At 29.1% G+C, this 57,671-nt stretch carries 55 protein-coding genes (2 of these 55 cut by a window edge); 34 read left to right on the top strand and 21 right to left on the bottom strand.

Features of this window, described 5'->3' with window-relative positions; all coding sequences use genetic code 11:
• Positions 1–272: the 5' end (the start) of a PAQR family membrane homeostasis protein TrhA gene (gene trhA, locus bhYOR_RS00575; RefSeq protein WP_025399470.1), read on the bottom strand. Its footprint begins 418 nt before the window's first position; 272 of the gene's 690 nt are visible here — the first part of the coding sequence; it begins with the start codon at positions 270–272; its stop codon lies off the left edge, out of view.
• Positions 273–512: 240 nt separating this feature from the next.
• Here trhA and bhYOR_RS00570 point away from each other — a divergent pair, with 240 nt between their 5' ends.
• From bhYOR_RS00570 to dnaB, 6 genes are all read left to right on the top strand, one after another.
• Positions 513–2,207, top strand: a complete 1,695-nt coding sequence (locus bhYOR_RS00570) for a PTS transporter subunit EIIC (protein ID WP_025433963.1) — start codon at positions 513–515, stop codon at positions 2,205–2,207.
• 499 nt (positions 2,208–2,706) lie between these two features.
• On the top strand, positions 2,707–3,102 hold the full coding sequence (rpsF, locus tag bhYOR_RS00565) for a 30S ribosomal protein S6 (protein WP_025399468.1): 396 nt from the start codon (positions 2,707–2,709) through the stop codon (positions 3,100–3,102).
• Between the two features lie 11 nt (positions 3,103–3,113).
• Complete coding sequence (locus tag bhYOR_RS00560) at positions 3,114–3,551, top strand: single-stranded DNA-binding protein (RefSeq protein ID WP_025399467.1); 438 nt, start codon at positions 3,114–3,116, stop codon at positions 3,549–3,551.
• Between the two features lie 12 nt (positions 3,552–3,563).
• Positions 3,564–3,854 carry a 30S ribosomal protein S18 gene (gene rpsR, locus bhYOR_RS00555; RefSeq protein ID WP_025399466.1) on the top strand — a complete coding sequence of 97 codons (291 nt, stop codon included), beginning with the start codon at positions 3,564–3,566 and terminating at the stop codon, positions 3,852–3,854.
• Positions 3,855–3,867: 13 nt separating this feature from the next.
• On the top strand, positions 3,868–4,362 hold the full coding sequence (gene rplI, locus bhYOR_RS00550) for a 50S ribosomal protein L9 (protein WP_025399465.1): 495 nt from the start codon (positions 3,868–3,870) through the stop codon (positions 4,360–4,362).
• Positions 4,363–4,378: 16 nt separating this feature from the next.
• The gene (gene dnaB / locus bhYOR_RS00545; RefSeq protein ID WP_025399464.1) at positions 4,379–5,764 is read left to right on the top strand and encodes a replicative DNA helicase; all 1,386 of its coding nucleotides are present in this window, start codon (positions 4,379–4,381) and stop codon (positions 5,762–5,764) included.
• A 159-nt stretch (positions 5,765–5,923) separates the two neighbouring features.
• On the opposite strand, the gene bhYOR_RS00540 is transcribed toward dnaB, so the two are convergent.
• Positions 5,924–7,279, bottom strand: coding sequence for a hypothetical protein (locus tag bhYOR_RS00540; RefSeq protein ID WP_025399463.1), 1,356 nt, complete (start codon positions 7,277–7,279; stop codon positions 5,924–5,926).
• An 89-nt stretch (positions 7,280–7,368) separates the two neighbouring features.
• On the opposite strand from bhYOR_RS00540, the gene bhYOR_RS00535 reads away from it, so the two are divergent.
• The 7 genes from bhYOR_RS00535 (at position 7,369) to bhYOR_RS00505 (ending at position 14,975) form a co-directional block, all read left to right on the top strand.
• The gene (locus bhYOR_RS00535; RefSeq protein ID WP_025399462.1) at positions 7,369–8,562 is read left to right on the top strand and encodes a thiolase family protein; all 1,194 of its coding nucleotides are present in this window, start codon (positions 7,369–7,371) and stop codon (positions 8,560–8,562) included.
• Positions 8,563–8,656: 94 nt separating this feature from the next.
• On the top strand, positions 8,657–9,667 hold the full coding sequence (locus tag bhYOR_RS00530) for a peptidylprolyl isomerase (protein WP_025399461.1): 1,011 nt from the start codon (positions 8,657–8,659) through the stop codon (positions 9,665–9,667).
• Between the two features lie 25 nt (positions 9,668–9,692).
• Complete coding sequence (gene nusB, locus bhYOR_RS00525; RefSeq protein ID WP_025399460.1) at positions 9,693–10,127, top strand: transcription antitermination factor NusB; 435 nt, start codon at positions 9,693–9,695, stop codon at positions 10,125–10,127.
• Positions 10,114–11,769 carry a tetratricopeptide repeat protein gene (locus bhYOR_RS00520; protein WP_247088156.1) on the top strand — a complete coding sequence of 552 codons (1,656 nt, stop codon included), beginning with the start codon at positions 10,114–10,116 and terminating at the stop codon, positions 11,767–11,769. Before nusB ends, bhYOR_RS00520 begins: the two co-directional genes overlap by 14 nt.
• Before the next feature lie 4 nt (positions 11,770–11,773).
• On the top strand, positions 11,774–12,526 hold the full coding sequence (gene map / locus bhYOR_RS00515) for a type I methionyl aminopeptidase (protein WP_025399458.1): 753 nt from the start codon (positions 11,774–11,776) through the stop codon (positions 12,524–12,526).
• A 58-nt stretch (positions 12,527–12,584) separates the two neighbouring features.
• On the top strand, positions 12,585–14,024 hold the full coding sequence (locus bhYOR_RS00510) for a trypsin-like peptidase domain-containing protein (RefSeq protein WP_025399457.1): 1,440 nt from the start codon (positions 12,585–12,587) through the stop codon (positions 14,022–14,024).
• A gap of 360 nt (positions 14,025–14,384) precedes the next feature.
• Positions 14,385–14,975 (top strand): phosphoribosyltransferase, encoded by a 591-nt coding sequence (locus tag bhYOR_RS00505; RefSeq protein WP_025433961.1) that lies wholly within the window; start codon positions 14,385–14,387, stop codon positions 14,973–14,975.
• Positions 14,976–14,977: 2 nt separating this feature from the next.
• Here bhYOR_RS00505 and bhYOR_RS00500 read toward each other — a convergent pair whose 3' ends face one another.
• Together bhYOR_RS00500 and asnS are read right to left on the bottom strand one after the other, a co-directional pair.
• Positions 14,978–15,550, bottom strand: coding sequence for a hypothetical protein (locus bhYOR_RS00500; protein ID WP_025399455.1), 573 nt, complete (start codon positions 15,548–15,550; stop codon positions 14,978–14,980).
• Positions 15,551–15,572: 22 nt separating this feature from the next.
• The gene (asnS, locus tag bhYOR_RS00495; protein ID WP_025399454.1) at positions 15,573–16,958 is read right to left on the bottom strand and encodes an asparagine--tRNA ligase; all 1,386 of its coding nucleotides are present in this window, start codon (positions 16,956–16,958) and stop codon (positions 15,573–15,575) included.
• 141 nt (positions 16,959–17,099) lie between these two features.
• Here asnS and murI point away from each other — a divergent pair, with 141 nt between their 5' ends.
• The 14 genes from murI (at position 17,100) to bhYOR_RS00425 (ending at position 32,645) form a co-directional block, all read left to right on the top strand.
• Entirely contained in the window at positions 17,100–17,864 is a 765-nt protein-coding gene (gene murI, locus bhYOR_RS00490; protein WP_025399453.1) for a glutamate racemase, read from the top strand.
• Positions 17,861–18,802 (top strand): ribosome small subunit-dependent GTPase A, encoded by a 942-nt coding sequence (gene rsgA, locus bhYOR_RS00485; RefSeq protein WP_025399452.1) that lies wholly within the window; start codon positions 17,861–17,863, stop codon positions 18,800–18,802. The genes murI and rsgA overlap by 4 nt, the downstream gene beginning before the upstream one ends.
• Entirely contained in the window at positions 18,774–21,110 is a 2,337-nt protein-coding gene (locus bhYOR_RS00480; protein ID WP_038446130.1) for an endonuclease MutS2, read from the top strand. The genes rsgA and bhYOR_RS00480 overlap by 29 nt, the downstream gene beginning before the upstream one ends.
• Positions 21,111–21,506 (top strand): hypothetical protein, encoded by a 396-nt coding sequence (locus tag bhYOR_RS00475; protein ID WP_025399450.1) that lies wholly within the window; start codon positions 21,111–21,113, stop codon positions 21,504–21,506.
• Positions 21,507–21,617: 111 nt separating this feature from the next.
• Positions 21,618–22,214, top strand: coding sequence for a V-type ATP synthase subunit E (locus bhYOR_RS00470; RefSeq protein ID WP_025399449.1), 597 nt, complete (start codon positions 21,618–21,620; stop codon positions 22,212–22,214).
• Positions 22,215–22,224: 10 nt separating this feature from the next.
• Positions 22,225–22,770: a DUF2764 family protein gene (locus bhYOR_RS00465; RefSeq protein ID WP_025399448.1), complete on the top strand. Its 546-nt coding sequence runs from the start codon at positions 22,225–22,227 to the stop codon at positions 22,768–22,770.
• 11 nt (positions 22,771–22,781) lie between these two features.
• The gene (locus tag bhYOR_RS00460) at positions 22,782–24,521 is read left to right on the top strand and encodes a V-type ATP synthase subunit A (protein WP_025399447.1); all 1,740 of its coding nucleotides are present in this window, start codon (positions 22,782–22,784) and stop codon (positions 24,519–24,521) included.
• On the top strand, positions 24,522–25,823 hold the full coding sequence (locus tag bhYOR_RS00455; RefSeq protein ID WP_012421871.1) for a V-type ATP synthase subunit B: 1,302 nt from the start codon (positions 24,522–24,524) through the stop codon (positions 25,821–25,823).
• 2 nt (positions 25,824–25,825) lie between these two features.
• On the top strand, positions 25,826–26,422 hold the full coding sequence (locus bhYOR_RS00450; protein WP_025399446.1) for a V-type ATP synthase subunit D: 597 nt from the start codon (positions 25,826–25,828) through the stop codon (positions 26,420–26,422).
• 11 nt (positions 26,423–26,433) lie between these two features.
• Entirely contained in the window at positions 26,434–28,263 is a 1,830-nt protein-coding gene (locus bhYOR_RS00445; RefSeq protein WP_025433960.1) for a V-type ATP synthase subunit I, read from the top strand.
• 14 nt (positions 28,264–28,277) lie between these two features.
• On the top strand, positions 28,278–28,712 hold the full coding sequence (locus bhYOR_RS00440) for an ATP synthase subunit K (protein ID WP_025399444.1): 435 nt from the start codon (positions 28,278–28,280) through the stop codon (positions 28,710–28,712).
• Between the two features lie 64 nt (positions 28,713–28,776).
• Positions 28,777–29,754, top strand: coding sequence for a hypothetical protein (locus tag bhYOR_RS00435; RefSeq protein ID WP_025399443.1), 978 nt, complete (start codon positions 28,777–28,779; stop codon positions 29,752–29,754).
• Positions 29,755–29,790: 36 nt separating this feature from the next.
• Complete coding sequence (lepA, locus tag bhYOR_RS00430) at positions 29,791–31,590, top strand: translation elongation factor 4 (RefSeq protein ID WP_080684257.1); 1,800 nt, start codon at positions 29,791–29,793, stop codon at positions 31,588–31,590.
• Between the two features lie 104 nt (positions 31,591–31,694).
• On the top strand, positions 31,695–32,645 hold the full coding sequence (locus tag bhYOR_RS00425) for an L-lactate dehydrogenase (protein ID WP_025399441.1): 951 nt from the start codon (positions 31,695–31,697) through the stop codon (positions 32,643–32,645).
• A gap of 24 nt (positions 32,646–32,669) precedes the next feature.
• Here the strand turns inward: bhYOR_RS00425 and bhYOR_RS00420 are convergent, their stop codons facing one another.
• The 3 genes from bhYOR_RS00420 to bhYOR_RS00410 form a co-directional block, all read right to left on the bottom strand.
• Positions 32,670–34,199: a YifB family Mg chelatase-like AAA ATPase gene (locus tag bhYOR_RS00420; protein WP_025399440.1), complete on the bottom strand. Its 1,530-nt coding sequence runs from the start codon at positions 34,197–34,199 to the stop codon at positions 32,670–32,672.
• Between the two features lie 21 nt (positions 34,200–34,220).
• Positions 34,221–34,625: an iron-sulfur cluster assembly scaffold protein gene (locus bhYOR_RS00415; protein ID WP_025399439.1), complete on the bottom strand. Its 405-nt coding sequence runs from the start codon at positions 34,623–34,625 to the stop codon at positions 34,221–34,223.
• A 169-nt stretch (positions 34,626–34,794) separates the two neighbouring features.
• On the bottom strand, positions 34,795–36,063 hold the full coding sequence (locus bhYOR_RS00410) for a cysteine desulfurase (RefSeq protein ID WP_025433959.1): 1,269 nt from the start codon (positions 36,061–36,063) through the stop codon (positions 34,795–34,797).
• Positions 36,064–36,266: 203 nt separating this feature from the next.
• On the opposite strand from bhYOR_RS00410, the gene bhYOR_RS00405 reads away from it, so the two are divergent.
• Positions 36,267–36,584, top strand: coding sequence for a hypothetical protein (locus tag bhYOR_RS00405; RefSeq protein WP_012421861.1), 318 nt, complete (start codon positions 36,267–36,269; stop codon positions 36,582–36,584).
• Positions 36,577–37,860, top strand: a complete 1,284-nt coding sequence (locus bhYOR_RS00400; RefSeq protein ID WP_025433958.1) for a hypothetical protein — start codon at positions 36,577–36,579, stop codon at positions 37,858–37,860. The genes bhYOR_RS00405 and bhYOR_RS00400 overlap by 8 nt, the downstream gene beginning before the upstream one ends.
• Before the next feature lie 29 nt (positions 37,861–37,889).
• On the opposite strand, the gene bhYOR_RS00395 is transcribed toward bhYOR_RS00400, so the two are convergent.
• The 13 genes from bhYOR_RS00395 to bhYOR_RS00335 form a co-directional block, all read right to left on the bottom strand.
• Positions 37,890–39,140 (bottom strand): ABC transporter permease, encoded by a 1,251-nt coding sequence (locus bhYOR_RS00395; protein WP_247088154.1) that lies wholly within the window; start codon positions 39,138–39,140, stop codon positions 37,890–37,892.
• The gene (locus tag bhYOR_RS00390; protein ID WP_025399435.1) at positions 39,137–39,817 is read right to left on the bottom strand and encodes an ABC transporter ATP-binding protein; all 681 of its coding nucleotides are present in this window, start codon (positions 39,815–39,817) and stop codon (positions 39,137–39,139) included. Before bhYOR_RS00390 ends, bhYOR_RS00395 begins: the two co-directional genes overlap by 4 nt.
• A gap of 14 nt (positions 39,818–39,831) precedes the next feature.
• Positions 39,832–41,064, bottom strand: coding sequence for an ABC transporter permease (locus tag bhYOR_RS00385; RefSeq protein WP_025399434.1), 1,233 nt, complete (start codon positions 41,062–41,064; stop codon positions 39,832–39,834).
• Entirely contained in the window at positions 41,051–42,100 is a 1,050-nt protein-coding gene (locus bhYOR_RS00380) for a hypothetical protein (protein WP_025399433.1), read from the bottom strand. Before bhYOR_RS00380 ends, bhYOR_RS00385 begins: the two co-directional genes overlap by 14 nt.
• Positions 42,100–42,945, bottom strand: coding sequence for a signal recognition particle-docking protein FtsY (gene ftsY, locus bhYOR_RS00375; protein ID WP_025399432.1), 846 nt, complete (start codon positions 42,943–42,945; stop codon positions 42,100–42,102). The genes bhYOR_RS00380 and ftsY overlap by 1 nt, the downstream gene beginning before the upstream one ends.
• A gap of 54 nt (positions 42,946–42,999) precedes the next feature.
• Positions 43,000–44,409: a PEGA domain-containing protein gene (locus tag bhYOR_RS00370; protein WP_025433957.1), complete on the bottom strand. Its 1,410-nt coding sequence runs from the start codon at positions 44,407–44,409 to the stop codon at positions 43,000–43,002.
• Positions 44,391–45,468 (bottom strand): peptide chain release factor 2 gene (gene prfB, locus bhYOR_RS00365; protein ID WP_241763721.1). Its coding sequence is split into 2 segments (ribosomal slippage): positions 44,391–45,414 and positions 45,413–45,468, totalling 1,080 coding nucleotides; the frame shifts between segments, so codons are not numbered across the junction. Before prfB ends, bhYOR_RS00370 begins: the two co-directional genes overlap by 19 nt.
• Positions 45,468–46,037 carry a hypothetical protein gene (locus bhYOR_RS00360; protein WP_025399429.1) on the bottom strand — a complete coding sequence of 190 codons (570 nt, stop codon included), beginning with the start codon at positions 46,035–46,037 and terminating at the stop codon, positions 45,468–45,470. The genes prfB and bhYOR_RS00360 overlap by 1 nt, the downstream gene beginning before the upstream one ends.
• Positions 46,034–48,346, bottom strand: a complete 2,313-nt coding sequence (locus tag bhYOR_RS00355; protein WP_025399428.1) for an RnfABCDGE type electron transport complex subunit D — start codon at positions 48,344–48,346, stop codon at positions 46,034–46,036. Before bhYOR_RS00355 ends, bhYOR_RS00360 begins: the two co-directional genes overlap by 4 nt.
• Positions 48,346–49,815 (bottom strand): hypothetical protein, encoded by a 1,470-nt coding sequence (locus tag bhYOR_RS00350; RefSeq protein WP_025433956.1) that lies wholly within the window; start codon positions 49,813–49,815, stop codon positions 48,346–48,348. The genes bhYOR_RS00355 and bhYOR_RS00350 overlap by 1 nt, the downstream gene beginning before the upstream one ends.
• Before the next feature lie 21 nt (positions 49,816–49,836).
• Positions 49,837–50,304, bottom strand: a complete 468-nt coding sequence (locus bhYOR_RS00345) for a divergent PAP2 family protein (protein WP_025399426.1) — start codon at positions 50,302–50,304, stop codon at positions 49,837–49,839.
• A gap of 17 nt (positions 50,305–50,321) precedes the next feature.
• Positions 50,322–51,560, bottom strand: a complete 1,239-nt coding sequence (locus bhYOR_RS00340) for an aminopeptidase (RefSeq protein WP_025433955.1) — start codon at positions 51,558–51,560, stop codon at positions 50,322–50,324.
• An 8-nt stretch (positions 51,561–51,568) separates the two neighbouring features.
• Positions 51,569–52,465, bottom strand: a complete 897-nt coding sequence (locus bhYOR_RS00335) for an HAD family hydrolase (protein WP_025399424.1) — start codon at positions 52,463–52,465, stop codon at positions 51,569–51,571.
• Between the two features lie 120 nt (positions 52,466–52,585).
• Here bhYOR_RS00335 and bhYOR_RS00330 point away from each other — a divergent pair, with 120 nt between their 5' ends.
• From bhYOR_RS00330 to bhYOR_RS00310, 5 genes are read left to right on the top strand one after another with little or no spacing between them, the layout of a single operon-like run.
• On the top strand, positions 52,586–54,364 hold the full coding sequence (locus bhYOR_RS00330) for an aminopeptidase P family protein (protein WP_025399423.1): 1,779 nt from the start codon (positions 52,586–52,588) through the stop codon (positions 54,362–54,364).
• Entirely contained in the window at positions 54,361–55,050 is a 690-nt protein-coding gene (locus bhYOR_RS00325) for a hypothetical protein (RefSeq protein ID WP_025399422.1), read from the top strand. The genes bhYOR_RS00330 and bhYOR_RS00325 overlap by 4 nt, the downstream gene beginning before the upstream one ends.
• Before the next feature lie 28 nt (positions 55,051–55,078).
• On the top strand, positions 55,079–55,576 hold the full coding sequence (def, locus tag bhYOR_RS00320; RefSeq protein ID WP_025399421.1) for a peptide deformylase: 498 nt from the start codon (positions 55,079–55,081) through the stop codon (positions 55,574–55,576).
• On the top strand, positions 55,573–56,502 hold the full coding sequence (gene fmt, locus bhYOR_RS00315) for a methionyl-tRNA formyltransferase (RefSeq protein WP_025399420.1): 930 nt from the start codon (positions 55,573–55,575) through the stop codon (positions 56,500–56,502). Before def ends, fmt begins: the two co-directional genes overlap by 4 nt.
• A gap of 28 nt (positions 56,503–56,530) precedes the next feature.
• On the top strand, positions 56,531–57,589 hold the full coding sequence (locus bhYOR_RS00310; RefSeq protein WP_025399419.1) for a PASTA domain-containing protein: 1,059 nt from the start codon (positions 56,531–56,533) through the stop codon (positions 57,587–57,589).
• A gap of 35 nt (positions 57,590–57,624) precedes the next feature.
• On the opposite strand, the gene bhYOR_RS00305 is transcribed toward bhYOR_RS00310, so the two are convergent.
• Positions 57,625–57,671: the 3' end of a 16S rRNA (uracil(1498)-N(3))-methyltransferase gene (locus bhYOR_RS00305; RefSeq protein ID WP_247088152.1), read on the bottom strand. It continues 676 nt past the right edge of the window; 47 of the gene's 723 nt are visible here — the last part of the coding sequence; the start codon falls outside the window, past its right edge; the stop codon is at positions 57,625–57,627.

Here is a 57,671-nt window from a genome sequence, read left to right as displayed (position 1 = left end):
TGATCAAATTTTCTAAAAAGTTGTTTTATTTTACTTCCCCTTGTAAACATATGATAAAGAGTACTCATTGTATATAGTAATGTCATTGATGAGCCATAAATAAGAAATAATACTGCATGGAGATACTTTGCTGAATTAATTGATAGAGTAATAAGTATTGTTGTTCCTATTATTGATAAAATAATGCCAATTAGGTGAGATATTGAGCTAAATAATTCATTTTTAGGTATTGAGGCATGATATGATTTATATTTTTTGTTTTTTTTGAACATAAGCTTACTCTTTTCTAATGATTTTTATTTTAGAACATACATTTGTTCTTATTTATTTTAGGTATATTAATGCAAAAAAAGACATAAATCAAGTGAGCAAGAATAGTTTAATATGAAACTAAAAGTTAAATTGACGTTATTGCATAATTTTCTGCTTAAATTTTTTTATGGAAATCTAACTTTTTGTAAAAAAAGCTATATAATAATATTGTCTTAAATTTTTGAATGGAGAGGCCTATAGTGATAAATTTTTTCAAGGTTCTTAGATTTGCAAATTTGCAAAAGTTTTCTAATGCAGTAAGATTGCCAATTTCTGTTTTGACAATTTTTTGTTTAATGCTTGGAATTGGATCTGCACTCTCAAGTCCTTCTAATTTGTTTTACGTTGACAATATTGTTTTTAAGGTTGTTTTAGGACTTATTAAGAATACAAGTAATATTATTATTTTAAATATTCCATTGCTTTTTGTTATAGGGATTACTATTGGAGTTGCTAGAGCTCAAAAGGGACCTGCTGCACTCTCAGGTCTTATTGGATATTTGATTTTTAATATTACTGAAAATTATTTTCTTGATTTGTTTTCAGAACTTGTTGAGCCTGACCTAATGTCTTCAGTTGGTCAAGTAAATATTTTAGGGATTCAAACTTTAAATACAGGTATTGTAGGTGCTTTATCAGTTGGGCTTTTAGTTGGGTATTTGCACAATAAATTTTATTATATTGAATTGCCTGGGCCTTTTAACTTTTTTGCTGGTTTTCGGTTTGTTCCCATAATAGTTTTTCCTTTTTGTATTTTATTGGGGGTAATATTTGTTTTCGTTTGGCCATATTTTAATGAATTAATTGTTTCTTTTGGATTTTTTATTGCTAAATTTAACTATTTTGATAGTTTTCTTTATGGGGTTTTAAATAGAATGCTCATTCCTTTGGGGCTTCATTCCATTCTTACATTTCCTTTTAACTTTACTTCGTTGGGAGGAACTGAGGTTATTAATGGTCAGGTTGTTGGTGGTATTCAAAATATATTTTATGCTCAATTATCAGATCCATATCTTACTAGGTTTTCTTCAAACATTTCCAGATTCAATAGTGGATTTTATCTCTCTATTATGTTTGGGCTTCCTGGGGCGGCATTCGGGGTTTATAGAGGAATCATTCATGATGATAAGCGTAAGGTTTTGTCTTTGCTATTTTCTGGGGCTTTTGCAGCTTTTTTGACAGGAATTACAGAGCCTTTAGAATTTTTGTTTGTTTTTACAGCACCTTTGCTTTATTTTGTACATGCTATTTATACCGGATTTGCATTGTTGATTGCTAATGTATTTGATATTGTAGTTGGGTCTACTTTTTCTGCTGGATTTTTTGATTTCTTTATGTTTGGAATATTACAAGGTCATGACAAGACAAATTGGCTTTATTTATTACCATTAGGATTTGCATTTTTTGCTTTGTATTATTTTACTTTTAAATGGGTTTATAATTATTTTGATTTTCAGATTTTTGGTGTTGGTGAACCATTTTTTGCTGGTAGTGAAGGGGAAGTTGAAGGAATGGGGATTGCACATTTAATAGCTCAAGGTCTTGGAAGTCTTGATAATATTCAGGGGTTTGATGTTGTCTCAACAGACTTAAGATTTGTAGTTTTCAGTCCTGAGCTTATATCGGAGGATATTCTTAAAAAAACAGGTGCTTTAAATATTGTTACAATTGATAATACCATTAAAATTGATTATGGAACAAATGTTTATTATATTAAAAAAGCTATTGAAAATTATTCCCCTGAAAGGCTTTTTAAGGCCAGTGTTGTTGTTGCATCTGATAATGTAAAACAAGGAATTAAAGCATATATTGAAATGAAAGAAGATGATAAACTTGAAAAGCAAGGTTCAACAGGGAAGCTTTACAAACTTAATAATAATGATGATGATAATTAGAATTTATTTGGATAGGATGTATTTCGAAGTTATAAATTTGTGTTAGAAAAATTGTTTTTTGTTCTTTATTATAAAGAAATTTTTGCGAGAGTTAAGTTTTTAGTGGGGGTATAGTTCTTGAAGAGAAATATTTAAATTTCGAAATAAAGATATATTTGATTTTAATTTGATAAAGATTTAAAATTTTAAGATAGTTTATTCTAATTGTGTTAATGGAGCATAAATCTTATTTCTAAAGATATTGAGCAGTTGTTAGTTAAATTTACTGATAATGAGTAAAGGTTTATTAATGTTTATTTAAGATTAATTTTAGGGGAAAGGATAGTAAGATACAATTTTTAATTGTTCTGGGGGTGAGTGATTTTGAAAAGATTTTACTCAATATTGAAAAAAAATAAGTATTTTTATATACTATTTAAATAATCTGTTATAGTATTAAGATGACCTTTGCCATAACTTTGGAAAGTTTATGGTGCGATTAAGACCATAAGGAGTTAAAATGATAAAAAAGTATGAGGCTTGTTTTTTATTTAAGAGCGAAGAACTTGAATATAAGGGTGCTTTAGAAGAGGTAAAGAAACAGTTAACAGCTTTTAATGCTAGTGATTTTGTTGAAAATTCTCTTGGAGAGAGGGCATTGGAATATTCTATTAGGAAGCAGTCGCGTGGTAGATATGAGATAATAGAATTTAAGATGGAGAGTAGTAATTTAAAAGAGCTTGAAGTGCAATTAAAACTTATTAAAAATTTGTTAAGATATATGATCTTAGTTAAGATTAATAAAAAGGTTAATGTTAAAAAAGTTAAGAGAAGAAATTTTAGAGAGTTCAAGGATAATAGAGATACTAGAGAAAAGGAATCATCAGAAGCTACTGCTGATGTAAAAGTAGATTGAGGAGGTTGTAGATGGCCGATATTAATTCCTTAGTATTATCTGGTAGGCTTACGAGGGATTCTGAGCTTACTTATACTGAGGCAGGTATGGCTATTCTTAAATTCGGTTTAGCTAATAACAGACGGGTGAAAAAAAGTGATGGATGGGTGGATTATGCTCAATTTTTTGATTGTGTTATTTTTGCTAAGAGAGCTGAGAGTCTTAGTGTTTTTCTTAAGAAGGGAAAACAAGTTGTAGTTAGTGGTTCTTTAAGATATGAGAGTTGGCAAGATAAAAACACTGGTGATAAGAGAAGCAAGTGCAGCATTTTAGTAGATGAGATTCAGATGTTTGGGACGCCTCTTGCTGCTCAAGGTGTTAATAATGTTGGTTTTGAAAGTTATAAGAAGCCAGATTCGTTTACGGATATTGGTTTTGGTGACAGTTTTAATGAAGATATACCTTTTTAGGAGTTTGAATTTATGTATAAAGATGTAGATTCCCATCAGAGAGATTCAAGAACTGATGGACATCAAGATGGTTTTAAGAAAAATCCTAATTTTAGATTTTTTAAGAAAAAAACATGCAAATTTTGCGATATGGACAGAGTTCCTGATTATAAAGAGTTTGATTTCCTTAAAAAGTTTATTACAGAACAAGGGAAGATATTGCCTAGGAGAATTACCGGCACTTCTGCTAAGCATCAGAGGCGTCTTGCACTAGAGATTAAGAAAGCTAGATATATGGCTTTACTTCCCTTTGTGAAGCAATAATTAAGGAGAGATTATGAGAGTGATTTTAAAGGAAGATTTTATTAATCTTGGCAAAGAAGGTGATACTGTTGAGGTAAAGGATGGTTTTGCAAGAAATTATTTATTGCCAAAAGGTTTTGCTGTTTTTTCAAATAAACATAATATTGATATTTTTAATCAGAAGAGGAGAGCAATACTTAAGAGACAAGAAACAAGAAAAAAGATAGCTCTTGAACTTAAAGCTAAACTTGATAAGGTTAATTTAGAGTTCGTAATGCAGTCTAATGATGGTGGAAAATTGTTTCATAGTATTAATAGCTTGAATATTTCCGATGAGCTTTTAAAGCTTGGGTTTGAAATTGAGAGAAGAAAAATAGATATACATTATGGTACATTAAAAACTTTTGGAATTTATGATGTTACCATTAAGCTTTATGAGGGGATTAATGCTGTCATTAAAGTTGAGATAAAAAGGGAAGAGAAAAAAAAATCTCTAAAAAAGTCTAAGAGTGTTGCAAAGGAAGTTTAAGGAAGAGGTATAGTTTGTGGCCTTTACTTCAGTAAGCACAGCTTCTACACTTCTTTTTAACGAAGGTGCGGAAAAGGCAGTTATTTCGAGTATATTCTATAATCCAGGGAAGGTGGAAGAGGCATTACTATATCTAAAGCCAGATGATTTTTATAATCAGAATCATGAGATGATTTTTAAAGCTATGATTTCTCTTTATGAAAAAAGAGAAAATATTGATCCAATAACCGTATTTGAGGAAGTATCTTCCTTAACACCTAAATCACAGCTTTTAAGTAATTTTAAAGCTTTAACAGGATTGCAGGATTATTTGAGTTTTCTCTCAGGATATCTTCCCACTGATAAGACTATAAATGTTTATGTAAAAATTGTTAAAGAACATCGCATTAGAAGAGATATTTCCAAAATTTCTAGAGAACTCAATGATTTGGCTAATGATTCTACAAAAAAAGTTGAGCAATTTGTGGAAGAAGCACAAAGACAAATTCTTTCAATTGAATTAGATTGTTCTAATAAAAATTTTAATCATGCAAAAGTTGTTGCGGAGAGAGTTCATGCTGAGATATATGAAAGAAGCGTGAAAAAACGAGAAGTTAATTTTGGTATTCCAACTGGTTTTAAAAAAGTTGATAGTCTTATTGGGGGTTTTAGAGAGAGTGATTTTATTATTATTGGTGCTCGTCCTAGTGTTGGTAAGACCGCATTTGCACTTAATATCGCATCAAGTATCGCATTGAGGAATGATAAAAAACGGAAAGTGGGGTTTTTTTCTCTTGAAATGACTTCTGATGCTTTAATTAAAAGAATAATAGCAGCTCAAGCTAATATTGATAGTTTTAAGATTCAAAATAGTATTTTGTCAAGTCATGAGATTAAGGCTATCAATGATGTTGTAAATGATATTAGTAATTCTGAATTTTATATTGAAGATACTGCTAATATTAGTTTATTAACGCTTGCAACTCAGGCTAGGAAGCTTAAGAGGTTTTCGGGTGTAGACATACTATTTGTTGATTATATTAGCCTTATTTCTCTTGAAGCTAAGAATATTCCCAGGCATGAACAGGTAGCCTCAATTAGTAAAGCGCTTAAAGAGCTTGCAAGAGAGCTTAAGATTCCAATTATTGCCCTTTCACAACTTACAAGAGATACTGAGGGACGTGAGCCCAGTCTTGCTAGTTTAAGAGAATCAGGGGCATTAGAGCAGGATGCAGATATTGTTATTTTACTTCATAGAGATAAGGATTTAAGAGGCAGTTCTGATGATGAGAGAGTTGTAAGTGCTGTTGATACTAAGGTTATTGTTGCTAAACATAGAAATGGGCCTACAGGAAGAGCTGATGTATTATTTCTTCCACATGTTGTTAAATTTGTTAATAAAGAGCATGAAAGTGACTATTAGTATTATAGGTTGTTTTTTGGAATGGAATTTTTTACATTGATGATTTTGCGTTAAGTTTTATTAAAAATGTTTTTATCAAGTTATGTCATATTGAATATTATTTTTTATTGTCTTTGATCTTAGACAGGCTCTTATTTGTTGCATATGTACTTGTAGTATTTAGATATTAATTTTCATACCGATTCCAATATAATTAAAAGTGAATTTATGTGTCTCTAAAGTATGATTGTTTGTGTTATAAATAATTGGAGAATAATTGATTTTCGTAAATATTTTTATATTATATGTTGTTTTATTGTATATAAATGTGTTTATGGATATTCCAGGTTCAATTTCAAATCCCGCTTGCAGTGTATCTTTTATTTTTAATGGTCTGTAAATGGATTTTACATCTTTATTGTCTTTGTTATAAGATAAGAATATTCCAGAACATATGTATAATGTAAATTGATTTTTTGTAAATAATTCGTACGTCAATCCAGATGAAAATCTATTTGTACGACTATTTAGTACAGATAAATTAATATCATAATTTGTTGCAATGGCAAAATAATAATTTAATTGGGGCATTATTCTGTAATATATTGAATTTCTAGTTTGGAATGGGATCATAATATCATATCCAAAAGAAAAATTTTGGTTTAGAATATACAAATTATCTTCAAAATTATTCTCATATTCTTCAGTGAAAACTATACCAAATCCCCCTACACTGAAAAATTTTTCCTTGTTTGAGAAATTGTTTAAATTAAGGTTATTTATTGTGAAAAAGTTTTTAGAATGAAGTCTGTATTGAATTCCAATTCCAGTTTCTGCTTTTTGTAGTTGCGAATATGTTTCTATATTATTTATTTCACTTTGGGTTTGATAGAAGAATTTAGTTTCAATTCCTATAGATTCATTTTTAAAGTCCATTGAAATACTTGTTTTGAAAAAATAGTCTGCAAAATAAGATAAATCTATGTAATTTTCAAGATTGAAAAATCTCATGTAAGAATAGTTAATAGCTGCACTTAAAAAACCTCTATAATTGTAATTTTCATAGTTTTTGGGAATTGGTCTCATTTGTCTTAAGGTAAAATGCACTGCTCTTTGTATTAGGGCCCCACCCCAGTTTCCATAGAGTAGGTTTTTAATACCAATACCAATATTAATGTTGCCAAAGTGTTGTGTTTTTGTTTTTATTGAGAATGGCAAATAATACATAAAGCCAATTTCTAAGAGATCAACTCTTTTTCTTGATTGCTCAGGAGAATCTTTGTTCCCTCTAAAAGTTAACATGTGTGCTTCTGCATTTATCATAAAATTATATTTTGATTCATGCATAAATATTAAAGAACCGCTTCTGAGATCATCAAAACAATCACTGAATGCAAATCCAAGAGCATCATTTAGATTGTTAAAATGATATTTGTTAACCCCGTCATTTTGATATCTGATTGAATAGTTATAAGCATAGGAATTGATAGCAAGCATTATAATTATTGTTTTGAGATTAAATTTTACTAAATACATTTATAATTAATATAGCATTTTTATGTGAACATATCATTGTATTTTGTTAATATATAATTAAGATTAGTTTTTTTTGTATGGGGTTTAATATGAGGAAAATAGCAATTATTGATGGACTTAGATTACCTATTACTAAATTTGGAGGAGCATTGAAGGGAATTAACATTGTTGATGTATCCTCAGATGTTGTTAAGGCTTTGCTTGGAAGAAATAATATTGATAGAGTGGATGAGGTTATTATTGGAAATGTAATCTCAGCAGGACTTGGTCAAAATATTGCCAGGCAGATTGTTTTGAAAGCCAGTTTGGGCGAAATTACACCTGCTTTTACTGTAAATAAAGTTTGTGGATCAGGACTTAAGTCTTTAGAGCTTGCGTTTAACTCTATAGCTCTTGGTAATAGTGAAATTGTTTTAGCTGGTGGTGTGGAAGATTTGAGTAATGCGCCTTATCTTTTACCAAGGAGCGTCAGATTTGATGGTTTAAAATTTGGTGACTTTAAAATAGAAGATTCAATATATAAGGATGCCTTAGTTGATACGCCAAGTAGTACTGTGATGGGACTTACAGCAGAAAATTTGGCAGAAATGTATGAAATTACAAGAGAGATGCAGGATCAGTTTGCATATAATTCTCATATGAAAGCAACAGCAGCAAGAGATAGTGGATATTTTAATGGTGAAATATATCCACTATCAGTTTTTGATAAAAAGACAAAACTTAAAAGGGTTATATGTAGTGATGAGGAGATACGTGATAGTTTAAGTTTGGAAAAACTTTCGTCTTTAAAACCTGTTTTTAAAGAAGGAGGGACTATTACTGCCGGCAATTCTTCTAGTTTAGATGATGGGGCTTGTTTCTTAATATTGGCAAGTGAGGATTTTGTTTGCAAGACAGGAGTACAACCTTTAGCTTATGTCGGCGGGTTTAAAAGTGTAGGCTTAAATCCTCTTCATATGGGATTTGGAGCTTTCCTTGCTATTGAGAAGATTATAGAAAAATTTAACTTGATTCCAAGTGAAATTGATTTTATTGAAACAAATGAAGCTTTTGCAGCACAATCTTTAAGTGTTTTGAAAGTTTTACGTCAAAAATATAATGTGCAAGATAGTATTATCAATGTTAATGGAGGAGCTATTGCCTTAGGGCATCCGTTTTCAGTTAGTGGTGCAAGGATTTTGTTAACTCTTGCACGTCTTATGAAAATAAATAATAAATCAAAAGGAATTGCCTCTCTTTGTATTGGAGGTGGTCAGGGAATAGCGGCTTTCTTATATAGATGAATGATATTCCTATTTTAAACTAGATTTAAATTTAATGTTTTGTTAAAATTTTATGCAGTGATTTAGTTCGATGATTGATATAAAGGTGATTTTTATGGGTAATTTTTTGTGTTTTCTGTTGTTTTTTGTTGTAGGAATAACATCTTTTGCTCAAAATACTCCTGTTGTAATTATTAATTTGCATAGTAACGAAATTATTACTAAAACAGAATTTGATTCTAAAGTAAATACATTGAAAAAGACGCAGGGGAGAGATTTAAGTAATGCTGAGAGAAAACAAATTTTACAAATTTTAATAGCTGATGTCCTATTTGGTCAAGAAGCTTTAAAGCAGGGGATTAAGGTTGGAGATGAGGAAGTTATGCAAACAATTAGAGCTCAGTTTGGACTTGCAAGTCTTACAGATGAGCAAATTAGACAAATGATAGAAAGTCAGGGGACAAATTGGAATGAGCTTTTATCTTCAATGAAGAGATCTCTTTCTGCGCAAAAATTGATTTTAAAGACGGCTCAGCCTAAATTTTCAGAAATAAAAACTCCAAGTGAAAAGGAAGTAATCGAATATTATGAAGCTAATAAAACTAAGTTTGTTAATCCTGATATAGCAAGAATTAGTCATGTTTTCTTTTCTTCAAAAGATAAAAAGCGATCAGAGATTCTTGCAAAGGCAAAGGATATTGCAAATCAGATAAAATCGAAAAAGATTACCTTTGAGGAAGCTGTGAGAAAATATTCAAATGATGAGGCTTCTAAGGCTAAAAATGGTGATCTTGGATTCTTGGCAAGAGGTGATCAGAATGCACAAAATGTTCTTGGATTAGATTTTATTAAAGAAGTTTTTATGCTTAATAAGGGAGACATTTCTCAACCAATATTATCAAAAGAAGGTTTTCATATAGTTAAAGTTACTGAAATGTATTCTCAGAGGTTTTTAGGGCTTCAAGACAAGATATCTCCTAATGTGAATATGACTGTAAAGGATGCCATCAAAAATAATATGGTTAATATTCATCAGCAGCAAATTGTTGCTAGAGTACAACAAGAGATTTATGATAAACTCAATAAGTCTGCTAGTATACAAATTTTGGATTCTAGTCTAAAATAAAGAGAAAATATTTATAATATTGGTTATGAACTTGAGACATAAGGCTAGAGTGTTAGCTTTTCAAAAAATTTATAGTATTGATGTTAATTGTAAGGCAAAAGATAATATTTATGATATTTTTGGTCTTGAAGATCATGGAGTAGATTTAGAAGAAGATTTAAGATTATTTTATTCTGTTCTGGTTAATGGTACTTGTGATAATTTAGAATCTATTGACAAATTAATTAGTGATATTTCTCTTAATTGGCGTTTAGACCGTATGGATAAGGTTGATCTTGCCATATTGAGGATGAGTGTATATTCACTTAAGTTTCAAAATTTAGATGTTCCCAAGAGAGTTATAATAGATGAGGCTATTTTAATTGCCAAGAAGTATGGTAGTAAAAATTCCTATAAATTTGTTAATGGGATACTTGATGCTTTGTTAAAAGATATGGAGAGTTCATTTGAAAGCAAATAAGATATTGTTATTTCTTATTTTATTTTTGGTCCTTTTTATATCAATTTTTGTTTATTTAAGCTTAAATCCATATGTTTTATATATGTTAAAGGGTGAGCGAGATTTTAATGATGTTATTATAGAAGTTGATGGTTATCTTTTAAATGGAAACTTAGAGGGCGCTGAGAAGATAATAAGATTTTATTCTTATTATGCTGATACTGAATACAAGTGGCTTTCTCTTATTAAAAGAGCAAAGCTTTATTCTGATAAAATTAAGCATTATTTATTGATGAGAGATATTTTAGAGCTTAGCGTTAAAAGTTTGCCTGGAAATTTAAAGCTTAGGGCACTTGAGGTATATTCAAAACTTAAGGTGGGTGCTGTTTTAGAGGCTTATGATATTGCAAAGCAATATCTTTTAGGATATAAGGAATATAAGCATTTATATGATGAGGCTTTTATGAAAAGTTTAATTTTAAGCTATGACATAAAAGATATTAAAAACTTTCTGATAAAAATGGAACAAGAGAGAGATGCTCTTGCTTTTGAGACTATAGGTTTAAATCTTCAGAATAATGCGTTTTTAATTAATGCAATGCTTTTATATATAGAGAAAAAGGATTTAGATTCTGCTAAAAGAATACTTTTGCAAATAAAGGAAGATAAGGATTTCGCTAAAGAGCTTGCCTATATTTCTTACGGTCTTGATAATTTGGATTTTGCTATTGCAAATCTTAAGCTTATTAATAATAACAATGAACCAAGTTTGATGTTTTTGCTAGCAGATGCCTATTTGAAAAAGGGCGATATTCACAATGCTAAGAATGAATATTTAAAGCTTTATACTGATTTTCCTGATTATAGTATGGTGATATATCTTGGTCTGGCATTTATTGCTAAGAAGGAAAATGATCTAAAGCGTGCTATTGCTTATTTAAATAAAGCTAATGAAAAGTTTAAAGAAAATGAAATGATGAGTTATTATTTGGCTAATATTTATTTTGAAGCTAATGATTATTTTAATGCAAATGAGATTGTAAAAAAGTATAAAGATAGTCCTTTATTTTTTAAACTTTATTTTGTGTTAAATTATTCAAATTTAAAATATGAGGCCAAAAAGTCTTTTTTATGGCGCTTATTTTATAGATCGAATTATAATACTGATATTGCTCAGCTTTTGGCTTGGAATTTGCTTCTTTATTCTGATCTAAGGGATTTAGATTTATTTTTTAAGATTTATAATTCCGTTGATGAAGTTCAAGATTGGTATTATTTTTATAAATTTTATTATTTGTTTTTGAAAAAAGACTTACGTGTTGCAGAAAAGGTGATTTTTGAGAATCAAATGGGTAAGTATTTATATGGTGTTTATTATAATCTTGGGGTTTTAAAATTTTATCAAAAAAATTATAGAGAATCTGAAGAATATTTTAGTAAGGCAGTTGCTCTTTTACCCTTCACTCTTGATGATAAGAGTAAAATTACTTCAAGAGAGCGTGAGGATGTGGCAAAAATGTATTTAAAGCGAGGAATTAATTATCTTTATTTAGGTGAATTTGAAAAGGGACGGGAAGCTATTTTAACTTCACATTCTTTTTATGAAACTAATAGGGGTAAGCTTTATATGAATATGATAGAGATACTTAAAGAGAGGGATTAAATATTTGAAATTAAGATTAAAATCTAGGGAAGAGATCAAGAAAATTAGGGGATCTGCAAGACTTTTGGCCCAGACTCTTTTAGAAATTGAAAAGAATATTGCCCCTGGAATTAACACTAAGACGCTTGATTTGATTGCTAGTGACTTTATTGCTAAGAATGGGGCAAAATCTGCTTTTAAGGGATATAATGGATTTAAGGGAACTATTTGTGCTTCTGTAAATGAGGAGGTTATTCATGGAATTCCTGGCTCAAGAGAACTTAAAGATGGCGATATTATTAGTGTTGATTGTGGGGTTATTTTAGATGGGTTTTATAGTGATATGGCTAAGACTTTTAAGGTGGGTAAGGTAAATCCTAAGATCAGTAAATTATTAGAAGTTACAGAGGCATCTCTTTATAGGGGAATTGCTGAGATGAAAGTTGGTAATCGGATTTTAGATATCTCAAAAGCTATAGAAAGTTATATTAAGCCATTTGGTTTTGGAATTGTGAGGGAGTATACAGGGCATGGTGTTGGTTTTGCTTTGCATGAGGAGCCAGGTGTTCCAAATTATTATGAGCCTTTTTTTAAAAATATTAGGATTCAGGAAGGTATGGTTTTAGCGATTGAGCCGATGGTAAATTTAGGGGGATATAAAGTTTCTGTTAAGAATGATGGTTGGACAGTCTTTACATCTGATTTGAGTTGTTCTGCTCATTTTGAGCATACTGTTGCTGTTGTTGACGGTTTGCCTTTGATTTTAAGTAAGATTTAATAGATTTTAAGTAAGTGTTATTTAAAAGATTTGGTTTTATATTATGGAGGTGTACAAAATGAAGAAAAATTTTATTTCCGTATTTTTGACAAGCTTTTTAGCTTTAGCTATTGGGTTTTTTGTTGGCATACATTATTTAGAATCTGATAAAAATGCCATTGTTTTTGCACAGGAGAAAGGTGATACTGGACAATCTCTTCAGGATTCTTTTAGAAAGGTATCTAAAAAGATTTTACCATCAACTGTGGAAATTTATGCGACTGGGGTAGTTAAAACACGTGATTTTTTGAATTTTTTTTTCTTTTTTGATGCTCCAGGGCTTAATCTTGAGAAAAAGGCACAATGGGGTGGTTCTGGAGTAATTATTGGAAGAGATTCTAAGAAGACAAATTTATTTTATGCTCTTACAAATAGTCATATTGTAGATAATGCTGTTGAATTTGAAATTGGAACTTATGATAATAAAATTTATAAAGCAAACCTAGTAGGTAAGGATGATAAGAAAGATATTGCATTAGTTAGTTTTGAGGCTAATGATGCAGATATTGAAGTAGCTGAACTTGGTGATAGTGACAAACTTGAGATAGGAGATTGGGTTATAGCTGTTGGGAGTCCCCATCACTTTAGTTTTTCAGTTACAGCAGGTATTATAAGCGGTCTTCATCGTTCGGTTAATCCTAATTTGAAAGCAAGAAATTCATTTATTCAAACAGATGCAGCTATCAATCGTGGTAATTCTGGAGGACCTCTTGTAAATATTAAGGGAGAAGTTATTGGAATAAATACTTGGATATCTTCTCCTTCTGGGGGCAATATTGGACTTGGGTTTGCTGTTCCTATTAATAACGCTAAGAGTAGTTTCGATGTTTTAATGAGCGGTAAGAAGAGTGAATCGGCTTGGATGGGGGTTGATTTACATCGTTTAAGAGGTAAAGATCCGGAACTTTTTAAAAGTTTAGGTTATGAGGATGATTCTGGCTCATTGGCAATTATTTCGGGTGTTTTTGATGGTACAGCTGCTTTTAAAGCAGGGCTTAAAGCAGGTGATATAATTAGTAAGATCAATGGTGTTCAAATGAATTTCTTTTATGATGTTAAGCAGTATATTAGTGATTTTTATGCAAAAGAGAAGATTAAGGTTGAAATTTTAAGAGGAAAAGAAAAAAAGAATGTTGAAATAGAACTTGATGTTAAGCCCAAAATCAATAATGAAAAGGAATATGTCTCAGATATAAAATTGCTGCCAGGTTTTACTGTTTATCCTTTAACTAAGGCGGTTAAGACTCAACTTGGGTTAAGAAGTTGGATTAATGGAGTTGTTGTAGACAGTGTTGATCCAACTTTAGGTACAAATCCTAAAATTTCAACGGGAGATGTCATTATGATTGTTAATTCAAAAAATATTAAAAGCTTAAGAGATTTTTATGATGCTGTTGAATATAGGAAGAATACTTATAGTATTTTAAGAGATGGTCAAACTTTGAAAGTATCTTTTTAATGATAAACTTTATTTTTGGTATAAGGCTTAAAGAATGAATATCTTTAAGCCTATTTAGATCTAGGTTTGAGAATTTTGTCTTATATTGTGAAGTTATTTCAATTTTAATAAGTCATTTAACATGATTTGGCTAAAGTTTAAGGAGGTGATTACTTAGAAGATTTATGTTTAAGTGTTTTAGGGAAAGTGATATTATTGATGTTAATGAGTTTGATTTTTAATCAAATGCGTGTAGTATGAATTATTTTTTAATTTTGAAAGCGCGCAAAAGCAATAAATATATTAATATTAATTTTAATGAAAATGGTTAATTATTTTTAGATAAATCTTAATTTTTATGTGTTTTGAGGTGTTATGTTGATGAAAAAGTTCGTTTCTTATGAAGAGATAAGAGTAAATGGTCTTAAGCTTGCTTATAAGATTTATAAAAATGGATTTATTCCTGATATTATGTATGTTTCTTTAAGAGGAGGAGCTTATCTTGGTAATATTATTAGTGAGTTCTTTAAATTTATTAAGCTAGAAAAGCCTCTTCTTTATGCTGCTGTTGTTGCAAGATCATATGATGTTTCAAATAAGCAAAAAGAAATAATGATAGATGGATGGACTTATGATCCAAAATATTTAAGAGCAGGAGATAATGTGTTGTTTGTTGATGATATTTTTGATACTGGACGTACAATTATTCATTTGCGAGAGGAAGTTTTAAAGAGAGGAATAGATAGTAAAAATGTTAAGATTGCTGTTTATGATTATAAAGAACGTGGACAAGTGGATTATAAGCCTGATTATTATGTTAATAAATATTCAAGTGAGGATGAGCTAAACACGTGGATACATTACAGCAATCATGAATTAATAGGTTTATCAAAAAATGAATATAAATTAAATTTTGTTAATTTAGATGACGAATTAAATGATATTTTAAAATTTTTGTCGAACAAACTTTAGTTTTACTCTATTTTGATATATTCTAATTCATTATATCCTCTGATATGTAATGCTTTTGTTATTTCTCCTAAATTGTCTTCTGGGATTGGACCAATTAAAGCAAAATCTTTTTTTATTTGCGTATTTATTTTATTTAGTGATTTTATTTTATTGAATCTATCTTTTGTATGAGTTGGATAGACTTTGATGTTGTACCATACGTTTTTCTCTGAATTTGAAGGTTGTATATTGATTTTGTCTTTAGGATAATATATTTTGTTCGATTGCCTTATTTTTACGATATTGTTTGTAGGTTTTCTTACATTTTGTTTTTTATTAGGTTTATCAATTTGTATATTTCTATTTTTTCCCCTTGTAGTGTTGTGATGATAATTTTTTTGTGTGTGTGGATAATTTATTTTATTTGATTTATTGAGCTTAGGCTTTGCTTTACTGTATTTATAATTTGGTTTTTTACTTATAATTTCTTCTTCTATATTTGAAAATATTTTTAGATTATTTCCAGGTTCTTCATTAGAGAATAACATTAATGTTGATGATATTAGTAACATTTTACATAAGATTTTTCTTTGCAAATTTTCCTCCTAAAACTCTTTATTAGAAATAAAGAGTTTTAGGGGTTCTTGGAAATGGGATTACATCTCTAATATTAGCCATTCCTGTTATATATTGAATTAATCTTTCAAGTCCAAGTCCAAATCCAGAATGAGGAGTCGACCCAAATCTCCTTAAGTCTAAGTACCAATTCAAAGTTTCTACTTCTAAATTTAGTTCTTTTATTCTTTTATTCAACTTATCTAGATTGTCTTCTCTCTCGCTGCCTCCAATTATTTCTCCGATGCGTGGGACTAGAATATCCATTCCTTTAACAGTTTTGTTGTCTTCATTCATTTTCATGTAAAATGCTTTAAATTCTTTTGGATAGTCAATAACCGTAGTAGGTTTTTTGATGATTTCTTCTGTTAAATACCTTTCATGTTCTGTTTGTAAATCCATTCCCCAGTAAGGCTTTATTTCAAATGTTTTTGTTGCATTTTCAAGTTTTTTAATGGCTTGGGTATATGTAATAACTTCAAAGTTAGAGTTTATTACATCTTCAATTTTTTTTATTAGGCCTTTTTCAATGAAATTATCAAAAAATTCCATATCTTGGCCACAATGATTTAAAGTTTCTCTTAAAATAGACTTAAGGAAATCTTCTGCTAAATTGATATTATCTTCAAGCGTAAAGAATGCCATTTCAGGTTCAATCATCCAAAATTCTGAGGCATGGCGTGTTGTGTTGGAATTTTCTGCTCTAAATGTCGGTCCGAATGTATATATTTTTGATAAGGCCATTGCATAAGCTTCGCCGTGTAGTTGTCCAGTTACTGTAAGGAATGCTTGTTTGCCAAAAAAATCATCTTTAAAGTCGATTTTTTGTCCTTTTGCAATGCTGTTAAGATCTAGGGTAGAGACACGAAATATTTCACCAGCCCCCTCTCCGTCATTTGATGTAATAATTGGGGTATGGATATAAAAAAATCCATTTTTTTGGAAATATTCATGAATTTTATAAGAAATTTGGTTTCTAATTCTGGCCACAGCTCCAAATGTATTGGTACGAATTCTTAAATGGGGGATTTCTCTTAAGAATTCAAAGGTGTGTCTTTTTTTTTGTAAAAGATATGTTTCTTGATCTGCTTCTCCAATTACATTAAAACTTGTTGTTTTAATTTCATAGGTTTGTCCTTTTGCCGGACTTAAGATTAAAATTCCGGTTAAGGATATGCTGGCACCTGTTGTAAGCTTTTTAAATTCTTGTTTTTCAAATTGAGGCTCTTCTTCATCAATTACCGCTTGAATTCCTTTAATATTTGACCCGTCATTAATTTCTACAAATGAGATTTTACCATTACTGCGTTTTGTTCTGATCCATCCTTTCACTGTGATCATACTATCTAGTGTAGGGTTACTTAAAATTTCTTTGATGCTCTTATGCATATTTGCCTCTTTTATAACTTATTATTAATAATAATTATAATTTAAACTATAGTAGTTTTAAAGTTTATTAAGCTATAAATTATTATGGTTGCCATTGAAAGAGGATAAATTAATTTCTATACTTAGATTTAAGTAAGATTTATGAGCAATTTAGAAGATGTTATAGTTATTTTTGATTCGGGTATTGGTGGGCTTTCTTATTTTGAGTATATAAGTAGAAAGTTTGTTAAGAGAAACTATGTTTATATTGCAGATAACAAAAATTTTCCTTATGGTGAGAAGAGCCCAGAGTTTCTCTTAAAAGAGATTTTAGAATTAGTTTTAAAATTGGAACAAATGTATAATATTGCTGCAATTGTTATTGCTTGTAATACAGCTTCTATTAGTGTATATGACAAATTAAATTTTAGGTTTCCTATAATATATACTTTGCCTTCAGTTAGTTTAGTAGAAGAGCTTGCATGTAAAAGGGTTATCTTAATTGCAACAAGTTCTACCATTAATAGTGAATTTGTTCAAAGAGAAAAAAATTGTCATTTGGATTTAATCTTAAAATCTGCAAGTGAGCTTGTAAATTTTGTGGAATATGGAGATAGATTTAAGGAAGATGCACTTAGATATTTAAGATTCTTAAAATTAGAGGTTGAAACTAATAGGAGAGATATGGTTTTTTTAGGATGTACACATTATTTACACATTAAAGATATGATTGAGAGTTTTTTAAGAATTCCTGTTTATGAGAATCGTGAGCTTGTGGCTGATGAGCTTGCTAAGGTATTAGGGCCTATTAAGTGTAGTGATAATTGTTTTATCCGTTATTTTTATTTGACGCAGGATGAGAATTTGTGTTTTTATAAGAATTTTTGTAAAAGATATGGTTTGCATTTTAAAGGAATAATCAATTGAATGACCTTATATTTGAAGTTCTCTGGGGCGTTAATAATATTTATTCTATTCTTGAAGTTAATACCAATTTAATTTATGAAGGAGTTATTAAGGGTAAGGTTTTAAATACTCAAGATAAAGAATATAGTCCTTTGGTGCCTGGTGATTTTGTTTGTGGGGACATTTATGATGAGGTCAAGGTATATATTAAAGAGAGACTTCAACGTAAGAATGTGCTTTGGCGTTATAATAAAAAGGCTGCTCTTAGACAAGTCATTGTTTCAAATATTGATAATGTTTTAATTGTTAGTTCTGCTAATCTTCCTGAGATTAAAAATTCATTTATTGATAGAGTATTAGTAATTGCTGAGGAGCAAGGAATTACCCCTATTATTTTGATCAATAAGGTTGATGAGGGCATAAGTGATAGAGTTGATACTTTGATTAAAATTTATGAAAATTTAGGCTATAGGGTTATTAAGACTTCTGCTATTACTTTTCAGGGAATTGATGAAATAAGAGAAATTATTAAAAATTCTAAAGCTTCTTTTGTTGGGCAGTCTGGAGTTGGCAAATCTTCACTTATAAATGTGGTAGATTTAAATGCATCTCAGGCTATAAATGAAATATCTTATAAATATGCACGCGGTCGACATACTACAGTTTATGCTATGGCTTTTCATTCTGATAATGGAGTGATAATTGATACTCCTGGCATAAAGGAATTTGGAATCGAAAGCTTAGAGCATTTCAATCTTAGATATTATTTTAGAGAATTTAAAGATTTAAATGATTTATGTAAATTTAATTCTTGTTTACATATAAATGAACCAAATTGTTTTATAGTGAGTCAAATTGGATTTCAAATTTCAGAAATTAGATACAACAGTTATTTAAAGATTGTAAATGAACTTAGGAGATATAAAAGTTATGCAAAAGCAATACTTGGAAAAAATTGATTTTTATCAAATTTTATCTTCAGTTTCTTCTTACGTAACTATCTCAGATACGGTTAATCTTTTAGGTGAGCAACAAATATTAAAAACCGAGGAAGAAGTTAATCAAGTATGTTTTTTTGTTAAGGTAATTAAAAATCTTATTGAAGCTTATGATGAATATCCAGATTCCTGTCTTGAGAGTATAAGTGATTCTATTGTTTTACTTCTTAAAGAAAACTCAAAAATTTCTATTGAGGAGATTAAGAATATTATTTTTTTTCTAAGAGAAATTGTAAGAATAATGCTTTTTTTAGATAGAAATGAGTTTAAGGTTCGAAATGAAGTTAAAATTTTAAAAGGATTATTATTCTTAGATCCAAGTTTAAAGCATTTATTAGAGACTTTATGTAAGTATATTGATGTTGATGAACTTAAAATAAAACGAGGTGTTGTCAAAGATTATGATGAGATTGATTTTGAAATTAGAAATTTGGATAAGAGAATTGAAAAAGAGATCAAGCAGATAATAAGTTTAAATTCAAAATACTTAACCTCTACGCTTGTTTATTATAAATCAGGCAAATATACTATTGCGCTTAAATCTAGTTTTAAAAATAAAATTAGGGGCAATATTATATCTATCTCATCATCTGGGGAAACATTTTATGTTGAACCAAATGAGATAGTGAGTAATAATAATAAATTAGGTTTTTTAAGTTTAAAAAAGACGCGTATAGTTTTAAAAATTTTGCAAGAGCTCTCAGATGAGATCCGCAAACATATTGTTCTTTTGCAAGTTCTTTATAAGAATTTTTTGTATTATGATTCTCTGAAGGCCAGGGCAATTTATGGAATAAGAAATCAAGGAGTATTTCCTAAATTTGATAGTAATCTTAATATTGTCAATGCTCGTCATCCTTTAATACAGAATGCAAAATCTATAAGTTTTTGTCCTTTAAATAGTAGAGTTGTGGTTATTACAGGTCCTAATGCTGGTGGCAAGACTGTGACATTAAAAACCGTTGCTCTATTGAGTGCTATGTTTCAATTTGGAATTCCTATTCCAGTTGATGAATCTAGTACTTTTAAGATATTTGATAATATTTTAGTTGATATTGGAGATGATCAATCAATTGCAAATTGCCTTTCAACTTTTTCAAGTCATATGAATAATATTGCTTATATTTTAAAGTATGCAACAAGAGATAGTCTTTTAATATTTGATGAATTTTGTTCAGGTACTGACATTGAACAAGGACAAGCACTAGCTGTAGCTATTCTTGAGCATTTAATTGGTATTGATTCTTATGTTATTATTTCAACTCATTACAATGCTCTTAAATATTTTGCATACACTCATGAATTTGTTATTAATGCTTCTATGCAGATGGATTTAGACAAAATGGAACCTAATTATAATTTAATGTTTTCAGTTCCAGGTGAAAGCTTTGCTTTTAATGTTGCAAGCAAATCTTCTATTGACTCTAATATAGTATTTAGAGCAAAAGAGATTTATTCATCTAATAAGACAGAAGTTAATGAGATATTAGAGAGACTTGCTGAGAAGGAGAGAGAAATACATTTGCTTGAAAATGAATTAAGAGATAAGCTTAAGCTTATTGAACTTAAGGAAATTGAGATTAATAATATTCAGGAAAATATTATCTTAAAAGAAAGAGATTTGGAAGAGAGACTTATAAATGAGCAAAAAGAGTTTTTAAAGAGTTCAAGAAAAACTTTAGAAAATTTAGTTAGAGAGATCAAAGAGGGCAGTGTTTGCACTATTAAGAATAAGGAATTTATATCGAATATTGCAGATAATATAACTGCTAAGATTACTAAACTTAAATTAATTAATCAAGAAATTGTTACTAAGGTTGAATTTAAAGTGGGTGATAAGGTTAGAGTATCTGGTTCAAATTCTTCAGGGGAAATAATAGGTGTTACTAAGAAAGGATTTATTGTAAATACTGGTGTTTTTAATATTACAGTTTCATCTTCTAATTTAGAGAAAATATTGGATAATAAGCAATCAAGAAATGATTGTAAAACAAATTTTAGTTTTTCTTTTGAGAGTCAGGATGATGTATTAGGTCTAACTGTTGATATTAGGGGCATGAGAGTAGTTGAGGCTATAGACTTTTTAAATAAGAAAATAGATAATATGTTACTGAAGAATGTTTGTAAATTTGAAATCATTCATGGCAAAGGAGAAGGTCTTCTTATGGAAGGAGTGCATGCATTCTTAAGAGATGTGAAATTTGTTAAGAAATATTATTTTGCTCACCCAAGTGATGGAGGAGTTGGAAAAACAATAGTAGAGTTCTAAATGGGTATATCAAGATTTGAAGAATTTGAGAATGCATTGTTTAATATTTGTCTTGATGTTGATTGTGTTCTTGAAAATGAATTTGGTAGTTCTTATAAAGTGCATCCAAACAGGCCCTCTAGAGGTAGGACAGCTAATGGGCTTTTGGATGGGCTTTTTCGTGTTACCACTTCTTTTACCCTTGGATATGGTTCTAAATTTGGAAGAGGGTATTTAATCATTATTGAAATAATAACTCTTGATATAGTCGATGTGGAATTTAGTAACAGGGTTATAGAAAGGGGTATTAAGGTTTTTGATGAAAAGTTGAAAGAAAAGTTTCCAGGAAAAAAACTTTCTATAGTATATGATATTAATGTGTACAAAATTATTGGGGATTTTTTTAGTGATGTATAATTAGGATATTGTGACTTTTAATAATTAAAATTAAAAATTTATTGGTATACTTTATTAAAGATGTGTTTATTAAGTATTTTGCTTTATTTTTTTGTATATTAAGGAGTTCTAGTGCAGTTTGAAGTTAAAGATCTGATAAATAAAATTAAAAAAGATGGGATTGAGGAAGCTGAGAAGTTAGCAAGTGAAATTATTCTTAATGCAAAGAGGGATGCTGAGGCTATTATTTTGAAGGCTGGGAGTGATGCTAAGGAATTAAAAATGCAAGCTGAAAAGGAAGCTGATGAGTATAAAATGCATTCTCTTGAGGCATCTCGTCAAGCAGTTAGGGATTTGATTATTGCTACTGAGAATAATATTAAATCTCTTTTTAAAATTGCTTTAAAGGATTCTGTTTCTAAAGTTTATGATGATAATTTTTTGAGAGAACTTATTATTAGGGTTGTAGATGTTTGGAGTAAGAACGATAAGATAGATGTAATACTTAATGAATCTGCGGTTTCTAATTTATTGTCTATTTTAAGAGTAAATATAGGAAATAGGCTTGGTGATGCAATAGAGCTTAAACCTTTTAAAGGTATAAGCAATGGCTTTAAAATTCAACAAAGAGACGGTAATTTATATTATGATTTTACATCAGACACTATTGCTGATATTCTTTTTGAATATTTAAATCCAAGGTTTAAAGAAGTTATAAAATTGGGTTAGGAGATGTAGTATGTTAAGTCCATATTACTATGTTATGTCGTCATTACCTTATCTTGATTTAGAAGTTCGCAAGGTGTGGAGTATATCAGATTTTTTTGATAATGTTGAGATTGCTTTAAGCAAGGAAGATTTTCTTTTTCTGAAGGACTTATCAGAATCTAAATTTGTTAGAGGGAGTTTAAAGGTAATTGACCAGTTTCTTGAATTTAAAGAAATAATAAGATATACGCTGGCAGCTCTTAGAGCTGAGAAATTGGGATTTCCAAGAGATGTGTATTTAGAGTCTCCTTATTTTTCTCATTATTATTTAGGAATTTTAAAACCCCTTTGTCTTAAGGAAAATCCTTTTGAGATAGAATTAGAACTTGATATGTTAAAGTGGCAATTTTTAACAGAACTTGAAGTGGGAAATGATTTTAACTTTGAAAAATTAGTAATTTATTTTTTAAAGTTAATATTAGTTTCAAGAAGAAATCTCTTTATAGAAGAGATAGGTAAGAAGAATTTTGATGATATTTGTCAAAAATTAAGTATACAAATAAGTAAAAATTTTTGAAGGGAATTTGAATGGAAGCTAGAGGAAAAGTAGTAGGAGTTATTGGAAATTTGGTTACTATTGAGGTAGTTGGTACAGTTTCCATGAATGAGATTGTTTTTATTAAAACCGGTGGACGTAGTTTAAAAGCTGAGATAATTCGTATTAGAGATGGGGAAGTTGATGCTCAAGTATTTGAAATGACTAGGGGAATTGCTGTTGGGGATGATATTGAGTTTACAAATAAGCTTTTAACGGTTGAGCTTGGTCCTGGTCTTTTAAGTCAGGTGTATGATGGTCTTCAAAATCCATTGCCAGAGCTTGCTGCTCAATGTGGGTTTTTTTTAGAGAGAGGCTTGTATTTAAGTGCACTTGATAGGAAGAAAAAATGGCATTTTAATGCAACTGCAAAGGTTGGAGATATTGTTGTTGCAGGAGATTTTCTTGGATTTGTTATTGAAGGCACAATTAAGCACAAAATCATGATTCCATTTGATAGAAGGGATTCTTACAGTATTGTGGAGATCGTTAGTGATGGTGATTATACTATAGATGATAAAATTGCTGTTGTTGAGAATGATGCTGGGGGTAAGCATATTATAACTATGTCATTTCATTGGCCTGTTAAAATTCCAATTACCAATTATAAAGAGAGACTTATTCCTAGTGAGCCTATGGTAACTCAAACAAGAATAATAGATACGTTCTTTCCGGTTGCAAAGGGTGGTACATTTTGTATTCCTGGGCCTTTTGGTGCTGGAAAAACGGTTCTTCAGCAAGTTACAAGTCGTAATGCTGATGTTGATATTGTAATTATTGCTGCTTGTGGTGAGCGAGCAGGTGAAGTTGTAGAAACCCTTAAAGAATTTCCTGAACTTATAGATCCAAGGACAGGTAAATCATTAATGGAGAGAACATGTATTATTTGCAATACGTCTTCTATGCCAGTTGCTGCTCGTGAAGCATCAGTTTATACAGCTATTACTATTGGTGAATATTATAGGCAAATGGGTCTTGATATACTTTTACTGGCAGATTCGACTTCAAGATGGGCTCAGGCTATGAGAGAGATGTCAGGTCGTCTTGAGGAAATACCAGGTGAAGAGGCATTTCCTGCTTATCTTGAATCTGTTATTGCATCGTTTTATGAAAGGGCAGGTATTGTTGTTTTAAATGATGGTAGTTTTGGCTCTGTAACTGTGGGTGGTTCTGTAAGTCCTGCTGGGGGTAATTTTGAGGAGCCAGTAACTCAGGCAACTTTAAAGGTTGTAGGAGCATTTCATGGTCTTACAAGAGAGAGATCAGATGCTAGAAAATTTCCAGCCATTAATCCTCTTGAATCTTGGAGTAAATATAGAGGAGTTGTTGAATTTGGAAAGACAGAATATGCGAGGGATTTTTTGGTAAAAGGAAATGAGATAAATCAGATGATGAAGGTTGTTGGTGAGGAAGGGATAAGTAATGGTGACTTTTTAGTTTATTTGAAATCTGAACTTTTGGATTCATGTTATTTGCAACAAAATTCATTTGATAGTGTTGATGCTGCTGTAAATCCTGAGCGTCAAAATTATATGTTTGATATGCTTTATGATATTTTACAATCAGATTTTAAATTTGAGAGTAAATTGGAAGCAAGGGGTTTCATAAATGAACTAAGGCAAAATATTTTGGATATGAATCTTACTCCTTTTAAGGAAGAAAAGTTTAATAAGTTAGAAGTTTCTTTAAAGAATTTAGTACGTTCTAAGAAGTTGGATTTTCGAGGTGCATAAATGAAGAGAGTGTATAGTAAGATAGAATCTATTGTTGGAAATGTAATAACTGTTATGGCACAAAATGTTAAATATGGAGAACTTGCCATTGTGAAGTCAAAAGATACAAGTTCTTTAGCTGAGGTTATTAAGTTGGATAGAGAGAAAGTTTCCCTTCAGGTTTATAATGGAACTATAGGTATTTCAACTGCAGACGAAGTTAAGTTTTTAGGTCATCCAATGCAAGTTACATTTTCTGAGAATTTGTTTGGTAGAATCTTTGATGGAGCTGGAAATCCAAAAGATGGAGGACCACGTCTTGAAGATAATTTAATTGAAATTGGAGGGCCATCAGTTAATCCTGCAAAGCGTATTGTTCCAAGAAACATGATAAGAACAGGAATTCCAATGATAGACGTTTTTAATACTCTTGTTGAATCTCAAAAATTACCAGTATTTTCTGTATCCGGAGAACCTTATAATGAACTTCTTGTAAGAATAGCTCTTCAGGCGGAAGTTGATTTGATTATTCTTGGGGGAATGGGACTTAAGAATGATGATTATTTAAAGTTTAGAGATTCTCTTGAAAAGGGTGGGGCTTTAAGTAGGACGATCTTTTTTGTAAATACAGCTAATGATCCTGTTGTTGAGTCTTTAATAGTACCTGATATTTCTCTTGCTGTTGCCGAGAAATTTGCTTTGCAAGGGAAAAAGGTTTTGGTACTTCTGACTGATATGACCAATTTTGCAGATGCTATGAAAGAAATTGCTATTACCATGGAGCAAGTTCCATCTAATAGAGGGTATCCTGGTGATTTGTATTCTCAGCTTGCATCTAGGTATGAGAAAGCTGTTGATTTTGAAGGGGCAGGCTCAATTACTATACTTGCAGTTACTACAATGCCTGGTGATGATGTTACTCATCCAGTTCCTGATAATACGGGTTATATTACTGAAGGGCAGTATTATTTAAAGGGAGGCAGAATTGAACCTTTTGGTTCTCTTTCAAGACTTAAGCAAATGGTTAATGGGAAAACAAGAGATGATCACAGAACGATTATGGACTCAATGATTAAGCTTTATGCATCTTCAAAGGAATCTATAGAGAAAAAGGCTATGGGATTTAATATGACAGAATGGGATGAGAAGCTTCTTAAGTACAGTGGGATGTTTGAAAGTAAGTTGATGGACTTATCTGTTAATATTCCTTTAGAAGAGGCCTTGGATTTGGGGTGGGAAATCCTTTCTAGTTGTTTTGAACCTAAAGAAATTGGAATTAAAACGGAACTTGTAGAAAAGTATTGGCCTCAAAAAAAGGATTAGAAATGCCTAAAGTTAAGTTAACAAAGAATGAGCTTAAAAAACAAAAAGATAGTCTTAAAATGTTTAGTAGGTATTTGCCTACGCTGCAGCTTAAGAAACAGCAACTTCATTTAGAGATTAGAAAAATTGATGCTCTTAAAAAAATTCGGAAACTTGAGCAAGACAAGCTTAAGAGGGATATTAAGGCTTGGATTTCTCTATTTGGCGAAAGATTTGCTTTTCAAGATTGGATTCAAATTAGAAGAGTAGTAAGGAGCTTTGCAAATATTGCAGGTATTACTATTCCTGTATTTGATTCTGTTGAATATGAAGATATTAAACATGACCTTTTGTTAACTCCTTACTGGGTAGATAAGGGAATAGAGGCTATTAAGCGTGTAATTCAGGTAAAAGCGGAGATTGAAGTTTTAAATGAGCAAACTAGGTTATTGGAGACAGAACTTAATACTACTTCTCAAAGGGTAAATTTATTTGAAAAAGTTATGATACCTGCTGCTAAAATTAATATAAAAAAGATTAATGTTTATCTTGGTGATCAGCAAACGGCAGCTGTTGTAAGAGGTAAAATGGCTAAAGCTAGCTTGATTAAAGGTAGATAAGGGATACGTTGATGATTGTAAAAATGAACAAAGTTTTGATTTTAACTTTATTGAAATATAAAAGAGAATCACTCGAGATTTTAAGAGAATTGGGAGTTGTTCATATTAATTTTTGCAATAAAGTCTCAGAATCTTTAGAAAGAGTCGTTGAGGAGAGAGGAATTTTAAGGCAAGCTTTATCTTTGCTTGGAGATGACTCTGAAGTAAAAATCTTAAGCTCTTCAAATGAAAATTTTTTAGATGTTGCAAAGAGTATAGTTAGTTTAGGTTCTGAGATTAAAGATTTAAAGGATATGCAGCAGTCATTGCTTCATAAGAGAGATATTATATCTTGTTGGGGATATTTTCCTCTTGAGTTAATTAATAAATTGAGAGAAAGTAATATTTATGTGCAATTTTTTAAGTCTGGGATTGGTGAATATAGAAAATTGTTGGCATTCTCTGAAACTAAGGTTATTCTTATTAATAATTATAAAGGTGCGGCTTATTTTGTAGCTATTAATGATTCTAAGCAGATAGTAGATACAGCTGAGGAATATGAGTTTGAGTTTGATCTTGATTTTATCGAGAATAAGTTAAGAGTTATTGGTGAAATTTTGAATCAAAAATTAACCCAGTTATCGATTTTAAATAAATATGGGGATCTTTTAAGAGATAAAATAAAAGAATATGATCAAATTGTTGAATTTGAGCAAGTTATGACTGACATGGATGTGGAGTATGATAACTTTGTATATATTACAGGATTTGTTCCGGAAGATAAGCAGGAAGAAATTAAAAGTGCGACTCTTAATGGTAAGTTTGTGGTACAATTTGCAGAGCCAAATGCTAATGATGTTGTTCCCACTTATATAAAGAGAAGGGGAATTGCTAAGCTTGCCAAGCCTATTTTTAATGTTTTAGATACAATTCCTGGGTATAAAGAGAGAGATGTTAGTTGTATTTTTATGTTATTTTTCTTTGTGTTTTTTGGAATGATAATCGGTGATGCGGCTTATGGAATAATATTCTTACTAATAGGTATTCTTTTTAGTTTAAGCAATATTATAAAAGGTAAACCTTTAACATCTATTCATGCTTTAATATTTTATCTAAGTACGTCAGCAATAATATATGGTTCGATGACTGGTACTTGGTTTGGGAGTAGTCCTTTTTTTCTTGACTTATTTCCTATTTTAAAATCTTTGAAGCTTGAGTATCTGACGGGAAAGAATGGTATGCAAAATATTATGTTTATATGTTTTACAATAGGTGTTTTGCAAATATCATTAGCTCACATGTGGAATTTTATTCAAAAAGTGAAGGAAAAACCATACATACATTCAATTGCTCAAATTGGTTGGCTTATTGTGATTCCTGGACTTTATTATCTTGTTCTCAATTTAATACTTGGTAGAGATAGATTTCCTATGCACAGTATTGTTCTTAATATGATATATGTTGGGGTTATGCTTGTCTTTATTTTTGAGAAACAGGATGGTTCGAATTTCTTTATGTGCATATTAAAGAGTTTTGGTGGAATAATAGAACAGTTTTTAGCTACTGTTTCAGGATTTGCAGACATAATATCTTATATTAGGCTTTTTGCTGTTGGACTTGCAGGACTTGCAATTTCTGATAGTTTTAATAGTATGTCAGCATCTTTATTAAAATCATCTAATATTGGTCTTATAATAAGCGGCATTATTGTGATACTGTTTGGACATATTCTAAATATAACATTATCTTTATTATCTGTTGTTGTTCATGGAGTAAGACTTAATATGCTTGAATTTTCAAACCATTTGGGTCAAGAATGGAATGGATATTCTTATAGGCCTTTTAGAAAAATTAAAGACTAGATAAGGAGAGAATTATGGATATAGGTTTAATAGGAGTTAATTCGGCTTTAACAATAGCTGCAATAGGTTCGGCTTTGGGTATGGGAGCTGCTGGGAGTGCTGCTATTGGGGCATGGAAGAGATGTTATATGCAAGGTAAGCCGGCTCCTTTTTTATTAATTGTTTTTGTTTCAGCACCCCTGACACAAATAATATATGGTTATATATTGATGAATACTTTGGCAGGGGTAATGACGCAGACGGATCCTTGGTTATTGTTTGGAGCTGGATTTGGTGGTGGTCTTGCGATTTCTATTTCTGCTTTTGCACAAGGTAGAACTGCTGCAGGGGCTTGTGATGCTTTTGCTGAGACTGGAAAGGGATTTGCAACAAATCTTTTGGTTTTAGGTCTCATAGAATCTGTTGCCCTTTTTGTGATGGTATTCTTGATGATATTTAAATTTGTTTAAGTTTGAAGGATGCGGGTATTAAATTTTCTCGCAATTTGTGAGAAAATTTAATATATTTATATATATGCTAAGACCTTTTTTACTTCTTTTTATTTTCGGGTTTATCTTGAATTTAAATTCATCAGTTGTGGAGGAATTTCCATATTGGATTTTACTTGAAAAGGGACGACAGCTTATTTATTCTAAGGAAGGATTTGTTAAATCTAATCTTACTATTGCAATGAATTATTTGCAGGAAGCTTTGCTTAGAAAAGGAATATATCCAGAGGCTAATTATTATTTATCCGTTGCTTATAGCATGATTGGTAATGTTGTACTTGAGAAATTACATCTTCAGAAGGCTTTAGAAAATAAAGATTATTTGTTGGATAAATTTTTTGAGAAAAATATACTTTTTTCTTTAGCAAAGATTGCTGAGCTTGAAGATCATCATGTTGATATGATTGATTACTTAAATGAAATTTTAAGTAAATTTTCAGATAGTGATGATTATTATAATTATCATTATGTCGTTCAAAAATATGAAGATACTACAGGTAATAAATTTAATATGTCGTTTTATTTACATTCTTATTTAAAGCAGGTAAGAGGAACTTCAGGTTTAGATTTTACTTTTAATCTTTATAGATTTAATAATTATAATATTATAGATGCTCACCAGTTATTAGCAAAAGTATATTTCAAGATCGGTGCTTATGAGCTTGCAATTACTCATGGACTTGTAGCTGCAGTTGGTATTTTGACTAGAATGTATGACTATGTTAGTTATTATGAACCTCTTTATGAGTTTAAAAATTTAAGGTCTTTTGCTCGGAAAATAAATGAATATACTGATATTAAGAATAGTTTTGAGTCTACAGATTTTTGGGAAATAGTGTATAACATTGCTTATGCTACTTATAGTTATGATGATGGTAAATATAAGTCGAGGGCTGTGGATACTTGGAAGTTGATAGTTGATCTTGCTCCTAAATTTTCGCCTTATATTTTAAAATCAAGGATTCAGATCAAAGATTTTTTGCTTGGCAAAAGTGTACATTAGTATAATATTTTATTTTAATTTAGGGGAGGTTTAAAAATTAGTTCTTATAAAAAAAATTTTTGTATTATTGCACATATTGATCATGGTAAATCAACTCTAGCAGATAGATTTATACAAAAAGCTAAGATAATATCAGATCGTGAATTTAAAAGTCAAATTCTTGATAGTATGGATATTGAAAGAGAGAGAGGAATTACAATTAAGAGTCAAGCAGTTACTATTGATTATAAGTGTAGTGATGGCAATACTTATGAACTTAATTTTGTAGATACCCCAGGGCATGTTGATTTTTCTTATGAGGTTTCAAGAGCAATCTCGTCTTGTGAGGGTGCACTTTTACTGGTTGATGCAAGCCAAGGAATAGAAGCTCAAACTGTTTCGAACTTCTATATGGCGTTTGAACATAATCTTGAAATTATTCCTGTTATTAACAAAATAGATCTACCAAGTGCGAATATTGATTTTGTAAAAGAGCAAATAAATCATGATTTAGGATTAGATTCAAATATTGCTATTTCCATATCTGCTAAAAATGGAATAGGAATTGATGAGTTGCTTGAGGCTATTTGTAAATATGTTCCATCTCCCAAGGGGAGTATTAAGAGTCCATTAAAGGCTTTGATTTTTGATTCTCATTATGATTCTTATCGTGGTGTTATTGTTCATTTTAGAGTTTTTGAAGGACAAATCAAAACTGGCGATAAGATTAAATTGATGCATGCAGATAGGGAATATTTAGTAGAAGAGATTGGAATTTTTAGAATAATTCTTGAAAAAAAAGATATTTTGGAAGCAGGTGATGTTGGTTATTTTATAGCGGGAATAAAGAATATATCAGATGTTAAGATTGGAGACACTGTAACTCTTGTTGATGATCCAGCAAGTGTTCCTCTTGAAGGGTTTAAAGAAGTGAAACCCGTTGTGTTTTCTTCTGTTTATCCAGTTGATGCTAATCAGTATGACGATCTTTTAAAGGCAATGGATAGACTTAAACTGAATGATGCATCTCTTACTTTTGAAAAAGACGCTTCAGCTGCTCTTGGACATGGATTTAAATGTGGATTTTTGGGACTTTTACATTTAGAGGTGATTCAGGAAAGAATTGAGCGTGAATTTGATCTTAATGTAATATTAACATCACCATCAGTGCGTTATAAAATTGTTCCTAAAAAGGGAAATCCTTATTTCATTGAAAGTCCTGAACAATTTCCTGGAAATGAAAACATTGAAGTTGCTCTTGAACCTTATATTAGAGCTAATATTATTGTTCCCGCTGAATTTTTGGGGAATGTTATGAATGTTTGTCTACTTAAAAGGGGCGTTCAAGAAAATTTGATTTATCTTGATACAAAACGTGTTGAAGTTATTTATAAGATGCCCCTTGCTGAGATACTTTTTGATTTTTACGATAAGATTAAATCTGTAAGCCGTGGATACGCTTCTTTTGATTATACATTATTAGGATATGAGGAAACAGATTTAGTTAAGCTGGATATTTTAGTTAATGGGGATAGAGTTGATGCATTGTCTCAGTTAGTTTTTAGGGATGGTGCAAGATCAAAGGCTTTAAATGTTTGTAAAAAATTAAAGGATGAGATTGCAAGACAACAATTTAAAATAGCGATTCAAGGATCTATTGGTTCAAACATTATTGCACGTGAGACAATTTCACCTGTTAGAAAGGATGTTACTGCTAAATGTTATGGAGGCGATATTACTCGCAAAAGAAAGCTTTTAGAAAAGCAAAAGGAAGGGAAGAAGCGACTTAAGATGATAGGAAATATTGAAATACCGCAAAGTGCATTTCTTGCTGTTCTGAAATCCGATGATAATTAATCTTATGATTAAACAGGTAAAATATTATTAAATTGTTTTAAAGTTTTATAAACTGTTATAAAATTATTTAATACCAATGAAATAATTCTATATGGAGATAGTTTATGCTTAAACGTAATAAGATTGTTCTTGTTGGAGCTGGTGGTGTTGGCTCAAGCTTTGCTTATGCTTTGACAATAGATAACTCACTTGTTCATGAACTTGTAATTATTGATGTAGCTAAAGATAAGGCTAAAGGTGAAGTCATGGATTTAAACCATGGTCAGATGTTCTTAGAAAAAAATATTAAAATAGCATTTGGCAATTATGATGATTGTTCTGATGCTGATATTGTTGTAATTACTGCTGGTCTTAATCAAAAGCCAGGTGAGACAAGACTTGATTTGGTTGGTAAGAATACTAAAATCTTTAAAGAGATTGTAACAGGCGTTGTTTCAAGTGGATTTAATGGTATTTTTGTAATAGCAAGTAATCCTGTTGATATTATGACTTATGTAACAATGAAATATTCCAATTTTCCAACTCATAAGGTTATTGGTACAGGGACAACACTTGATACCTCAAGACTTAGATATTTTTTAGCTGAGCGTCTTAATGTTAATACTCAAAATATACATTCATATATTATGGGTGAGCATGGAGATAGTTCTTTTGCTACTTGGGATGAAACTAAAATAGCGATGAAGTCTTTATCAGAATACATTGCTGAAGGGATAATAGGGGAAGCGGAACTTGATGAGATTCACAAGAATGTTGTTAATGCTGCTTATGAGGTAATTCAACTTAAAGGTGCGACTTATTATGCTATTGGACTTGGAATTAAAAAAATTGTCAATGCAATAATTAGTGACCAAAACCTTATTTTGCCAATATCTTCATATATTAATGGGCAATATGGTAATTTTATTAAGGATATTTATATTGGAGCACCTTCTGTAGTTTGCAAAGAAGGTGTAAAAGAGGTTCTTGATTTTAAAATAAGTGACAGGGAGCTTGAAAAATTTAAAACTTCTGCTAATCAACTGAAAAGTTATATTGATAAAATAGAATTTTAATTTTGTGCCCCAATTGGGGCTTTTTTATTCTTCTAATAATTTTCTACCATGTTTTCTATGTTCAATTGCTTCTAGTAATGCTTCCCTTGAAATATGGGTTTCTTCTTTTAAATCCGCAATTGTTCTTGCTAGTTTTAAGATTGAATGAGTTGCTCTTGATGATATGTTAAGTTTATTTAATATATAAATCATTTCATCTTTTAGTATTTTATCTAATTCACAAAATGTTGCAATATGTTCTGGTTTAAGATCAGAATTCTTGTGAATATTTTCAAAATTTTCATATCTTTTACTTTGTATATTTCTTGCCTTTATTATTCTCTTTCTTATTTCACTTGAGCTTTCATTATCTTCTTGAAATAATTTTGCATTGTTTACTGGTTTAACTGGTACCCTAATATCAATTCTATCGAGCATTGCTGCCCCAAGTTTTTTCCAGTAGTTTGAAACTTCTTGTTGTGAACAAAAACATTCTGTGTCATCTTTTCCAAGATTGCCACAGGGACAGGGATTTGTAGCAAGCATTAACTGAAAATTTGCAGGATATTTGAATGATTTTGAACTTGCTCTTACTATTGAGATCATCTTATCTTCTATTGGTTCTCGCAGTGATTGCAATATTGTTTTTTGAAATTCTAAAGCTTCATCTAAGAATAAAATACCATTATGAGCAAGTGATACTTCTCCAGGGAGTGCATTAGAGCCACCACCAATGATTCCTTCTTTGCTTGCAGTTTGATGAGGTTGTCTAAACGGTCGTCGGCTTATGATTTTTGTATCTATTAATTTACCAGCGACTGACCAAATTCTGTTTGTTTCAATGATTTCTTTATTTGTAAGTGGAGGTAAAATTGACTGTACACATTTGATACTGAGAGTTTTTCCACTTCCAGGAGGACCAAATATCATAATGTTATGCCCTCCAGCAACTGCGATTTCAAGTGATCTTTTGATTCTATGTTGTCCTTTGATATTTTTGAAATCATATTCAAATTTTTCTTCATTCTCTTCTATTTTAAAGTTAATTGTGGGTTTTGATGGAAATATATTATTATTAAGATGTCCTACTATTTCTAGAGCTTCTTTTAAAGTTTTAACTCCCCAAATGTTTAGATTTTCTATTAGAAGAGCTTCTGCTAAGTTGTCTAAAGGTATGATTATGCATTTAATTCCCCTTTCCTTTGCAAGTGAGATAGCAGGTAATATTCCTTTAATTGCTCTTATTTGTCCGTCTAATTGTAATTCTCCTAATATCAAAATTTCTAAGTTATTATTTTGATTTTCTTTGGTAGTTATAATGCTTGTTGCGATTGAGAGATCAATTGCCGTTCCAATTTTTTTAATACCAGCTGGTGCAAGATTTATTAATATTCTGTCTTTTGGAAAAGTAAATTCTGAATTTTTAATAGCCGATTTTACCCTTTCCCTTGATTCTTTGATTTCACTTCCAGCAAGCCCAACAATATCAATTCCTGGTATTCCTTTTCTAATATCTACTTCAACTTCAATTAATTCTCCTTCATATCCTATTGATGAGTGAGAGTATATTTTCATATAATGCTCCTAAATTAAGAGTTATTTAGTTGTATTTAAGATCTCTTTTAGAGCTTTGTATGGCAGCATGAAACAATCTTTTCTATTTGTATATAAAAAGTTTTCAAAATTTTTAAGACTTTTATCAATTTCTTCTAAGTTTTCAAAATTTTTATTGATTGTTTTTGTTATGATTTCTAGTATTGTGTTTCTAGGTTTATTATCACATAGCTTAGTTAAGATATAAGCACTTGAGAGAAGAATTACGCATCCATATGCATTGTATTTTAATTTAATTTTTTCATTATTTTCATTGATTTGAAAGGTTATTTGGTCACCGCATTTAGATTGGTGATATACTGAATTTTGATTTTTATCTGTTTGAAAATAATACTTTCTTATTTTGCTAAGTCTTATTAGTTCCTTTTTTGTTTCTTCTGAAAACATGTTTCAATTTTAAGAGGTTTGCTTGATTAAATCAACAATAACTTTATATTGATTTAATTTAAGTTTTGTATAATTAGGTAAATTTTTACCCATTATCTTTTATATTATTTAGCATTATGATATAAAAAATAATGATTAATAGTTCTTATAATCTTTTTGAAAGATAGATTTAATAAAATTCTTTTATTGTTTTCTTTAGGGAGGATATGAAGATATCAATTTCTTTTTTTGTATTATATAAGTAAAAGCTTATTCTTAGTAGATGGTTTTTTTTAATATTTTCTGAGAGAAATGCAAGGTAAGCACAAGTTTTCCCAGATCTAGTTGCAATTCCCATCGTATCAAGATATGTCTCAACATCATGTGAGTGAATATCTTTTACTGTAAATGATATTATTGATTTTCGTTTGATATCTTTATTTAAAATGAATTCAACTTCATCAATTTCTTTTAATCTTGCAACACAATATTCAATTAGTTCTCTATCATGTTCTTGAATAAAGTCCATTGATATATTATTAATATATTCTATTGCTTTGCCAAGACCAATAATTCCTGCAATGTTTGGTGTACCCGATTCAAATTTATTTGGAGGTTCAAGGGTTTTAAAGTTAGGCTCTCCATTTTCTATGAAAATATCTTCTATAGCATTACCTCCTAGTTTAGAACTGTTGAGTTTATCTATAATTTTATCTGATATGTATAAAACCCCAATTCCTGTTGGAGCAAGCATTTTGTGTCCTGAGAATACTAAAAAGTCACAGTTTATTTTCTCTACATCTATATTCATGTGTGGTGCCATTTGAGCTGCATCTATGAACAGAATAATTTTGTTATCTCTAGCAATCTTTCCAATTGTTTCTAAATCCTGTATAGTTCCTAATATGTTATTTATGCCAGATATAGTAATAATTTTTGTTTTATCTGTAATTAAATTTTTTATTTCATCAGGTTGAATGATTCCCATTTCATTAAATTTGGCAAGTTTGATTTTTAAGTTTAAATATTTGGCAATGTTTATCCAAGGAAGCAAATTACTATTATGTTCAAGTGTTGTTGTAATGATTTCATCATTTTCTTTTAAAAGTTTTGAAAAGAGCAATGAATTTGCTATTGTATTTGTTCCATCTGTAGTTCCAGAATTAAATATTATGTTTTTAGAAGACTTTGCATTGATAAATCTTTTGATGATTTTTCTTGTTTCTTCTACTTTTAAGCTGGATTGTATTGCAAGTCCATGCCCGCTTCTGTGAACATTCGCATTATAGTTTGCGTAGTATTCAACTACAGATGAAATCACGCTTTGTGGTTTTTGAGAAGTTGCGGCATTATCAAAATAAATGATTTTTTTATCATTTATAGTTTTATTTAGAATAGGGAAATCTTTCCTTATGATTTTTAATTTTTCATTTTTGTCTTTTACAAGCTTAAGATCCATTTATTTAGTACTCTTTATTTTTGTGTAAAAACTTTTATTTAAGAATTATACCATTATTTTCTATTTTATTTTTACATATAGAACTTCTTGCATTTTAATGTTTTTATTAAGTCATTTTGTGTTCTTGAGATCTATATTTTATAATTATGTTATAATTTTAAGCTTTTATATTTTGAAGATATGTTTATGTTATAATTCGTCTTATGAAAGAAATAATTTACAGATTTGAAAAAGCAGAAGATTATAAATTAGTACCTGTTAATAATATTTATGGTAGTGTAACTAATACTGGAGAGATTTTTTGTGATCTTGTTTTCGAATCTACAGAGATTCCTGAAGAGATCGTTTATACTAAGACTAAAGAAGGTGTTTTAGAAGAGATTTCTGGGGAACTTAAGGGTTCTAAAGAGAAGATAATTTTAATAAATTCTTTTGTTGGAATTTCGGTTACAAAAGATACTGCTAAGAATATTGCTTATTGGCTCTTAAAGAAAGTTGATGAATTAGAAGATAATGAGTAAAACTTCTGAGGATAGAATTAAGATTTATTTATCTAGGCTGTCTAAGTATAAGAATAGGGTTTTAAGAGAAAGAGATATAGATGAGATTATTGAACGAGCGGATATTTCTGATGCTGATATTGAGAATATTGAAATGCGTTTCTCTAAGGTATATGATAAAGCACGGCAATTAGAGAGAATGGGGGAGTTGAGTGATGCTTTAAGAGAACTTGAGACTGTATATTTGTATTCTCTTCATAATAAATCTAGTTTTGCTTCATTTTTTAATCTCTATAAGAGACTTGTAAAAAGAATAGCTACTAAAGAGATAAATAAAAAATTTATTCATGTAAGTTTACAGGCTCAAGAATTTGGAATAGTTAGTGGGATTAATTTAAGAAATTATAATGATGCTGAGAGGTTAAAACAGCGAGTATTAATATTATTGTTAAGTTTTATATTAATAGCTATTGTTGCATTTATTACATATACACTAATGCATTCCTTTATTAGTGGCTACGAAGAGCTTGATGGAGTAGAAGATGTTCAAAAGACCACTCCCCAAGGCTTACCTTCAGTTACAAGGGCATCTGATTTAATAGTTGAATATGCTAATCTTGTTGAGAGTCCTTATGTTTTATATCATGTTGAAGTTGAAGATGCGAAGGTGTTAGTTTTTGAAGATGCACATGCTTATCAGTTAAAAGCAGGGGTTATTTCAGCTAAAGAACCTATTAAAAGAATTTCTTATAGTGTTACTGTTTATGATGATTTAGGAAAACCTATTTTAAGTAAGGTTTTTGAAAAGACAAGTGATTTTCAAAATAAGTGGGGTAAAGGTGTATATGCTCCAATTGATTTTATATACAATATTTCTAAAGAAATTAATGAACATCCTAAGAAGATGGTTCTTGATATACGTTTAATTGAATTTTTTAGTGAAGTTAATAATGTCTCTAGTATTAATTTAGAGACAAGTTCTTCAATATTAAATTTTAAGTATCTTGGGAGTTATTTTAATGAAACTTTTGGAATTTATGAGGCTAATTCTTTAATAGAAGTTTACAATGATTCAAAGGATAATATTAAAGATTTGGAAATCGAAGTGGTTTACGTTGCTAGAGATAGTCATATTATTAGGTCTTTGCAACGGAAGTTAATTTCTGAGGCTAATTCTTTTCTTAAGCCTTATTCTAAGCAGAGTTTTTCGTTAAAGACTATTTTCCCAAAAGAGATTTATCCAAATATTAAAGAAGAGTTATCTTCTATTAAGATCGTAAATGTGTTTGCAAGATAGTATTCTCATGTATAGAGATATTGATTTATCTATAAAATTTCTTTTTCTTTAAGCTTTGCAATAATACTTAAAGGAATAAGCGTTGTTGCGATACTAATTAGTGTGTAAGATAAAAGAATAGTCAAGCTAAATTTGGTGCTTATTTTAATATTAAATTCAGAGATATAATAATCAGAGTTTAAAAGTTCTGTATTGTCAGCTCCAAATAGTTTTAAAACTGTATTAATAATAATATCTATTATATTAATTAAATGTTCTATATTAATGGTTATGTAATTTCCAATGATTATGCCTATTAAACAAGATATTGAGCTTAGAATAAGTGCTATTAATATAAATATTAGTTTAATACTTGAATTATTCATTCCAATTGATTTAAATATTGCAATTTTCTTCTTATTCTCAAGTATTAACATACAAAGAGATGAGGATATATTAATGCTTGCAAATATTACAATAAATGCCATAATAAATATTAAGAGCTTTTTGCTGATATCTAAGTTTTTATATTTGTTTAAATAAAGCTCATAAAATGTTTTTATTTTATATTCTTTAAATTCTTTTGCAATGTTTTTCTTTAAATTATCCGCTTTTTCTTTAGTATTGGGCTTAACAGAGATTCCAATTATACTTTTAGAAAATTCTTCCGACATTATATTTGCGTCTTGTAATGAAATGAGAACTAAGTTTTTATCAATTTCCCTTAAACCCGTTTCAATGATTCCGGATATATTAAATTTCTTTGCCCTGGGGAATATCTTTTGATGCTTATTATTTGGTACTACTATATAGATAGATTCATTGATGTTTAAATTAAGTCTGTCTCTTATTTGTTTTGATATTAATATTTCGTTTTTGTTGAAGCTCTTCTTGCCATCTATTAATTTTATATGTTTATTTTCATCAATAAATTTGTTTTCTACTGCTCTTATTAATACTCCTTGTTTTTTTTGATTTCCAATTATTCCGTAGGTTCTTCTTTCAAAAAAATATTTTAGTTCATTATGTTGATATTTTTTTTTAAATTTTTCTAGTTTAGATCTAAGATGGGTATCTTTTTGAATTTCGTTATATTCGATTTGTACCGAGAATCCTTCATTTTCAATGTATTTCTCTATTGTGGAATTCATGATGTTGTTTGACATGTAGTAAACAATAATTAAAGGAATCATGACTAAACTTAAAGATATTCCAGAACCAATTAGTGCTTTTTTATTTTTTGAATTTGTAAATATTATGTATGCTATTTTTGTGAGTTCTTTAGTATTGGGACGCATCATATTCTCTTTAGTGTTTTGTCTTTAAGTTCATATTTAATATCTGCTTTATTTGAAAATTCTGGATTGTGACTAACTAAAATTAGTGTTTTATTAAATGTTTGAGTTGTGTCTATTAATAGAGATTCTACCGTTTTTGCGGTGTTAATATCCAGATTGCCAGTAGGCTCATCGCATAAGATTATATTTGGTTCATTGATTAAAGCTCTTGCAATTGCAGCTCTTTGTGCTTCCCCTCCTGAGAGTTCTGAAGGGTAATGTTCTGCTCTTTTGTTTATTTCTAATATTTTCATTAAGCGTAGAGCTTTTTGATTTATTGTCTCTAAGCTATCTTTTCCTTCAATTATTTTAGGTAAAATAATATTTTCAAATACACTAAACTCATCAATTAAATTATGATTTTGAAATACAAGACCTATTTTTTTGTTTTTGTATAAGCTTAGGGTTTTCTCATTTGCATCTTTTAAGGATATTCCGCATGAAATTATATCTCCTGAGTCCATTTTATCAATTCCTGATATGATGTTAAAAAATGTTGATTTGCCACATCCGCTTTTGCCTTGAATTGAAATAAAGTCTCCATCTTTTACATTTAAACTCAAATTTTCTAATACTTTGATTTTTGTTTTGTTTTTAGTGTATGTTTTATATATTCCTTTTATACATAGTATATTTTTCATTTATAATGCTCCATTTATTTTGTCAGCATATTTAACTTTTTTGTTACCCTTAGGCTTGAGTATATTGTAAACAAACAAGCAAAGAATAGCGTGAATATTAAATCACTGAAAAATATTTTAGGTGTAATTGTGTTTTTTACTATTTTTATTTCTATATTTTCTAGTTTTAATTTTAGTATGTAATTAATAAGGTTAATTAAGCTGTTTATTAAAATATCAATTACATTTAGAATTTCATTGATGTTTAAAGATATTGTAATGCCTGCAATGAGTCCAATAATGCTTCCGAGTATGCAAATTATTACTGAGTGAATTAAGAATACTTGCCTGATTTTTTGCGATTTGAGACCTAAGAATAAGATTATTGAAATTGACCTGCTTTTATTAATTATGATTCTTTTTTGTAAATAATATGTGTTAACGGCAATGACAAGAAATATGCTTGTTAAAATGATTAACATTGTATTCCTCTCTATTTTGAGTGCTTTATAGAATTCTTTATTATATTCGTTCCAAGGTTTGAATTGAATGTTTGAATTTATGTTTTTTATTTTGTTTATTAGTTTTTTGCTAGGATATAAGTTTTGTGTTTTTATTTGATAATTAATGTCTGAATCTTTTATGAGTTGTTTTTTGTAAAAGTAGTTAATATTCATAAACACTGTGGATTCATTTATTTTGGCATAATTGCTTTTAAAAATGGCTTTTATTTTAAAATGTTTTATTTCGTCTTTTAATGTTTGTAAGTTTTTTATTTCATCACTTAATATCAGTCCTATTATGTCTCCTTCAAATAAGCCTAAGTTGTGTGAGAGTACATCTCCTATTATGATTTCATCATCATTAAGTTGGAGTTCAGATTGTGTAAGGCCTGTTAGGAGAATAAAATCTTTGTCTTTTATGATATCTTTTGTGTCAAGTGCAATGATATTCAAGATACTTGGATAGTAATAATTTTCAATTCCAATACCTTGTGTTTCATATATTTTATTTATTTGAATTATTTCTTTAATCTTTTTAAGAGCATTAATTTCTTGATCATTTAATTTGCTTTCGATTTTTAAATTTCCACTCTCTAAGGTAGATATGCTTGTGAAAAAGTCATTTTGAAAACCATTCATTATCGATATTGTGATAATGATAATGATTTGTCCAAGTACTATGCTTAAGATTATTACAATTGTAAGTGATAAACTATTTTGCTCATCTAAAATTAATCTTTTCAGTAAAAATTTATTTAGTCCCATTTTTATCTCTAGTAATATTTTTATTTATTTCTTCAATAATTTCATCATTTTTATATCTTACTTTAAAGATAGGATTTCCATTATAGTATATTTCTTGTTCATATTCATTGTCATTAAAGTAGTCAGTTTTTAATAATATTGAGCCATTCTCGTAAATTGTTTTTGACTTTAAATTATTATCAGAATTATATTCGTATGTTGTTTTAGTGTTATGTTCTTTTTTATTTTCCTTTACAGTTATATTTTCGACTATAACGTTTCCAGATGCATTATATTCAAAATCACTTATCTTTATTATTTCATTATTTTTATATATTTCTTTTCTGATCAGATTGTGGTCTTTATATTTTGATATAGTTTTTATATTTTCTTCTTCTGCGGTATTGATTACTTCGTGCTCATCTAGATATTGATTTTTTTCTCTAGATTTAATTTTGTTATTGTCTAATATTATGCTTTCTAAATGCCTTTTTTGATCATCATATTGGATTACTTTTGTTTTGGATTTTTTTATGTCAAAATATGTTGATTTGATTTCTCCATTAATTCCGTAATTCCAAACTTGGAAATCCGAACCCGTTATTTTTAAAAGCTTGCCATTAGTGTCTTTCATGTAGTGTAGTGTTTTAGGTTTTTGATTTAAAATTTTGATTTCTTTATAAATTAAATCATTGTTTTTATAAAAATAGTTTACAGATTCGAGAATTATTCCTTTGGGACTATATTTTATTTCTTGTATTTTATTATTTAAGTTGTCATAGATTTCTTCGTTTGTTTTAATGTTTTGTTCATTATAGAATGTTAGTTTTTTTTTATCTTCTATTGTTTCTTGTGTTTTGTATTTTGTCAGTTTTAAGTCTTTAAAGAGACTAAATTTTTCAATTTCATCAATTTTTGTATATTCAATGTAAAATCCTGTTTGTGGAATTTCATATATTTCCTGATATTTATTGAAAAATACATCGGACATGAAGTACCTTTGCCCATGTGCACTTGGTATTATAAATGCTAAAAATAATATTACTATCTTTTTTATCATAATAACTTATTTAAGTAGTCATCAGTGTTAAATTCTTTAATATGTTCTACTTGTTCTCCAAATGTGAAAAAGTATATTGGTTTCTTAAATAGCTTTGAGATATTTATTATTCCACCTGCTCTAGATGATGAGTCAAATTTAGTGGCTATTATTCCATCAATTTCTATTGCTTTGTTAAATATTTCTGCTTGATTGTTTACATTTTTCCCAGAGATAGAGTCTATTACTAATATTTTTTTATAGTTAATATCTGTTTCAATTATTTGTTTTTTAATTACATTATCCATCTTTTGGAGCTCTTTGATTAAGTTTTCTTTGTTTTGAAGTCTTCCTGCTGTGTCGATTATTAATATATCATAATTTTTACTCTTTGCACTTGAAATGCTGTCAAATATTACTGCTGCTGCATCACTTCCTTGATTTTGCGATATGACTTTAATTCCAATTTTTTCACTTTGTATTTTAATTTGTTGAATTGCTGCTGCTCTGAATGTGTCGGCTGCAGCTATTAATACGTTTTTACCTTCATTTTTAAGTTTATTGGCAAGCTTTATGATGCTTGAGGTCTTGCCAACTCCATTTATCCCAATTATAAGTAAGATGTTTAAGCTTTTATTCTTTAAGTTAAGGGATTGTTGGTTTATGTAATTTTTTAGAAAGTCTTTTAGTTTTAAGAGAGTTTCTTTTTCATCTTTGACTTTAACTTTTTTTATATATTCTATTATTTCAATTACTATATCATTTTTGATATCTGCTTCTAAGAGAATATCTTCTAAATTTTCAAATATTTGTGTTTTTTCTTGATTTTTAAATAGATTCTTTATCTTATCAAAAATACCCAAAATCTTCATTCTCCTATGTTTCTATTGTTTACTAAATTTATTTTACAATGTGATCTATTCACCTCTGCTTGCTTCTTGAATATATTGTACCAAATGAATTATTAATGGTATAAAGCTGCCAATAGAAAGTGTTATTCCTGTGCCAAGTAAAAATGTTGTAATCATTTGTTCAGATTTTGCGTTGTATAGATCTTGAGATGTTATCCTACGTTTAATAATATTATGTAAAGCCATATTATAAAGTTCTGATGATTCATTATATTTTGTTATGGCAAAGGCAGTACCTATTAGGTTTAATGTGAAGATCCCGAGGTTGATATAGAACCTATCTCTTTTTATAATAAGCTCACTTTTATTATCTTTTAACATTTCTATATTAATTTCTTTATCTTCTTTGCTTATTATTTTGAACATGTTTTTGTATCCTTGAGCTTGCAATAAAATAGATTCTGTGCCCTCAGGTTCTTCGATTTCAATTGGTGTTTCTCCTATGAATACTCCTTTTTGAAATACTTTGGATTTTACATTACTTGTAATTGATATTTTTTTAGAATTTGCTTTTTTTAATTTAATATTTAAGTTAATTGTATCTCCGCTTTTTATCTTTTGCTTTACTGTGTAGGGTTTGTAAGTTGTGCTTGTGATGTTAATAGTAATTTCTTTGTTGGGGAGTTCAGAAATATCCCATATATCATTGTTATATAGTCCTTTTGCTACAAATTTTTCGTTTATATATATTTTGGCCTCTGAATTATTGAGAATATTAATTCTAAGCTTAATAAATTCTCTTCCTAATATTTCTTCAAGACTAAGTTCTGCTATTTTATGTGCAATATCATCAACGGATGATGATATTTTAAAAATTTCTTTTTGAATCTTGACCCCTTTAGGAGTGATATTGCTAATTTCAACTAGATAATGTTTTTCTATTTTTTTAAAGTGTATATAACTCATAAAGAATAATTCTTGTCTTATTAAAAATTCTGTGTTCAAATTTGATAGATGTATTTTTTCTTCATGTTTTTTATATGTTGCTTTTATTTTTTTTAAATTTTTAAGGTACTCTTCAAGTTCTTTTTGTTTAATTTTAATGTTTTCAATGTCTTTTTTAAGTTCATTAATCTTGATTTCTGTTTTATTTTCTTCTCTTGAGCTTATTGCATTTTGGAGTCTTTTTTTGTCCATATCTTCTTTTAGTCTGCTGAACTCTCTTTCTTTGTTTATTATGTTTTGGTGTATGTAAATGCGTTTGATGAAATCTTTGTCATTGTCATTGACAATATGTTCATTTATTGTGTTGTAAATTTTGCTTAGTGTTTGCTCAATGCTTTCTTTAAGATTTTTATTTTCATCTTGTGTGTCTATGATATAAGAAAAACCATATTCAATATTACTTTGAGGATATGCTAATTTTATTGTTAAGATTGAAAATAATATTATTATGATTAACTTAGATTTTTCCATTTTAGATATTCTTCTATAAAGTTATCAATGTTTCCATCCATAACAGAGATAATATTTGGATTTTCAAATTTTGTTCTGTGATCTTTTACTAGAGTATAAGGTTGAAAGATGTAAGACCTTATTTGATTTCCCCAAGATATATCTTTTTTCTCCTCTTGTTTAGATTTACTTTTTTGTTGTTCTAGTGCTTTGTAGTGTTCATAAAGTTTTGATTTTAATACTTTCATTGCTAGCTCTTTATTTCTATGCTGACTTCTATCAGTTTGAGATTGAGTTACTATGCCCGTTTGAAGATGGGTAATTCTAACAGCTGATGATGTTTTATTGACGTGCTGTCCTCCTGCTCCTGAGGCTCTATATGTGTCGACCCTAATATCTTCTGGTTTAATTATTATCTCAATTTTATCATCAATTACAGGATCAATGAAAACAGACGCAAAAGATGTGTGCCTCTTTTTTGCAGCATCAAAAGGAGAAATTCTTACAAGACGATGTATGCCTATTTCACTTTTTAAAAATCCGTAAGCATATTTTCCTTTTATTTCAATTGTAACAGATTTAATGCCTCCCTCAGCTTCAAGTAAGTCTATAAGTTCAGTTTTATATCCACGTCTCTCAGAATATCTCAGGTATGTTCTATATAACATGCTAACCCAATCACAGGCTTCTGTTCCACCTGCTCCAGAGTGTATTGTCAAAAACGCATTACTTATATCAATATCTTCTTTAAAATAAGATATTGTTAAGAGATGTTTATATTGTTCTTTTAGTTTATTAATATCTTTATCAAGTAGTATTGCGTCTTCTTCGCTCTCTGCGATTTCGCAGAGTTCTCTTAAGTCTTGGAGTTTAAATATTAAGTCCTCCCAAGGTTCAGTTTTAGCTTTTAAAATATTTTGATTTTTAAGAATTTCTTGTGCTTTTTTATTATCATTCCAAAAATTTTCGTTATTTATTTGTTTCTCATATTCTTTAAGTTGTGTCTTGAGCTTATCTTTGTCAAAGCTTCCTCCAGACATTTTTAATTTCTTCCAAAAGTCCATTTATTTTTTCTTTCATTATAAACTCTCACTATTATTTATTAATATAATTATATTTGGAATTAAAGATAAAATGAACATTATAAAAAAATACATTGTTTCATTAGCTAATATTTTCGATTTTAATCTTTTTTCAAAATTTCTCTTTATTAGTATGATTAATATAAGCGCTATTAGGACGCTAAGTGAAGATAAAATAAGTATTTTGATTCCTTCTAAAAAGTTATGACTTTTATCTAGAGCAAAGAATGTTATTGCAATTAAACTACTATTAGATAGAAGAAAATCGTTTGAATATTTTGATTTGTTGTTGTAAGCAATTAAGATATTATTTAATGTTTTTAGTACTATCGTTAGTATATAGATCAATGTTATATATATAATTGGTATTATAAATAATAAATTATGTTCTTTAAATAATTTATAGACATAAAAAAGACCTGAGTAAATTAATAGAGAAGTTATCATTATGATTAAATACTTTTTTGATAATGTCTTATTGTCTTTTATCTTTATGTCTTCAATCCCAATAAAGTGTATTAGTAACAGATTATTTATTAATAAATACATTATTAAACTATTTTTCATAATTTTATAATTTCTTCTCCATTTTTATTTTTATGTTCTATTACTTTTGCTTTATTCATATTTAAATGATGCAAGATTTTTTTAATCTGAAATGTTAAGCTATATCTTTTTATTAATGTTGAACTTACCTGTAGTATGAAAATGGATATTACAGCTGATAAAGTTTCAAGTGGAATATAGCTTAATGTTATAAAATATGCCAAAGATAATGTAAGTCCATAAAGTATTTGTTCAAATTTAAAGGGGGGAGCTATTTGCAGTTCTGTTCCCATGGTAAATATTAAAATCATTGTAATTGGTGACATTATTAGAGTTAACATATCAAAACTTATATAACTGTAAAGACCAAGACTTTTTAGTATATAGGCAATTAGTAGTAGACTTATGTAAAAAGATAGTGGTATTAATTTATTTATAATGAATTTTCCAAGAATAAATGAAAAACCGATATAGATCAGAATGGGGGATAAATATTTTTCGTTTTGTAGTCCAAACAGGTTTTCAATGTGAAATCTTGGTATCATTATATTTAGATGAGATAATATCTTGTCATTTATAAATTTTTCAATCATATCAATGTGCTTGTTTTCATGTCTTTTAAATCCTTTTAAGCTTTCTAAATTTTGAATGTTTGGATTTTGATGAATTATTTTATTCCAAGTAGGAATTATATCTTCTTGTCTTGAGAGTTCCTTAGCATATGTTTGTTTAAAGCTTGATGGGAAATTTAGTAATAAAAACATAAATGAAATTAATATGGGGTTCACAAGGAATTTGGAAAGCTTTGAGAAATAAAAGAATACTAAAAATGTAAGAAATAGTGCCATTATTTTTAATATGATGGATAAATTTAAAGGTAAGATTATGTTGATAATTAATGCAGTATATATGAAGAAAGAGAGATATTTATGTTTGGATTTTAACATTATTGGGATGTATGAGCACAAGCTTGTGATTGTCAATATGAATGTATCAATTAAAAATTTTACGTTGTTTGTAAAAGAGAATATTAAGCTGGGCATTAAGGCTAAAATAATAGTTAAGTAGATATCTTTTAAATTATTTTCAGTGTATATTGGTTCATTGTTGAGGCCCAGATTTAAGATTTTTTCCTTAATTTCTTTTTTTACTTTGTTTATTTCATCTTCTATTTCAGTTTCAGTATATTGCAGACATTGTAATTGTTTATTGGCAGGATTGTTATCCTTAATCTTTGACAAAATAATTTCTTCCATATATAGTGGTGAAAAGCTAGGTATTTTTAAGAGTTTTATTTTACTAAATATTGATTCTTTTCTTAGTATTGTAATGCTGTATATATCTCTTGTTATAGGTACATTGAGATTATTTATTTTAATCTTATTTGCTGGATTGTTTAGAAATACGTCATATTTTTTTGTATCAATATCTTCATTTATTATTTGTTGAATAGATGTTCCAATTTTGATTTTGATTATTTTACTTTGTATTTTTTGATTGCCGTTTATGGTTATAAACTTTTCTTTATATGGAGAGTTTGTTTTGAGAGTGTTGTACACGTTATAAAGGTCTTCAACATTCACTAAAAGTATATTTTTATTTGGATTTATGTTATTTTTTGTGCCCTCTTCATTGTATAAGAAGTGCATTATCACTTCATGATTTGAATATGGATATGAAATATTGGGAATTAATTTAATTTTTAATCTTTTGTCTTTAAAGATATTTAGGGTTTCAAGTTCTTTTTTTAGGTTATAGTTGCTAAGTACTATTAGTATTTCTTTGCATTTAAATATTTTGTCGATTGTTTCAAAGCCGTAAATAATTTCATTTAATTTTTCTTTTATTAATATTTCTGAGATATTTGTAAATGGATCTTTTCCATTTATTAATAAAATCATTTTATCTATTTTTTTACATTTACTTACATATTGAAATAATGAATGTTCATTAAACCATGGGATTCCTAGTCGAATTAACTTTTCTAGTGTTTTTTCTCTTGATTCTTCCTCAACTGAGCATTCTTGTTCATTTTTGATTCTCCCGTGAAATCTTATTAATGCTGATTTTAATTGATGTTCATTTGGAAAATTAGCGATATATATTTTTTCTATTGTTCCAGATATTGGAGCATATGTGTATAGCTCTGCATTTTTATTTTTTGACAATATCTGTCCTTCTGAGATTCTTTGATTTTCAATGATATATATTGTGGACTTTGAATTTTCTGTTTCTAGTGGAATTAAAACACATTCAGGCATTTGGATTTCATTTATATTTACTTTATACTGCCTTTTTGTTTTTATTTTTATCGTTTTTGAGTTAGACATCAAATGTTTCCTCTAATATATTTTCTATAGTTTTTTTCACTCATGTTTAAAATAATTGTAAATTTTATTGCTTTAAATAGGAATAGAAATAAGAAAAATGGAAATGAAAGAGTGAATAAAATTGTAAAATTATCTTTATTGATTGTAATATTAGTGGGCGTTTCTTTGTATATTAAGATTGGATTTTCATTTTCTAAGAATAATCTTGAGAGTTCTTTATTAAGGTTTTTAGATATAAATTCTTTGTCTACCTTGTATATAGTTTTTGGATTGATGGTTATTTTGTTGTTTTCTATTGCAAAATAGTCTTCTCTTACATTTGTGTTTACTTTTCCATACTGAGATGTGCTTTTGTATTTAAGCTCATTTTGGTAAAATATATGATACATATAACCTACAATGTTTGGAATTTCTTCATTATATCCCACCATTAAGTAAATATTGTTGGGATTTAAATAGTCAAAATAGTTTAATTTTTTGCTGTAGAGATAATTAAAATTTTTATAAGAATTAAGTATATTTTGTGCATAAAAAAATGGCATTAATGAAGCTATAAATAACATTATGTATATAAGGATCTTGAATTTTAGAATTTTTGTTTCTCGTTTTCGTTCTTTTATTTCAATTAAAGATAGGAATGTATGTTTGAAATTGCTTTCAGTTTTTATCCAAGTGAATATTAAGAAAATGCAAAGTGTTGATATTGATACAAAAATAATAAGAAGTGTTTCAAGATTGGTGGTTAGAAAGTTAATGATCACAATAAAGTACAATACTATGAATAAAAATAGAAATATTGGAATTTTGATTTTATCAATTAATACTGTAAAACTGATATTCCGTAGGTATATTTTATTGTAATTTTTATTAAAATTGTCGATTAATGTAAATAATAAGTAAGAGAGTATAGTTAAAGGATAAAAATATAATATCTCATCGCTAAATATGAATATGGTACATGAACTTATTAGAAAAAGGATTATAAAGGGTGCATATTTGATGTTTAATAGCAATAAAAGTGTTATGATTACTATGAATGTTATGCTTGAAAAATATTTAATTTTAGTCTTGTAGTTAAAGGAGTGCATTTCTGCTTCAATATTTTGATCGTGCTTTAGTTTTTTAAGATCGCTATTGGCGAATGTTGATTCGACATAGAGTATTTTTTTGTTTCCTATATTAAATAAGTTAGGCAGTTTTTTTAAAAATGGATCTTTCCTGAGATCATGGTCATTAAGGTGAATTAATTTATCTATTGTTATCTCTTTGAAGTCTGGGAAGTCTAATATGGTTATTTTTGTTGTGTATTCAGATATTGTTTTATATCCTAATGCGTTTATGTAATCATTTGCGGTTTTTAAATCTTTTTCTCCTTTAAAATATATTGGTTTATAATCTCCGAATTTTGCCATATTGCAAGAGGCCAGCGATAGTATTAGCAATGTATGTAAAAACTTTGGTAGGTTCATTTTTCCCTTTTAATCTGTTGTTTATATTATTCGACTACATATTGTCCATGCAGAAATTATTCCAATAAGTATTCCTGTAAATACTTCCTTTTTTTTATGCCCCTTCACCACTTTGATTTTTAAAGGTTCAATTTTGACTTTCATTTTTAATTGTTCTGACAAAGTGTTTAGGTATTCTGCTTGAACCCCTGCCATGTATCTAACCCCAAACGAATCTCTTATTGTTATTAACGCAAAAGCCAGAGCAATAATAAAGTTAGTATTTATTCCTTCTGTTATTAATATTGATGTTGCAAGAGCTGTTACTGTTGAAGAGTGGCTGCTGGGCATTCCCCCTGTTTCTAAGAAGATGCTTTTTAAAAGATATTTTGGATTTAATTTTATTTTTTTGGTCTTCATTGCTTGAATAATATATTTAATCATTTGTGCAACAATGCCTGAAACGAAACAAGATAAGAAAAGATCATTTATGAATAACTCTTTTATCATGATTTGATTACTCCGTTTTATATTACGAATTGTCCATTTCGTATTATTGTATGTTCTTTATCTGATTTGTCAATGCCAATAACGTTTATGTCATTACTGCCAATCATAAAGTCTGTATGAATTAAAGAGACATTACAGCCATAATCTAATTTTTCAGCATCACTCTTAAGTTCTTGTCCATTGCTTAAACAAGAGGGATAGGCATTGCCTAGGGCAATGTGACAACTTGCATTTTCATCGTATAGTATGCTGTAAAATGTAAGCCCGCTTTGATATATTGGAGAGCTATTGTCTACTAGTGCAACTTCACCTATATATTGTGCTTGTATGTCAGTTTCTATATGTCTTTTTAATATGTTTCTTGATTGAGCATCATCACATCCAAAGTTGATTACTTTTCCTTTTCTGAATTCTAACCATATTCCGGTTATTAGGTTTCCAAGTACCGTTATTGGACGAGTGACATGCATAATTCCATTTGTTTTTTTATAGTTTGGAGTTGTAAAAATTTCCTGAGTAGGCATATTAGCATTAAATTCAATATCTGTTCCTTTTACTTTTTCACTTCCCCCTGTCCAAATAGAATTTTCTAGAAGGTATGTTTCTAGATTTGTTTTCTTATTTGTAAAGATTACTTTTTCTAATTTGAGTTTATTTAGGATTTCACATCTTTGATGAAGTTTTTTTCCATGATCTTCCCAGGCCTTTATTGGATTTTCTGAGTCGAGTAACATGATTTTTTTTTGAATGTCAAAAAATTCTTCTAATGTTTTTTGACATTCAGGCTTATTTAGAACTTTTGCAGCCCATTTTGGCCCGGGAGCACAAACCGTACACCATGCTAATTCGTTATTCATTATTGCACTTGAAACTTTTTTTGATGCTAGACTTAGTGCCTTAAAGTATTTTGATATTTTGTTACTGTCATTATCTTTTAATGCGTCTAAATTTTCTGTGTTATCAATTCGTATTTTTGCCCATTTTTCATTTACCATTTCTTCAAAAAATTTATGCTTAAAATTTGGAATAAACTCTAAGAGATCTTCTGGTGATGATTTTAATCTAGTTTTTAAAATATCAGTGTCTTCAATGTTTAATTCTACATACTTTGCTCCATGTTCATAAGCTTTTTGTGCCAGAATTCTTAAAAATTCATAATTTTCAATTGAACCTGTAATGAGCATGCATTGATTTTTTTGTAAGTTGATTCCTTTTAATATAATTAGCTCTGCATATTTTATTAAGTCTTTCTCCATATTATGTCCTATGCTAATACAGGGTCTTCTAAAATGTTGTCATTAATGTAATGTGCAACGGCTTCATTATCATTAGTGTCTATTATTTCTAAATATGATAGCATTTTCTTTAATCTATAATTTGCATTACCCATTAATAATCCTTTTTTTACATTTTCTAGCATGTCAACATCATTAAACCCATCTCCGAAGGCAATTACTTCATTTAAATTAATGTTGATGCTTTGAAGAACATCTTTTAATGCATTTCCCTTTGAAACTCTGCTGTTAACAATTTCAAGTGAGTGCGGTGTTGATAAATAAGCATTTATTTCTTTTTTATATTTTTCTAAAATTATAGCTTCATATTTTATTAGTTGTGATTCTTCATGATGCAACAATAGAATCTTTGCTATATTGTTAAAATTTTTAAATTCTCTAAAGCTATTGACTTCATGGTATTTTATGCTTATATCTTTTAGCTCATGTTCTATGTATTTGTGTTTTCTTAATAGTTCATGTTTTTCAAACATATTATTAATGGCATTTTTAGTTATGTTGTCAGCGTAAAGCTTTTCATCTGTATCTTCAGATTTTTGTAAAAAATGAGGTATATCCTTGTATTTGTTCTCTCTGAGGTTTAAAATCTCATTTACAATTTCAGAAGAGAGATCATACTTGCTTATTAATTGCCATTGGTTATTGTAGACTCTTGCTCCATTTAATGTTATAAAGAATGAAACATGTGAGCCTAAGTTTTCTATAAGAGGTATTATTTCATTTTTACTTCTTCCTGTTGCAATAATAAACTTCTTGTTTTCTTTGATTAGTTTTGTTATTACAAGCTCACTAAAAGCCCCTATCTGGATATTTGAGAGTAGAAGCGTGCCATCAAGATCAGAAACAACAGCCTTAATATTTTTCATACTTTTTTCCTTTTTTTACTATTAAGTTTAATTATAACAAATAAGGAAATTTTTTAAAATTGAATTATTTGTTATAATTAAATAAAAATTACTTTTTAAAGTCTAAGGAGCTTGCTTTATATGGGAACTAGTACAAAAATATTCTCTTTGAGAAATTTGATGAGGAAGAGCAAGATTGATGCATATTTGATGGCAAGTTATGATCCGCATATGAGCGAGTATTCTCATGTTAGATTTAATGTTCGTGAATTTATTACAGGATTTACAGGAAGTGCTGGGACAGTAATTGTTACAGAAACAGATGCAGTGCTTTTTACAGATGGTAGGTATTTTTTGCAGGCATCAAGTGAACTTGAAGGGACTGAGTTTAAATTGATGAAGCTTGGAGTTAAGGGGTATCCGGATATTTTTAGTTACATAAATACAAATCTTAAGGGCTTAAGGCTTGGAATTTATGCTGAAGATGTTAGTATAAAGCTTTATAACGATTTGATTAAAAATTGTAGACATACAGATATTGAGATCTTACATGAAGATTTAGTTTCTAAAATTTGGCAAGGTAGACCTGTCTTAGAAGGTAATAAAATATTTGAATTGAGTGAGGCTCAAAAAAACGATAAAAGAACAGATAAAATCGATAGAGTTAATTCAAGATTAGAAGAAAAGGCAATTGATTTTTGCATCATAAGCTCTCTGGATGAAGTAGCTTGGCTTTTAAATTTAAGAGGTTTAGATATTGAATCATCGGCTTTGTTTTATGCTTTTTTATTTATTGCTAGAAGTGAAAGATATAAGAATGTTATCTTTGTTAATGTTGATAAACTTGATTCTGATTTAAGAGATAGACTTGAGACTGAAGGTTTTGAGATTGAAGATTATGGTAATTTTTATTCTTTTTTAGCAGAGATTAGTCATGAAGGAAAATTTTTTATACCCGTTGAGAGTAATATTAAAATATTGGAATCTATTGGCAAGCCAAATGCAGTACTTGGACAGAGTGTTGTTAATGAACTGAAGACAATAAAATCTGATTATGAGATTAGTAAGATGAAAGAGGCTCATATTATTGATGCTGTGAGTTTAATTAAATTTTTGTATGAATTTAAGAGTTTGAGTAAGGATGAGTTATCTAGGTTAGATGAAGTTGCTGTTGCAGATATGCTGTTAAATTTTAGGGCAGCAAGAGATGAATTTTTTAGTTCTAGTTTTGATTCGATAGTTGGCTTTAAAGAAAATTCAGCATTACCTCATTATAAACCTAAAAAAGGAGCTAAGAACCTTGATAGTTCTGGATTGCTTTTAATAGATTCTGGGGGTTCTTACCTTGGACTTGGTACAACAGATGTTACAAGGACTATTTTAATTGGGGAAGCATCTTCTAAAGAGAGGGAAGATTATACTTTAGTCCTTAAGTCTTTTATTGCGCTTGCGTCTTTAAAATTTCCGTTTGGAACTTTAGGTGCTTCTCTTGATGGGATTGCTCGATTTCCTTTGCTTAAGCAAGGATTGAATTTTGCTCATGGAACGGGTCATGGGGTAGGATTTTTTCTTAATGTTCATGAGCTTCCTGTTTCTATTAGTCCTTTGTCTGCTTATGCTTTTAAAGGTTCTGAGATTACTTCAATTGAGCCTGGTCTTTATCGAGAGTCTCAATATGGAATTAGAACTGAAAATTTAGTTTTTGTGAAGCAAAGCTATTCAAATGAATTTGGAACTTTTTTGGAATTTGAAAATTTAACCCTTGTGCCTTTTGAAAAAGAATTAATAGTTACTGAAATGCTTTCAAAGGATGAATTAGACTATATTAATAGTTATCATGAATTTGTGTATTTTAGTTTAAAAGAATATCTTAGTGGTGATGAGCTGAAGTTTTTGGAGATATTAACTAGTAAGATATGAGATTTATAAGCTTATTTATAATATTTATTGCTTTTGGTTTTGTGCATTTATTTTCGCTTTCGTCGGATATTATTTTTCATGATTCTTATAAAGATGCTATGGATGAGGCGCGAAATTTACATAAGAATGTTTTAATATTGGTTGGAAGAGATATTAAAGATAATTTGATAAAGGATTTTTTAAAGTCGTTTAAAGATGATAAAATCCTTAAAGCTATTGCTAAAAACAATGTTTTTTTGATTATTGATGTGAATAATGAAATTTTTGGCGAGATTAATTTGAAAAGAAGTCCTACCTTATTTTTTGTTGATTCAAAGAGTGAACAAATTAAGGCCGCGTATGTTGGTTCTATTAAAGATACTGTTCAGTGCAATCAAGAGTTTTTAAATTATGCTTTAGGAGTTTTTAAATTAGATGATATTGTGCAAAAAAAGAATAACTATGAAATTAATACTCTTGATGACAAGGTTTTTTTTTATAAAACATTGGATGGCCATTGGAGATTCAGAATGAATGGCCAAGACAAAAAACTCCTTCCTTCGAAAATAGAGCTTAAGGAGTTTTTAGTATTTAAAGATGAAAAAGAGGGCAAACTTTACGCTTTCCCTAAGTCTAGGAAAGGTAGTATTTATTTCTCAGAAGCAGAGAACGAAGAATGGAAGCTTTTTGGACAAATAAAGTCATAGTTTGAGTTTAAATTTTTTTGAGGGTTTTATGGAAATAATTTTTTATCCTGATGATTTACTGCGAGTAAAGACAAAGGCAGTTTTAAATATTGATGATGAACTTAGAAATATTGCTTTTAAAATGATAAATTTGATGGATATTAATAAGGGCGTTGGTTTAGCAGCACCTCAAGTAGGTCTCGATTTGTCTATTTTTGTGGTTAGAGAAAATGCAATGTCTAAACCTTTAGTTTTTATTAATCCTTTGATAACCAAAACTTCTTTTGAACTTAGTGTTTATAAAGAAGGTTGTTTGAGTATTCCTGGAGTTTATTATGATCTCTTAAGGCCTAAATCTATTATGGTTGAAGCTCATGATGAGAATGGTAAGTTTTTTAAGATTGAAAATTCAAGTCTTTTAGCTAGGGTTGTTCAGCATGAGATGGACCATTTAAAAGGCGTGCTTTTTATTGATTATTATGAAGATAAACTTAGGAATAAACTGTTAAAGCCTTATATGAAAGGAAGGAGGCTTGTTAAGACTTGAGGATTTTTTTTGCAAGTTCTGAGAGTATTGCTTTAGAGGTTTTAAAGAAAATCGCAGACCAGTATAATGTAGTTGGTGTGCTAACTGCACCTGATAAGCCTAGTGGTCGCGGTCTCTTTTTAAGAGCCAATGACATTAAGGTGGAAGCTATTAATAGGAGTATTACTGTTTTAGAGCCCGTTGTACTTAATTCCGATGTAGTAGAAATGGTTAAGAGATTAAATCCTGATCTTATGTTGGTTTTCTCTTATGGAAAGATATTTAAGCAAGAATTTCTGGATATTTTTCCAATGGGTTGTATTAATGTTCACCCCTCTCTTTTACCAAAGTATAGAGGACCTTCTCCTATTCAAACTGCTATTTTAAATGGTGATACTGTTGGCGGGATTACTGTGCAAAAAATGGCTTTAGAAATGGATAGTGGCAATATTTTATCACAGAGTCAGTTTGAAATAAAAAGCTTTAATACAAGTGCTGATATTTTCAGGTATGTTTCTTTAAATAGCTTTAATCTTGTTTTGGAAGCTTTAAGTAAACTAAATAAGGGAAATCTTGGAATTGAGCAAGATTCAAGACAGGCAACATATTGTTCTTTTTTCAATAAGCAACATAGAATTCTTGATTTTAATTTGAGTGCATTTGCGATTAAGAATAAGATTAATGCGTGCAATCCTTGGCCACTTGCAAGAGCTAAGCTTGATGATGATGAAATTATTTTGCATAGAGCTGATTTTATAAGGACTAATGATTATAGTGATCAAGCAATAGGAAAAATCATTTCGTTTGATCCTAGTAGAGGTATTTTGGTGAAAACGGGAGATGGAATTTTATTGCTATTAGAGCTTCAAAGAGCTGGGAGAAAGGTTATGGATTATAAGTCTTTTTATAATGGAAATAGAGATTTAATAGGTAAAATTTTTTCTTAAAGATTAAACATAAGGAGATGATATAGTATTGAGTGATAACAAACCACCGCATAATAAATTGTTTTTAGATAGTAAAAATCTAAATAATAGTAATAATTTGCATGAACATGACTTAAATTTTGATAGCAAAATTCCCACTTTGCCCAAGCATGTAGCTAATGGTTTAGTACTTACTATTTTTGGTTCTTTAATTATTTCGTGTGCGATATTTTTTATTTTTTTAAAGGGCAGTGATATTGTTGTTGTCCCAAATCTTAGTGGACTTTATCTTGAAGATGCAATTACTGAGCTTCAAGATAAAGAGCTTATTCCTTATGTTGAACTTAAATTTTCATCGACCTCTTTTGATAAGGGGAAGATAATAGATCAAAGTCCTAAGGCAGGTACTGTTTTAAGGCTTGATAGTAAGGTTAAGATATTTGTTAGTAAAGGGGCTGTGATCAATAAAGTTGATAATTTTATTGGAAAAAATATTGATGATGTGCTTATTAATTTAAAAGCTAATTCGATTAACAATAATAGGATGCTTTATCATTTGTTAAAACCCATTGAAATTGAGAGTACTCTTTCAAAGGGGACAATAATCCGGCAAGAGCCATCTCCAGGTACTAAGATTGCAAGTTTAGTTGACCTTCAATTTTTAGTAAGTAAGGGTCAAGAAGAAGCCTTTACTAGATATGTAAAAAATTATGTTGGACTTTATTATAAAGATGCGATTATTTCTCTTTTAAATGATGCGATTAATTTTGATGTGAATTTGTCAACTGGGAGTGATTTTGGAAGTGTTATTTTTCAATCTTTATCCCCCGGTAGTAAGGTCGGAAATTTAGATAAATTAACAATTACTATTAATGAACCAAAAAATAATGGTACAGGTATTTTTGGGATTTTGACTTATAAATTAGATATATATCCATCTAGTGTAGATGTAATGGTTAAAGTAAAGGATTCTAATGGAAATAGTTCTTTACTTTATTCTTTTAGATCTAGGGGTGGACTTATTAAATTGCCGTATGAAGCATTAAAAGGTTCGATAATTGAACTTTATATTTATGATAGGCTTGTGAATCAGACAGTAGTAAATTGAGTGCTGAATTTAATCTGAATATTTCTTGAAAAGCATTATTTACTATCCATTTTTGATGTGATAATGGTGGATGCTACGATTG

Origin of the sequence: Borrelia nietonii YOR, from assembly GCF_023035795.1 — a bacterium.
Taxonomy (GTDB): Bacteria; Spirochaetota; Spirochaetia; order Borreliales; family Borreliaceae; genus Borrelia; species Borrelia hermsii.
This window is presented reverse-complemented; position numbering and strand designations above follow the sequence as displayed.

Bases quoted from the DNA above. Each gene is read 5' to 3' on its own strand.
- bhYOR_RS00445 (WP_025433960.1), top strand. From the start codon at position 26,434: ATGATTGTAAAAATGAACAAAGTTTTGATTTTAACTTTATTGAAATAT.
- bhYOR_RS00440 (WP_025399444.1), top strand. From the start codon at position 28,278: ATGGATATAGGTTTAATAGGAGTTAATTCGGCTTTAACAATAGCTGCA.
- bhYOR_RS00435 (WP_025399443.1), top strand. From the start codon at position 28,777: ATGCTAAGACCTTTTTTACTTCTTTTTATTTTCGGGTTTATCTTGAAT.
- bhYOR_RS00475 (WP_025399450.1), top strand. From the start codon at position 21,111: ATGGGTATATCAAGATTTGAAGAATTTGAGAATGCATTGTTTAATATT.
- bhYOR_RS00460 (WP_025399447.1), top strand. From the start codon at position 22,782: ATGGAAGCTAGAGGAAAAGTAGTAGGAGTTATTGGAAATTTGGTTACT.
- bhYOR_RS00450 (WP_025399446.1), top strand. From the start codon at position 25,826: ATGCCTAAAGTTAAGTTAACAAAGAATGAGCTTAAAAAACAAAAAGAT.
- nusB (WP_025399460.1), top strand. From the start codon at position 9,693: ATGAACTTGAGACATAAGGCTAGAGTGTTAGCTTTTCAAAAAATTTAT.
- asnS (WP_025399454.1), bottom strand. From the start codon at position 16,958: ATGCATAAGAGCATCAAAGAAATTTTAAGTAACCCTACACTAGATAGT.
- bhYOR_RS00530 (WP_025399461.1), top strand. From the start codon at position 8,657: ATGGGTAATTTTTTGTGTTTTCTGTTGTTTTTTGTTGTAGGAATAACA.
- bhYOR_RS00480 (WP_038446130.1), top strand. From the start codon at position 18,774: ATGCAAAAGCAATACTTGGAAAAAATTGATTTTTATCAAATTTTATCT.
- bhYOR_RS00455 (WP_012421871.1), top strand. From the start codon at position 24,522: ATGAAGAGAGTGTATAGTAAGATAGAATCTATTGTTGGAAATGTAATA.
- bhYOR_RS00360 (WP_025399429.1), bottom strand. From the start codon at position 46,037: ATGAAAAATAGTTTAATAATGTATTTATTAATAAATAATCTGTTACTA.
- murI (WP_025399453.1), top strand. From the start codon at position 17,100: ATGAGCAATTTAGAAGATGTTATAGTTATTTTTGATTCGGGTATTGGT.
- bhYOR_RS00510 (WP_025399457.1), top strand. From the start codon at position 12,585: ATGAAGAAAAATTTTATTTCCGTATTTTTGACAAGCTTTTTAGCTTTA.
- bhYOR_RS00560 (WP_025399467.1), top strand. From the start codon at position 3,114: ATGGCCGATATTAATTCCTTAGTATTATCTGGTAGGCTTACGAGGGAT.
- bhYOR_RS00505 (WP_025433961.1), top strand. From the start codon at position 14,385: ATGAAAAAGTTCGTTTCTTATGAAGAGATAAGAGTAAATGGTCTTAAG.
- bhYOR_RS00390 (WP_025399435.1), bottom strand. From the start codon at position 39,817: ATGAAAAATATACTATGTATAAAAGGAATATATAAAACATACACTAAA.
- bhYOR_RS00355 (WP_025399428.1), bottom strand. From the start codon at position 48,346: ATGTCTAACTCAAAAACGATAAAAATAAAAACAAAAAGGCAGTATAAA.
- def (WP_025399421.1), top strand. From the start codon at position 55,079: ATGGAAATAATTTTTTATCCTGATGATTTACTGCGAGTAAAGACAAAG.
- bhYOR_RS00335 (WP_025399424.1), bottom strand. From the start codon at position 52,465: ATGAAAAATATTAAGGCTGTTGTTTCTGATCTTGATGGCACGCTTCTA.
- bhYOR_RS00425 (WP_025399441.1), top strand. From the start codon at position 31,695: ATGCTTAAACGTAATAAGATTGTTCTTGTTGGAGCTGGTGGTGTTGGC.
- bhYOR_RS00330 (WP_025399423.1), top strand. From the start codon at position 52,586: ATGGGAACTAGTACAAAAATATTCTCTTTGAGAAATTTGATGAGGAAG.
- bhYOR_RS00340 (WP_025433955.1), bottom strand. From the start codon at position 51,560: ATGGAGAAAGACTTAATAAAATATGCAGAGCTAATTATATTAAAAGGA.
- bhYOR_RS00415 (WP_025399439.1), bottom strand. From the start codon at position 34,625: ATGTTTTCAGAAGAAACAAAAAAGGAACTAATAAGACTTAGCAAAATA.
- bhYOR_RS00370 (WP_025433957.1), bottom strand. From the start codon at position 44,409: ATGGAAAAATCTAAGTTAATCATAATAATATTATTTTCAATCTTAACA.
- bhYOR_RS00395 (WP_247088154.1), bottom strand. From the start codon at position 39,140: ATGATGCGTCCCAATACTAAAGAACTCACAAAAATAGCATACATAATA.
- bhYOR_RS00400 (WP_025433958.1), top strand. From the start codon at position 36,577: ATGAGTAAAACTTCTGAGGATAGAATTAAGATTTATTTATCTAGGCTG.
- bhYOR_RS00350 (WP_025433956.1), bottom strand. From the start codon at position 49,815: ATGAACCTACCAAAGTTTTTACATACATTGCTAATACTATCGCTGGCC.
- bhYOR_RS00345 (WP_025399426.1), bottom strand. From the start codon at position 50,304: ATGATAAAAGAGTTATTCATAAATGATCTTTTCTTATCTTGTTTCGTT.
- bhYOR_RS00410 (WP_025433959.1), bottom strand. From the start codon at position 36,063: ATGGATCTTAAGCTTGTAAAAGACAAAAATGAAAAATTAAAAATCATA.
- bhYOR_RS00385 (WP_025399434.1), bottom strand. From the start codon at position 41,064: ATGGGACTAAATAAATTTTTACTGAAAAGATTAATTTTAGATGAGCAA.
- rpsF (WP_025399468.1), top strand. From the start codon at position 2,707: ATGATAAAAAAGTATGAGGCTTGTTTTTTATTTAAGAGCGAAGAACTT.
- bhYOR_RS00405 (WP_012421861.1), top strand. From the start codon at position 36,267: ATGAAAGAAATAATTTACAGATTTGAAAAAGCAGAAGATTATAAATTA.
- bhYOR_RS00535 (WP_025399462.1), top strand. From the start codon at position 7,369: ATGAGGAAAATAGCAATTATTGATGGACTTAGATTACCTATTACTAAA.
- bhYOR_RS00465 (WP_025399448.1), top strand. From the start codon at position 22,225: ATGTTAAGTCCATATTACTATGTTATGTCGTCATTACCTTATCTTGAT.
- bhYOR_RS00540 (WP_025399463.1), bottom strand. From the start codon at position 7,279: ATGTATTTAGTAAAATTTAATCTCAAAACAATAATTATAATGCTTGCT.
- bhYOR_RS00420 (WP_025399440.1), bottom strand. From the start codon at position 34,199: ATGAAAATATACTCTCACTCATCAATAGGATATGAAGGAGAATTAATT.
- rplI (WP_025399465.1), top strand. From the start codon at position 3,868: ATGAGAGTGATTTTAAAGGAAGATTTTATTAATCTTGGCAAAGAAGGT.
- rpsR (WP_025399466.1), top strand. From the start codon at position 3,564: ATGTATAAAGATGTAGATTCCCATCAGAGAGATTCAAGAACTGATGGA.
- bhYOR_RS00325 (WP_025399422.1), top strand. From the start codon at position 54,361: ATGAGATTTATAAGCTTATTTATAATATTTATTGCTTTTGGTTTTGTG.